Genomic DNA, 44,105 nt, shown 5'->3' with positions numbered 1-44,105 from the left:
CGGCTACGTCTACGGCACGGCGACGATCGACGACAAGGCGCAGGACATCGTGGCCGCGCCTCCCGGGCCGCCCGGTGCTCCGGGTGGCGCCGGTGGCGGGGTGCAGCATGCCGCCACGATGCTGGCCGGTCCGGCCGTGGTCCAGCCGCCCGCGCCTCCGGGTGCTCCGGGTGCGGGCCGGCCTCCCGTGCCCCCCGGCCCGCCGGGGGCTCCCGGTGGTGGGGCGCAGTACGCCGCCACGATGCTGGCCGGTCCGGCCGTGAACCAGCCGCCCGCGCCCCCCGGCCCGCCCGGTGCTCCGGGTGCGGGCCAGCCGCCCGCGCCTCCCGGCCCGCCGGGTGCTCCGGGTGGTGGGGCGCAGTACGCCGCCACGATGCTGGCCGGTCCGGCCGTGAACCAGCCGCCCGCGCCCCCCGGCCCGCCCGGTGCTCCGGGTGCGCCCGGTGGCGCGGCGCAGCATGCCGCGACGATGCTGGCGGGGCCCGCCGTGGGTCAGCCGCCCGCGCCTCCCGGCCCGCCGGGGGCTCCCGGTGGCGGGGCGCAGCATGCCGCGACGATGCTGGCCGGACCCGCGGTCACGGGTCAGCCGCCCGCGCCGCCCGGACCCGCCCCGCAGGCCCCGCAGCAGCCGCAGGCACAGGCACAGGCACACGCACCGCAGCAGCCCGGCGTGCCCACGGTGGGCCCCGGCTACCAGGCCGTGCTGCGCTACCGCGGCCAGGACGGTTCCGAGCAGCAGCTCATCCGCCGCTCGGCGCCCGGTACCCCGCACCCGGAGTGGCAGATCCTGCACGAGCTGCGGGCCATGGGCGTGCCGCCGCAGCAGGTGCTGGAGCTGCACACCGAGCTGGAGTCCTGTGAGCTGCCCGGCGGTTACTGCGCGCGGATGATCCGGGAGACCTGGCCGCAGGTGCGGATCACCAGCGTGGCGCCGTACGGGACGGATCACGCGGGCCGGCAGCAGGGCATGCGGCACCTGCTCACCCATCAGGGCGAGCTGCACCAGGTGGCGGACGGTCCGGCGCGCCCCGCGCCGGTCCGGGCGCCGCTGGCGCAGGTGCCGCTGGAGCCCGCGATCCCGCTGGAGGCGATCGCGGCGGAGCTGACGCAGGCCTTCGGTCCGCAGGGCGTGTTCCGGTTCGAGCAGCGCGCGGTGTCCCGTCAGGGGGTGCCGGAGATCGTCGCGCAGACGCTGGTGTGGTCGGGTCTGCCGGTGGACTTCGGTCCGTTCTTCTGGGCGCAGGCGGTACCGGGCCAGCCGGTGCCGACGCTGGCGGAGATGGCGGCGCAGCGGCAGGTGCAGCCGGCTCCGGACGCGGGTTCGTACCTGGTCGTGGGCAGTGACTTCGGCAAGGCGCTCTGCGTCCAGTACGGGACGGCGCACATCGTCGCGGTGCCGGTCGAGGCGGGTCCGGGCGGTGGTCCGGTGCCGCCGCAGTTCGTGAATTCGAGCCTGCCGCAGTTCGCGCGGTGTCTGGCGATGCTGGGCTACATGTGGCGGCTGCGGATGCACCTGACGCCCGAACAGGCGGGGCGCTGGACGGCCGACTTCCAGATGAAGCTGGCGGCGCTGGACAGCGCGGCCCTGGCGTCGCCGGAGAACTGGTGGTCGGTGCTGCTGGAGCAGATGTGGGACGGACTGCTGTGATCGCCCGTCCGATCCTCGGTTGATCCGAAGATCGGCTGGGCATCTCTTGTGCATGGCCGGGCCGGGACCCCCGAACGGGGTCCCGGCCCGGCCATTGCCGCTTCCGTACGTAAATGACGCATCCTTGACAGGAATCCACGCGCATCGGCCACAAGCCGCACGCCACGCGAGAGAGGCGCTTTCCGGATGAGTGCACCCATGTCACCGCGACCGCGGGGTTTCGAGACCGTGCGCGGTCGCGCCTACCGGACGGACGAGGTGGACCGGTACCTCGCCCGGCTGTCCGGAAGCCGTGACGAGGCCTGGGAACGGGTCGCCCGGCTGACGGTGCTCGAACGGCAGTTGGAGGCGGAGGCGCAGCGCCTGGGGGCGGTGGTGGCCTCGCTCGCGCCGCAGACGTACGACGAGTTGAGCGAGCGGGCGCGGCGGATCCTCGGGCTGGTGCTGGAAGAGGCCGACAGCGTACGGGCGGACGCGCGGGCGGACGTGGCGGCGATCCAGGGCGCCGCCGAGGCGCACGCGGACCGGGCGGCGGAGCTGGCCCGGCAGGACGCGGACGCGGTGCGGGAGCAGACGGAGGTCCGGGCCCGGCAGGGCCTGGAGCGGGCCCAGCGCGAGGCGGACGGCATCCGGGCGCAGGCCCGGGAGGAGGCGACGGCCTGGCGGGAGGACGCCGAGGCGGACCTGGCGGAGACGCGCCGCGGGGCCGAGGCGCTGCTGGCGGACCTCCAGCAGGAGCACGCGGACCGGTGGGAGGCGGCGCAGCGGGAGCTGGCGGCGCGCGAGGCCGCGCTGGAGTCGCGGCTGGCGGAGCTGGAGCGGCGGGCGGAGGGCCTGCTGGCGGAGGCCAAGCGGGACTTCGCGGAGACGGAGGAGGCCGCCCGGCACGGCCAGGAGGACGCGGAGGCGCGGGCGGCGGAGCTGCTGTCCGGGGCGCGGGTGCTGGAGGAGCGCACGGTGCGCGAGACGGAGCGGATCCTGCGGGAGCACGAGTTGGCGCAGGAGGAGATGCGGGCCCACATGAACCACGTCCGCTCCAGCCTGGCGGCCCTGACGGGCCGGGCCCCCGCGGAGGGCTGACCCCCGCCCGGCCCCGGCCCGGCCCGGCCCCGCAAGGCCCCGGCCCGTCCGGCCCCCCCCCGCGGTCAGTTCGGCCGCAGGGTGGTCAGGAAGCCGTCGACCAGGGTGGCGATCTCCGGCAGGTGCGTCTCCAGGGCGAAGTGGCCCGCGCCGTCGAAGAGGTGGATGTCGGCGTCGGGCAGGTCGCGGGCGTACGCCTTGGCGCCCGCCGCGAGGAAGAACGGATCGCCGGTGCCCCACAGGACCAGCGTCGGCGGCCGGTGTTCGCGCAGCCACCGCTGCCAGGCCGGGTACAGCGTCAGGTTGTTCGCGTAGTCGAAGGCGAGGTCGGCCTGTGCGTCGGCGCGGCCGGGCAGGTCCAGGAAGTGCTGGTCCAGGGTCCAGCTGTCGGGGGAGACCAGGGAGGTGTCGGCCACGCCGGTCTCGTACTGGAAGCGGGTGCCGTCGAGCGTGAACAGCCCCCGGACCCGCTCCTCGTCGCCCGGCACCGCGCGCCGCAGCCCCGTGAACTCGCGGGCCATGTCGGAGAGCCCGTCCTCGTAGGCGTTGCCGTTCTGGACGACCAGGCCGGTGACCCGCTCGGGGTGGCGGGTGGCGAGGCGCAGGCCGACGGGGGCCCCGAAGTCGAAGACGTACAGGGCGAAGCGGTCGAGGCCGAGGGCCTCGGTGAAGCCTTCGATGATGTCGGCGAGCCGGTCGAAGGTGTAGGTGAACCCCTCCGGCGCCTCGGTGTGTCCGAAGCCGGGGTAGTCGGGGGCGATCAGCCGGTGGGAGGTGCCGAGCGCGTCCATCAGCCGCCGGAACTGGTGCGAGGCGGTGGGGAAGCCGTGCAGCAGCAGGAGCGCCGGGGCGTCGGCGGGGCCGGTCTCCCGGTAGAAGACGCGGACGCCCGCCACGTCGGCGTACCGGTGGTGGACCTGCGGAACCGAAACGGTGAGCGGAGTGCTCATCACATGCCTCCCCTTGGCTTGATGGCATTAGTCTTGCCCGGAACGGTCTAACGGGTCAAGGGGTGTCTCATCCATTAGTCAGGGAGGTAGGGTGGGGGACGTGACCGTGACCTTCCCGCTCCTCGGTGAGCCGCTCGCGCTGGACCTCGTCAACACCCGCTCCCCGGCCTTCGGCGATCTCATCGCCACCCCGGCGGGCCTCGCGGCCTGGCTGGCCGAACAGGCGGGACGGCTGACCCCGCTCGCCGCGGTGACGGACGCCGAGCTGACCCGCGTCCACGCGGTACGGGAGGCCGTGCGCGCGGCGCTCGAAGCGGTCCGGCGGGGGGAGCGGCCGCCCGCCGGCACGCTGCGGGTGCTGAACGGGGCCCTGGCCGCGGCCCCCGCCCACCGCGCACTCGCCTGGACGGCGGACGGCGGGCTCACCGCGCCCGCGCACCGGCAGGCCGCGGATCCCGCCCGGCGGCTCGCGGCGGAGCTGGCCGAGGCGGCGGCGGACCTGCTGACCGACCCCCGGGTCGGTGACGTGCGCGGCTGCGAGGGGGCGGAGTGCGTCCTGCTCTTCCTGCCCGCGAACCCCCGGCGGCGCTGGTGCGTGGCCGGGGTCTGCGGGAACCGGGCCCGGGTGGCGCGGTACTACGCCCGCCACACCAAGGGCGAGGCCTAGGCCGTCCGCCGTCCGCCGTCCGCCGTCCGCGGCCTACGGCTGCGGGGTCGGCTGGTCGGCCGGGGCGGGGCGCTGCGCCACGACCGGGGCCGGTGGCTCGTAGACGTACGGGTCGCTGCGCAGGCCGCGCGAGGTCACGTACACCGCGAAGGGGGCCTCGGGGCCGTCGGCGGGGGCCGGGCGCACGAGGGTCAGCATCCCGTCGGTGGTCAGGTCGGCCTCCCGCTGCGGTTCCGTGCCGATGGTGACCCGGACCTTGCCGTGCAGGGGGTCGTCGCAGAAGCCGCCGCCCTCGATGCGCAGGAGGTCGCCGACGCGCGTGACGCGGGTGATGACCGGGTTGGGGCGGGTGGCCACCTTGTTGAGCAGGTAGGCCGCGGCCGGGGCGCCGGTGAGCGCCCAGATCTCCGACGGGAGCTTCGGCAGGCCCGCGCCCACGTCGGCCACGAAGAAGGCGGCGACGTAGAGCATCGTGACGATGCTGAAGGCGACGTACTGGAGGTCCATCAGGTCCGTCTGGCCCGAGTCGTTGGAGATGAGCTCGCCCATCGGCAGCGGCGGGGCGGACCCGGCGGGGCCGGTGGGCGCGGTGCCGGGCGCGGGCTGCTTCTCCGGCTTGAAGAGGTGGCCGTTCTGCACGCGCAGCCCGACCACTCCCTTGGCCCCGATGAGGGCCAGGTACGGTCCGCCGAGCAGCGGCAGGTAGACCTCGGTCAGGGACGCGAAGGGGTGCTCCGGACCGCGGAACCAGCCGATGCCCTGCGTCAGCCCGTACCCGAGCAGCACGATCAGCATCCACACGAGCAGCCCGGTCCAGGCGGCGGCCAGGGTCTTGGACGTGGACATCCGGCCGTCCCGGCCGGTCACCAGGCCGGGGTGGGCGCGCAGGGCCCAGTACCCCAGGCACAGTGCGGCCACGAGTGTCAGCAGAGCGGGTAGCCAGGCCATCGTCGATTCCCCCAGTTCGGTTCCCGTCCGTGGTGTACCGCGTAGCCGGGTCCATGACAAGTCCGCCACGCCGTACGGCCGTTCGCGGCCGGGGTCAGGAGGCTCCGCCCTCCCGGTCCTCCCGGTCCTGGGCCTCCGTCAGCACCGGGAACCTGCGCGGGGCCAGCAGGAGCAGGACCAGCACCGCCGCCACCGCGGCCGCGGTCGCCCCGAGGTAGATGTGGTCGACGGCGGTGGCCACCGACCCCCGCAGGTAGTCGGCCGCGGCCGTCGGCAGCGAGCCCGGCTCCGCCAGCGCCTTGGACACGTCGTCCAGGTGGGAGGGCAGCCCGGTCATCGGGGCGTCGGCCAGCCGGCCCGCGATGGTGGCGTTGGCGACGGCCCCCAGGAGCGCTGCGCCGATGCTCTGGCCGACCTGCCGGGAGAAGAGGACGGAGGCGGTGGTGGTGCCGCGCTCGGCCCAGCCCACGGTGGCCTGGATGCCGATCATCAGCGGCAGCTGGAAGAGCCCGAGCGCGCACCCGAGCAGCAGCATGACCAGCGCGGGCTGCCAGGGCCGGGCGTGCGCGGGGAGCAGGGTGAAGGAGAAGAGGACGGCGGCGGCCAGCGACATGCCGATGACGGCGCTGTCGCGGAAGCCGATCCGGCGGTAGACGTGCTGGCTCAACGCGGCGGATATCGGCCAGCTCAGCGTCATGGCGGACATGACGAACCCGGCGCCGATGGGCCCGAGGCCCAGGACGGCCTGGGCGTACGTCGGCATGAAGACCATCGGGGCCACCATCAGCAGGCCCAGCGCGGCCATCGCGAGGTTGACGGCCGCGATGGTGCGGCGGCGCCAGACCCACCCCGGCAGGATCGGCTCCTCGGCCCGCCGCTCCACCCGGACCACCACCGCGGCCAGCGCCGCGCTCCCCGCCAGCAGGCCCAGGGACGGCGCGGACAGCCAGGGCCAGGCGACCCCGCCCTGAACCAGTGCGAAGAGCAGCAGCCCGCCGCAGGCGAACACGGCCAGCGCGCCCGCCCAGTCGATCCGGCCCCGGGCGCCCGGGGCCCGTACCGGCTCGGCCAGGTGCCGGACGATCAGCCAGAGCGCCAGCCCGCCCAGCGGCAGGTTGATCAGGAAGATCCAGCGCCAGTCGGCATAGGCGGCGAGCAGCCCGCCGACCGCGGGCCCCGCGACGGAGGAGGTGGCCCACACGGTCGACATCCGGGACTGGATCCGGGGCCGTTCCCCCAGCGGGTACAGGTCGGCGGCCAGGGTCTGCACCGTGCCCTGGAGGGCGCCGCCGCCCAGCCCCTGGACGATGCGGAAGGCGATCAGCGCGGCCATGTTCCAGGCGGCCGCGCACAGCAGCGAGCCGACCAGGAAGAGGGCGACGCCGAAGAGGAGCACCGGCTTGCGGCCGAAGGTGTCGGACAGCTTCCCGTACACGGGCAGCGAGACGGTGACGGCGAGCAGATAGCCGGAGAAGAGCCAGGAGAAGACGGAGAAGCCGCCGAGGTCCCCGACGATCTGCGGGACGGCGGTGGCCACGATCGTGCTGTCGAGGGCGACCAGGCCCATGGTGAGCATCAGCGCGGCGACCACGGCGGTACGCGGCCGGGCGCGCGCCCCGACGGCCGCGCCCGGGCCCGCCTCCGCGCCCGCTCCCGGTGCCGCCGCGGCGGCGGACTCCGCGCCCGCCCCCGGCCCTGGCCTTGGTCCTTGTCCTGGTCCTGTTCCCTTGCCCCCCGTACCCACCAAGATCCCTTCACTGTGCACGCATCGGCGGAGAACACCATCTCACCGCGGGTCTGCGGGCGGTATCCCCCAGGCCGCCTCACCCCGAGGGGGGACGTCCCCTAGGGGTTGCTCCCCAGTAAGGAGCAGAGGCCTTTCGTCCCGACGGAGGAGGCCGAAAGTCCCCCCGCCTTCTTAACTGGTTCCTACGGGCCGCTGGGGGGCGGCTCCCACGGGGGTGGGGCCGGCTCCGGATGAGATCCGGGAGATCCGCCCGTCACGCGACCAGTCGCGCACGCACGAGTCGCACACGCATCAACCAAGGAGAACGCCGTGACAACCGCAATGACCGATACCCGGCACGGGGGCGCTGGAGGGCATGTGGCCGTCGCGGCGCGAGCGCGGCAGCTCGTCAAGGCCTACGGCACGGGCGAGACCCGTGTGGTGGCCCTCGACGGCGTGGACGTCGACATCCACCGCGGCCGGTTCACCGCGATCATGGGCCCCTCCGGCTCCGGCAAGTCCACGCTGATGCACTGCCTCGCGGGTCTCGACACGGTGAGCAGTGGTCAGATCCACCTCGCCGACACCGAGATCACCGGTCTCAAGGACAAGAAGCTCACGCAGCTGCGCCGGGACCGGATCGGCTTCATCTTCCAGGCGTTCAACCTGCTCCCGACGCTGAACGCGCTGGAGAACATCACGCTCCCGATGGACATCGCGGGCCGCAGGCCCGACGCGGAGTGGCTGAACCAGGTCGTCGAGACCGTCGGTCTCTCCGGCCGCCTCAAGCACCGCCCGACCCAGCTGTCCGGCGGTCAGCAGCAGCGCGTGGCCGTGGCCCGCGCCCTGGCCGCCCGCCCCGAGATCATCTTCGGGGACGAGCCGACCGGAAACCTGGACTCGCGGGCGGGCGCCGAGGTGCTCGGCTTCCTGCGCCGCTCGGTCGACGAGCTGGGCCAGACCATCGTCATGGTCACCCACGACCCGGTGGCCGCGTCCTACGCGGACCGGGTGCTCTACCTCGCGGACGGCCGGATCGTGGACGAGATGTCCGACCCGACCGCCGAGCTGGTCCTGGACCGCATGAAGGACTTCGACGCGCGCGGGCGCACGTCATGACCGTCCTGAAGACCTCGCTGCGCAACTTCGCCGCCCACAAGGGCCGGATGGCGCTCTCGGCGATAGCCGTGCTGCTCTCCGTCGCCTTCGTCTGCGGCACGCTCGTGTTCACCGACACCATGAACACGACCTTCGACAAGCTCTTCGCGGTCACCAGCGCGGACGTCACCGTCAGCCCCAAGCAGGCCGCGGACGACGAGGAGAGCCGCCAGCGCGGCCGCCCCGAGGCGCTGGCCGGCTCGGTGGTCGACCAGGTCAAGAAGGCCGAGGGCGTCAAGTCCGCCGAGGGCGGCGTCGTATCGATGGCCGTGACCGTGGTCAACGCCAAGAACGAGAACATGGGCTCGACGACCGGCGCCCCCACCATCGCGGGCAGCTGGAACGACAACGAGCTCAAGTCCATGAGGATCAGCTCCGGGCACGCGCCGCGCGGACCCACCGAGGTGATGGTCGACGCCGACACGGCGAAGAAGCACCACCTGGCCCTCGGTGACGAGCTGCGCACGATCGCCCTCAGCGGTGACCTCCGCGCGAAGATCAGCGGCATCACCACCTTCACGGTGACCAACCCGGGCGCGGCCGTCGTGTACTTCGACACCGCCACCGCCCAGCAGGGCCTGATCGGCACTCCCGGTGCCTTCACCCACATCAACGTCGTCGCCAAGGACGGCGTGAGCGACGACCAGCTCAAGCAGAACATCGCCACCGCCGTCGGCGCGGGCACCTACAAGCTCCAGACCGCCAAGGAGTCCGCCGACGCGGGCCGCAAGGACGTCGGTTCGTTCCTCGACGTCATGAAGTACGCGATGCTCGCATTCGCCGGGATCGCGTTCCTCGTCGGCATCTTCCTGATCTTCAACACCTTCTCGATGCTGGTCGCCCAGCGCACCCGCGAGATCGGTCTGATGCGCGCCCTCGGCGCCGACCGCAAGCAGGTCAACCGCTCCGTCCTGATCGAGGCGTTCCTGCTCGGTGTGATCGGCTCGGTGCTCGGCGTCGGTGCGGGCGTCGGCCTGGCCGTCGGCCTGATGAAGCTCATGGGCCAGATGGGCATGCACCTGTCCACCGACGACCTGACCGTGCTGTGGACCACCCCGGTCCTCGGCATCCTGCTCGGGGTCGTCGTCACCGTCGTCTCCGCCTACCTCCCGGCCCGCCGCGCGGGCAAGGTCTCCCCGATGGCCGCCCTCCGCGACGCCGGCACCCCCGGTGACCGCAAGGCGGGCGTGGTCCGCGCCGTTATCGGCCTGGTCCTCACCGGCATCGGCGGCGCCGCCCTGTTCGCCACCGCGAGTGCCGACAAGGCGGCCGCCGGATCGCTGTTCCTCGCCCTCGGCGTGGTCCTCACCCTGATCGGCTTCATCGTGATCGGCCCCGTCCTGGCGGGCGCCGTGGTCCGGGTGCTCGCCGGCGCGGTGCTGCGGCCCTTCGGCTCGGTCGGCCGGCTCGCCGAGCGCAACGCGCTGCGCAATCCCCGCCGTACGGGCGCCACGGCCGCCGCGCTGATGATCGGCCTGGCCCTGGTGGCCTGCCTGTCGGTGGTCGGCTCCTCGATGGTGGCCTCCGCCACCGACGAGCTCGACCGCTCGGTCGGCGCGGACTTCATCATCCAGTCGCAGAACGGCCAGCCGGTCCTCCCGCAGGCCGAGCAGACGCTGCGCTCCGTCCCCGGCATCGACCACGTCACCTCGTACAAAATCCTCGACGCCAAGGTGACCACCCCGGACGGCAGGACCGAGGACAAGACGCTGTCCGCCGCGGACCCGACGTACGCCGAGGACCTGCGCAAGAAGACCGTCTCCGGCGAACTCCCGGCGGCGTACGGCAAGAACGCCATGTCGGTCGGCCAGACCTACGCGACCGCGCACGGCCTGAAGGTCGGCGACGAGCTGACGGTCGCCTTCAAGGCCGGTTCGAGCGCCAAGCTGAAGCTCGCGGCCGTCACCTCGGACGAGGGCAGCATCGACAAGGGCGCGATGTACACGAGCATCACGACCGCCGCGCAGTACGTCCCGGCCGACAAGATGCCGCAGAACCTGATCATGTTCGCCAAGGCCAAGGCGGGCAAGCAGGAGGCCGCCTACAGCGCCATGAAGGACGCGATGGCCGCGTACCCCCAGTACGAGGTGCGCAACCAGACCGACTTCAAGAAGTCCCTCAAGGACCAGGTCGGCCAGCTGCTCAACATGGTCTACGGCCTGCTCGCCCTCGCGATCATCGTGGCGGTCCTGGGCGTCGTGAACACCCTCGCCCTCTCCGTGGTCGAGCGGACCCGCGAGATCGGCCTGATGCGCGCCATCGGCCTCTCCCGCCGCCAGCTGCGCCGCATGATCCGGCTGGAGTCGGTGGTCATCGCCCTCTTCGGCGCACTGCTCGGCCTCGGGCTGGGCATGGGCTGGGGCGCCGCCGGCCAGCAGCTGCTGGCCCTGCAGGGCATGAAGGTCCTGGAGATCCCGTGGGGGACGATCCTGGGCGTCTTCGCCGGATCGGCGTTCGTGGGCCTGTTCGCCGCGCTGGTCCCGGCCTTCCGGGCGGGCCGGATGAACATCCTGAACGCGATCGGCAGCGAGTGATCGCGTAAGGGCCGCCGCGGCCCCCGGCCGTACGGTCCCCCGTGGCCCCGGATCCAGCCCTCATCGGCGGGATCCGGGGCCACCGGCGTTCCGGGGCCGGGTGCTCAGCTCTGGCCGGTCCGCCGCATCAGCACGAAGCCGCCGCCCTCGTCCACCCGGACGAATTCCGCGTCGGGGTGCAGCCGCAGGGCGTAGGCGCGCGGGTCGCCGGCCCCGCCCGAGGAGTCGTCGAAGACGATCCAGTCGGGCACCCGGCCGCGGGAATCGCCGATCCAGAACACCCGGCAGCGCGAGGTGAGCCGGGCCACCGGCGCGATGTCCGCCTCCACGACCGCCCCGTCCGGGACGCCCGCGAAGAGCCGCTCGGCCGCCGCCACCCGCTCGGGCATCCGGTACGTCCCCGGCTCGGCCAGCCGGGCCAGCGGCAGCGCCGTCACGCTCAGCGCGAGCGAGGTGGCCAGGACGGCGGAGGGCAGCTGGTGGGCGTACGCGCGCAGCCACGGCAGGGGCGAGCGCCGGGCGCGGTCCACCGCGTCCACCAGCGCCAGGGTGAGGACCGGCATCAGGACCGCGCTGTAGTGCCAGTCGGTGGACCAGTAGTGCGGGTCCCCGGACAGGAACCGCCAGCCCAGGGTGGGCGCGGCCACCAGCAGCAGCGGTGAGCGCAGCGCCAGCAGACCGGTGGTGGGGATCAACAGCCAGCCCAGGGTGGCGAGTTTGATGCCGAAGCCGCCGGTCAGGGCGGCGGCGGGCCCCTCCCCGGTCACCTTGTTCCAGTAGTCGTAGCCGCCGCCGGAGTTGAAGGCGGGGATGACCACGGCGAAGGCCAGGACGCTCGCCACGGCCCCGAACGCGGCGGCCCACACGGCGAGCCGGGCCGCGCGCGGATCGCCCGCGCGGGCCCGCAGGGCGACCACGCAGGCCAGCGCGGCGAGGGTGAGCCCGAGGTCCTCCTTCACCAGGACCAGCGGCAGCGCCCACAGCAGCGCGGCCCGCCAGCGCCGCTCCAGCAGCGCCTCCAGGGCGAAGGCGAGCAGCGGGAGCGCGAAGCAGATCTCGTGGAAGTCGAATTCGACGGCCCGCTGCATCCCCCAGGACAGGCCGTACGCCGTCCCGGTCGCCAGCCCGCGGGCCCGCCCCAGCAGCCGGACCGCGGCCCGCGTGACGGGGACGGCGGAGAGCGCGAACAGCGCGGCCTGCGCGACGAGCAGGGTCACGGGCGTCGGCCAGAGCCGGTAGAAGGGCGCGAGCAGCGCGGTGACCGGGCTGAAGTGGTCGCCCAGGATGTTGGCGCCCGGCCCCTTGAGCTCGACGACGGGCGCCCGCAGGTGCGCGTACGCCCTGACCGCCTGCTCGAATATCCCGAGGTCCCAGGACATGGTCTCCAGGCGCTCGTAGCGCAGCACCGAGAGCAGGGCGTAGGCGGCGAAGAGGACCGCGGCGAGCAGCTGCGGAGCCCGGCGCGCGGCCACCGCCGCCGCACCGGGCGGCCCGGGAGCCGGTACGGGCCCCCGCGCCCGGGCCGCTGCCCGGACCGGTATCGGGGCGGCCGGGGCCTGGAGCGCGGTCACCGCCGGGGGCTTTCGCTGCCCGCGCCGGGCACCCCGAGGGCGCCCGGCGATACGGAGGACCCGGGCGAGGCGGTGTACGCCGGGCGCGAGGGGTTCGGCGTGAGCCCCGGGCCCCCGGAGCCGCTGACCCCCGGGTCCGGCGGCAGCGGGCCCGCGGTGATCCCCGTACCCGCGCCGGGGTCCGCCTCCGGCGAGGCGGACCCGGGCCCCGGGCCGCCGGGCGAGGGCCGCCCCGACGGGAACGAGGACCCCGCCGGAGCGGAGGAGGACAGGCCGCCCGGCCCGGAGCGGTCGACGGGGGCGGAGCCGCTGACCCGGGGCGCGGACGGCGCCGCGGGGGGCGCGTCCCGGTGCGCGGACCCCGAGCCGAGGCCGACGGCCGCGAGCGCGCCGCCCGCCCCGAGGACGCACACCGCGCAGGCGGACACCGCCGCCAGCCTGCGCCGCCTGCGCCGGGTCCCGCGCGCCTCGACGGCGGCGACCGGCGCGGGCGCCACCCGGCGCCCGGCGTCACCGGCGGCGCGCTTGAGCAGGGCGCCGAGCGGATCGTCGTACCCGCCGAGCGGATCGTCGTACCCGCCGAGCTGATCGTCGTACCCGGGGACATCGTCGGAACCAGCGGAACCGGGGGAGTCGCTCCCCGTGCGGTCACTCACCGCGCGCCTCCTCGAAGTGCGGCCGGAGCGCGGCGCGCGCCCGGGACAGGTGGGTCTTGACGGTGCCCGCCGCGATGCCGGTCTCGGCGGCCACCTGTTCCACGGACAGGTCGCAGACGTAGTGCAGGACGGCGACCCGCCGCTGCCGCTCCGGCAGCGTCCGCAGGGCGCCGACCAGCGCCACCGTCGCGGGGTCGGGTGAACCGGCCGCCGCCGGGGCCGCGGCGCCGTGGCGCCGCCAGGCCTCGGCGGCCCGCCCGCGCCGCCGCCAGCGGCTGACGGCGAGCCGCCAGGCGACCGTGCGGATCCACGCCTCGGGCCCGGCGTCCCGGGAAAGCCGGCCCCGCCGGGCCCAGGCCCGTACGAAGGCCTCCTGGACCACGTCCTGCGCCTCGTGCAGGTCGCCGGTCATCAGGTAGACCTGTCCCACCAGGTGTTTCACGGAGTGCGCGTAGAACTCCTCGAACTCCTCGACGGTCATGCGGCTCCCGGTGCTGGACAGATCTCGCTGTGTATACGCCTGTGCCCCCGGTCCCGGTTGACACCGCCCTCCAAGATCTTTTGTGGCGCGCGGGGCGGCATCCCTCGCGCGGGTGTCGGACCCGCGCCGTAAGGTGGGAAACCCCGGCCCGTCTGACGTGTCGGGCCCTTCGCGTTGCCCCCGCTTCGCCCCCGCACCGCCCCCGTTTCGCCCCTTTCACCGCTTCACCGGACGGAAAGCCGCCTTCATGAGCCTGTACGGACTGCTCGACGCCGTCACCCGGGATCCCGCGCTCACCGAGGCGGTCAAGGCGGCCACGGACGGGAACCGGATGCACGTGGACCTCGTCGGCCCGGCCGCCGCCCGGCCCTTCGCCATCGCGGCGCTGGCCCGGCGGACCGAGCGGACCGTCCTCGCGGTGACCGCGACCGGGCGGGAGGCCGAGGACCTGGCCGCCGCGCTGCGCTCGCTGATGCCGCCCGAGCAGGCGAGCACCGTCGTGGACTTCCCGTCCTGGGAGACCCTGCCGCACGAGCGCCTCTCGCCCCGCAGCGACACCGTCGGCCGCCGTCTCGCCGTGCTGCGCCGGCTCGCCCACCCCAGCAAGGACGACCCGGCCGCCGGTCCCGTCTCCATCGTCGTCGCACCCATCCGCTCCGTGCTCCAGCCGCAGGTCAAGGGCCTGGGAGACCTGGTCCCGGTGGCCCTGCGCGGCGGCGAGAGCGCCGATCTGGGCGAGATCACCGAAGCGCTCGCCGCGGCCGCCTACGCCCGGGTGGAGCTGGTGGAGAAGCGCGGCGAGTTCGCCGTGCGCGGCGGCATCCTCGATGTCTTCCCGCCCACCGAGGAACACCCGCTGCGCGTGGAGTTCTGGGGCGACGAGGTCGAGGAGATCCGTTACTTCAAGGTCGCCGACCAGCGGTCCCTGGAGATCGCCGAGCACGGGCTGTGGGCCCCGCCGTGCCGCGAGCTGCTGCTGACCGACGAGGTGCGCGAGCGGGCCGCCGCGCTGGCGGAGGAGCACCCCGAGCTGGGCGAGCTGCTGCACAAGATCGCCGAGGGGATCGCCGTCGAGGGCATGGAATCCCTCGCCCCGGTCCTGGTCGACGACATGGAACTGCTGCTGGACGTGCTGCCCGCCGGGGCGATGGCCGTCGTCTGCGACCCCGAGCGGGTCCGCACCCGGGCCGCCGACCTGGTCGCCACCAGCCAGGAGTTCCTCCAGGCCTCCTGGGCGGCCACCGCGGGCGGCGGGGAAGCCCCGATCGACCTGAACGCGGCCTCCCTGTGGGGGATCGCCGACGTCCGCGACCGGGCCCGCGAGCTGGGCACCATGTGGTGGTCCGTCTCCCCCTTCGCGGCCGACGCCACGCTGACAGATGCCGCTGGCGCGGCGGGCGGCGAGGACACGCTCACCCTCGGCATGCACGCCCCCGAGGCCTACCGCGGCGACACCGCCCGCGCGCTCGCCGACACCAAGGGCTGGATCGCCGACGGCTGGCACACCGTCTACGTCACCGAGGGCCACGGCCCGGCCGCCCGCACCGTCGAGGTGCTCGGCGGCGAGGGCATCCCGGCCCGCCTGGAAGCGGACCTCGCGAAGCTGGAGCCCTCCCTGGTCCATGTCGCCTGCGGCTCCCTGGACAACGGCTTCATCGACCCCGGCCTCAAGATCGCCGTCCTCACCGAGACCGACCTGACCGGGCAGCGCACGGCCACCAAGGACCTCGGCCGGATGCCGACCCGGCGCCGCAAGACCATCGACCCGCTGACCCTCCAGGCCGGCGACTACATCGTGCACGAGCAGCACGGCGTCGGCCGCTACGTCGAGATGGTCCAGCGCACCGTCCAGGGCGCCACCCGCGAGTACCTCCTGGTCGAGTACGCCCCCGCCAAGCGCGGCCAGCCCGGCGACCGCCTCTACATCCCCACCGACCAGTTGGAGCAGGTCACCAAGTACGTCGGCGGCGAGGCCCCGACCCTGCACCGGCTCGGCGGCGCCGACTGGACCAAGACCAAGGCGAAGGCCAAGAAGGCCGTCAAGGAGATCGCCGCCGACCTGATCAAGCTCTACAGCGCGCGCATGGCGGCCCCCGGCCACACCTTCGGCCCGGACACCCCCTGGCAGCGCGAGCTGGAGGACGCCTTCCCGTACGCGGAGACGCCCGACCAGCTGACCACGATCGCCGAGGTCAAGGAGGACATGGAGAAGTCGGTCCCGATGGACCGGCTGATCTGCGGCGACGTCGGCTACGGCAAGACCGAGATCGCCGTGCGCGCCGCCTTCAAGGCCGTCCAGGACGGGAAGCAGGTCGCCGTCCTCGTCCCGACCACGCTCCTCGTGCAGCAGCACTTCGGCACCTTCTCCGAGCGGTACTCCCAGTTCCCCGTCAAGGTGCGGGCGCTGTCCCGGTTCCAGACGGACACCGAGGCGAAGGCCACCCTGGAGGGCCTCAAGGAAGGCTCGGTGGACATCGTCATCGGTACCCACCGCCTCTTCTCGCAGGAGACCAAGTTCAAGGACCTGGGCCTGGTCATCGTCGACGAGGAGCAGCGCTTCGGCGTCGAGCACAAGGAGCAGCTCAAGAAGCTCCGCGCGAACGTCGACGTCCTGACCATGTCCGCGACCCCGATCCCGCGCACCCTGGAGATGGCGGTCACCGGCATCCGCGAGATGTCGACGATCACCACCCCGCCGGAGGAGCGGCACCCGGTGCTGACCTTCGTCGGACCGTACGAGACGAAGCAGATCGGGGCCGCGATCCGCCGCGAACTGCTGCGCGAGGGCCAGGTCTTCTACATCCACAACCGGGTCGAGTCCATCGACCGGGCCGCCGCCAAGCTGCGCGAGATCGTGCCCGAGGCGCGGATCGCGACCGCGCACGGGCAGATGGGCGAGAGCCAGCTGGAGCAGGTCGTCGTCGACTTCTGGGAGAAGAAGTTCGACGTCCTGGTCTCCACGACGATCGTCGAGTCCGGCATCGACATCTCCAACGCCAACACCCTGATCGTGGAGCGCGGCGACAACTTCGGCCTCTCGCAGCTGCACCAGCTGCGCGGCCGCGTGGGCCGCGGCCGCGAGCGCGGCTACGCCTACTTCCTCTACCCGCCGGAGAAGCCGCTGACCGAGACCGCGCACGAGCGGCTCGCGACGATCGCCCAGCACACCGAGATGGGCGCGGGCATGTACGTCGCCATGAAGGACCTGGAGATCCGCGGCGCGGGCAATCTGCTCGGCGGCGAGCAGTCCGGTCACATCGCGGGCGTCGGCTTCGACCTCTACATCCGCATGGTCGGCGAGGCGGTCGCGGACTACCGCTCCGCCGTCGAGGGCGGCGAGCAGGAAGAGGCGCCGCTGGACGTCAAGATCGAGCTTCCGGTCGACGCGCACGTCCCGCACGACTACGCGCCGGGCGAGGGCCTGCGCCTCCAGGCCTACCGCTCGATCGCGGCCGCCTCCTCGGAAGCGGACGTCAAGGCCGTCCGCGAGGAACTGACCGACCGCTACGGCAAGCTGCCCGAGCCCGTGGAGAACCTGCTGCTCGTGGCGGGCCTGCGGATGCTGGCGCGCGCCTGCGGGGTCGGCGACATCACCCTGGCGGGCACCAACATCCGCTTCGGCCCGGTGGAGCTGCGCGAATCGCAGGAGCTGCGGCTCAAGCGGCTCTACCCGGGGACGGTCCTCAAGCCGGCCGCCTCGCAGGTGCTGGTGCCGCGCCCGAAGACCGCCCGGGTCGGCGGCAAGCCGCTGGTCGGGCGGGAACTCCTCGCCTGGACGGGGGAGTTCCTCACCACGATCCTCGGATCCTGACGCCGCGGGGGACGGTCTAGAGGAAGTTCTTCTGGATCAGGAGGTACACGATGTCCGGGTAGAAGTCCGGGAAGTCCATCGGCACGATGCCGAGATGGATCTTCTCGGTCTTCCGGGCGTCCAGGTACTTGAGCACGTCCGGGAGCGTCAGCTGCGCGTTCTGCTGGGGCCAGTTCCCGCCGGAGTAGCTCGTGAAGTTCACGAACACCTGGGAGGACTCCTGGTGCCGCCAGGCATTGTCGAACTGCTTGACGATGGTGGCGGACTTCGTGAAGTTGGTGGTGTTCCAGTCGTCCTGGATGTTGAAGGCCTTGTTGCTGTCCCAGGTGAGGATGCCCCAGTCGTTCGCGAAGTCCGCCGCGATGATGACCTTGCCGCGCACCTCGCCCAGCGCGGGCCAGAACGGTGCGGTCCACACCAGACTCCGGTAGCCCATGTTGTCCAGGTAGTAATTGAAGCGGCGCCGGAACTCTTCGTCCGAGAGGGCCTGCCCGCCCGAGTTCTCGTTCTTCACCCGCATGATGACGGTTTCGCCCGGGTACTTCTTGAAGTGTTTGCGGCAGGCCTCCAGGACGTCCTGGAAGCGGTGCCCCTGGTAGGCGGAGCCGTGGTAGAGGCCGAATTCGTTCGGCGCGCCCTGGAGCCCGTTCAGCCGGATGTCGAGGAAGCGGATCCCGCGCTCCAGCTGCTCGGGAACGCCCCAGTTCTGGGTCTGGGCCCATTTGGTGCCGTTGGCGGGGTCGGTGCACCACGAGTCGTGCGTTCCGGGGATCGTCATGCGGATGAGGGGCGTGTAGGGGGACAGTTTGCCCATCCAGTCGGGTGCGTAGTAGCCGGCGGCCTGGGCCGTGCCCGGCAGGCCCAGCGAGACGGCCGCGGCCGCACCGGCACCGGCTCCCCATTTCAAGACGTCACGACGGGTGGGACTCATGCCTGTTCTCCAGTTCCTCGGGGACTCCGAGGCGCCGACGCTAGGACGACCCGCTGACGTTTCGCTTACGCTCCGCTGACGCCCGGTGCGGGTTCGGGAAACGGAATAATCGATTCCCAGTCCTTCGCGGAATCTCCCGTGAGGAGGAATTCGCTCAGGTACAGATCCGTCTCGTCGTGCACGTCCTCTTCGTCCAGCCAGACGGATTCGCATTCCGGGCACATGAAGAACACCTGGCCGGAATCCTTGCGCTTGTAGCGCCGCACCCAGTCCTGGCCGCAGTGGACGCACGCCACCTTCTCCATCAATTCCAGCTCCTCGGGAAAGCGGTGATCACTTCATTGCCGTGTTCGACCGTGATTGAAATGTAGTTCTCGCCGGGGTTGAATCCGACTTGGTGTTCCATCGGAATGATATAGGTGGTGCGTGCACCCTGTTGGTTCACCGAGACGGCCAGGGCCCGCCGGCTCCACGCCTCGTCGACCGTTTCGAGCACGCCCTTGCTGCCCGTGTCGAACACCCCGTGGTTGGGCTTCGCGGGATTCTCCTGGGTGTGCTGCATCACGTGGGTGATGCGGTGCCCCTCGGCGGAGCCGGGTCCGTAGTCGAGGCCCTCCGGCGAGCGGTACCAGCCACCGCCCATGTCCTGCAGTTCGCAGCCCGCCAGACCCAGGGGATCCGACCACGTGCCGGGATGCCGGACGTAGGCGTTCGGATTGGGGGCGGGCTCCAGACCCAGGGGATCCGCGCTGATGTACCGGGCGGCCTCCGGGTCGTAATAGCGGAAGTGGTTGTAGTGCAGGCCCGTTTCGGTGTCCGCGTACTGGCCGGGGAAGCGGAGCGGGCAGTCCACGGACGCATCGTCCGTGGGCGCGGGGAAGTCGGTGCCCCACAGGGTGGTGCGGCGCTGCCAGAGGAGTTCGCCGTCGGGGGCGACCAGTTCGGTCGGCGTGCCGACCGCGTCCGTGATGACGGCGCACATGCGGGTGCTGAAGTCGCCCGAGGTGTCCTGGGCCAGTGCGTCCAGGAGCGACACGCCCGCCGCGCGGACCAGCGGCTTGTGGTCGGTCTGGGTGAGGGGGCGATGGGTGCCCGGAGCGTAGTCCCAGGTGGTGGCGCGGCCGTGGGACGTCTGCCGTTCGGCCAGACGGGTGTCGTCCCAGGTGAAGTCCGTGCGGTCGGCGCTCGATCCGTCGTCCGTCAGGCGTTGCTTGGACATCCGGCGGCCCAGCGGGTCATAGGCGTACTGCCAGCGCTCGCCGGCCGGTGTCACCGCCTCGGTCAGGCGGTCCTCCGCGTTCCAGGTGTACGTCCATGTCTGCCGCTGACCGTTGAGGAGCTTGCGGGACTTGCGGGTCAGGCGGCCCTGGGCGTCGTGTTCGTAGGTCGTACGGCCGGCCGTGCGGATCAGGGTGCCGCTGAACTCGCGCGCGCCGACGGCCTCGTGGGCGGGAGCGGCGGCGTGGGTGAGGTTGCCCGACGCGTCATAGGCGTACGTCTCCGTCCACCCGTGGGCGCGCACGCCCGTGACGCGGCCCATCGCGTCGAGGTCGAACCGGCGGGTCCCCGAGGTCAGTTCGCGGATCTCGGTGAGGTACCCGTCCTCGCGGTAGGCGTAGTCGCGGTGCTGGACGAGGCGGTCGGTCCCGTCCGCGCGGCCCAGAACGCTCTGCTCGACGAGGCGGTCGGCGGTGTCCCAGCCCTGGGTGAGCGTGACGCCGTCGCCGAGGTGACGCCCGGTCTCGCGTCCGCGGGCGTCGTAGGTGAAGTCCAACGAGCCCGCTTCGGTGCTGAGTCCGACCGGGCGGCCGGTCTCGTCGTAGCTCCAGTCGGAGCTCAGACCGGAGGGCGTGGTGCGCCGCAGGACGCGGCCGAGCACGTCGTAGGTGTAGGCGGTCGTGCGCCCGTTGACCGTTTCCTTGAGCGTGCGTCCGAGGGCGTCCCGCTCGATCGACACCTCCGCGTCCGCGTTGGCCGTGTGGATCAGATGACCCGTCGTGCCGTAGGCGTACGTGGTGGTGAGACCCGTGTCGGTGCGCTGTTCGATGACGCGGCCGAGCGCGTCCCGGGTGAAGCGCAGCGTTTCGCCCGCGCCGTTCGTGCGGGACGTCAGGGCGCCCGACGCGTCGTGCGCGTACGTCTGCGTCCGGCCGTTGAAGTCGGTCTCGGCGGTCAGCCGGCCTGCCTCGTCGTAGGTGTACGACCAGGTCAGACCCTGCGGGTTGGATACTTCGGTCAGGCGGAGTTCGGTGTCGTAGGCGAAGGTGTACTCCGCGCCGTCCGGGTCCGTGCGGCCGGCCGGGACGTCGAAGTGAGTGGCGGTGTTGCGGGTGACGTTCCCCGCCCGGTCGGTGTGGGTGAGGAGGTTCCCCTCGCCGTCCCAGGTCCAGGACTCCTGGCTGCCGTCCGGGTACGCGCGCCGCGCCGGCTTGCCCTCGGTTGTCCAGGCCATCCGGCTGGTCCCGCCCAGCGGGTCGACCACCTCGACGACGCGGCCGAAGGCGTCCCGGCGCGCCACCGTGGTGTGCCCGAGTTCGTCGGTGACGGCGACGGGCAGTCCGGCCGCGTCCGACGTCACCGTGCGGGTGTGGCCCAGGGCGTCGGTGACGGTCGCCAGGTGGCCTCTCGCGTCGTAGGTGCGGCGCGTCACGGCGCCGAGCGGATCGGTCGTGGTGAGGCGGTTGCCGTTCTCGTCGTAGGTGTGCCGCCACGTGGACCCACCGGGTTCGACGACCTCGGTCGGCCGGCCGAGCGCGTTGTACGTGGCCCGGGCGGCGGACCCGTCCGCCAGGGTGACGACGGCGAGGTTGCCGCTCTCGTCATAGGCGTACCGCTTCGTGCGCCCCATCGGGTCCGTGACCGAGAGGCGCTTGTCGCCCCTCGGTTCCCACTGCGTTCGGGTGGTGTGGCCGAGGGCGTCGGTCTCCTCGATGACCATGCCCGCGGAGTCGTACCGGTGCGTGGAGCGGCGGCCGAGGGAGTCCGTGTACGTGGTGGTGCGCGCCGGGCCGTCGTAGGTGAGCGCCCCGGAGAGGAAGCCGTCGCTGCCCTCGGTGCGCTCGACCCGGCCGCGGGCGTCGTAGAAGTAGGCGAACGAGGTGCCGTTGCGGTCGGTCCACGAGGTGACCCGCCCTTCGGCGTCGTACGTGAAACGCAGCGGCTTCCCGGTGGAGTTGACGACCTCGGTGAGGTTGCCCGCCTCGTCGTAGCCGTACCGCATGAGAGCCGTTCCGCCACCGGTGTCATCGGGCTGCGACGGCTCGTACCGCGACGGGGCCCGGTCCAGCAGGCGCAGGGCGGTGATGCGCGGCCCCCGGGTGTCGACGGCGAGGTAGTAGCCGCCGGAGTGGCGGATCGCGGTGGGGATGCCGTCGGACGTGCGCTCGATGTCGACGCGGGCACCGTTGCGGTCGTGCCAGCTGTCCAGGGGGAGGTGGAGGACACCGAAGGTGCCGGAGGGGAGAGGGGTGCTGAAGGTGCGCACGACACCGGAGTCCGGGTCGGTGACGGTCATGACGCCGTCGGGCTCGCCGTCCCATTCGAGCGGCCAGCGGGCGCCCTTCACCGGCAGGACGGGCTCGCCGGGCCGTGGCACGGGGTAGACGAGGCGCATGCCGTCCGAAGCGGCGAACACCACTCCTTCCCCGTCGATCTGGAGGCACTCGTCCAGAGTGGAGACCCAGGTGGGGCCGAAGCACACGCCACCGCGGTACGAGGACAGGTGGGTGCGCTCGAAGACCAGGGGGAGGCCCGCGGGGAGCGTGAGGTCCGTCTGCGTCATCAGCATGGCGCCGGTCGCCACGTCGATGGGTTCCCCCACGCACGGGGTGCCCTTGCACGTCCGGGCGGCCGGCCCGATCTCCACCAGGTTCGGGCGGAGCGAGGGCGGCCGCAGCATGAGGGGGACGTCGTTCCGGGCGAACAGGCTGCCCTCGATCCCGGCCTTCGTCACGCCGCCGGCGGCTCCGAAGACCCCGCCGTAGATCATTCCGTCCCTGGCCGCGGCGTTGATCTCGTCCAGGCTGAAGCCCTTCTGCATGCCCGTGGCGATCTTCATGGGCTGGGCGACCGCGAGGTCGACGGTCACCGACTCCAGGCTGCCGAAGGTCGCCGCGACCAGCGTGCCCGCGGCGATCTCGGCGACGGTGGTGGTGACGGCGATGCCCATCGTGGCGCCGAATTCGATGAGGGCCTCGGTGGCCGCGGCAGCGGCGCCGGCGGCGATGCCCGCCGTGAAGAAGGCCAGTGCGATGCCACCCACGATGACCGCGGCGTCGATGCCGATCTGCGTCCAGAGCTTGTTGATCGCGTCGTCGATGGCCCCGGCGAACTTGTCGAGTGCCGCGGCCATCTCGCGGGAGGATTTGGCGAGGTCGCTGAGCCAGCCCGCGTCGGCGCCCTTCGCGTACCGTCCCCAGAAGGTCCCGAACGCCTCGATCGCCTCACCCTTGTTGTTGGCGATCAGCGAGGAGGCCGCGTTGTTGACGGGCGTACGGACACCGTCGACGGCGTCCGCGAAGGTCCGCCAGGCGTCGGCGGCGTGCCGCAGGGTGCCGGAATTGGCGTCCGGCCACCACAGGCCCAGCGAGAGCAGGAGGTCCTTGGCCTCGTCCTCGATGCTCACTTGGCCTCCCCGTCGTAGCCTTCGCCGACCTTCGGCTGCAGCTTCGTGAACATCCCCGCGATCAACTCGTCGTTGTCGACGTGCCCGTCCGCCATGTCGGTCATCGCCTCGTGAATGCTGATCAGACCGAGGACGAGGGTGCCGGCCGCCTTCTCGATGGACTTCTGCTGGGGGGTGTAGGCGTCGCCGAACGCCTTGCCCTGCTCGTCGTCACCCCACGGCTTGCCGAGTCCGTCGAGGGTGGTGACGAGCGTCGTGAGCGCCTTGCTCAGGTTCTTGCCCTGCGTATGGAAGACCGGAGCCGTTGACTTGATGTCGGCCGTCTTGATGTCCAGGACCTTGCCGCTGTCATTGCCGTCGCCCATGCGAAGCCTCCCCCGTTGCCGACTGCGGAGCCCGACCCTAGTCCAGACGGGGGGTCCGTCCTTCGTGGAGCGGAGGATTCACAGGCGGGCCCACACCGTCTTGCCGGGGGCGCCCGTGCCGCGCGGGCGCACGCCCCACTCCCGCGCCACGGCCTGTACGAGCGCCAGCCCGCGCCCGCTCTCCGCCCAGCAGGGGTCCGCCTCGGGGAGCACCTCGGGCGGGGCCGCGTCGCCGCGGGCGTCGCTCACCTCGACGCGGACCCGCAGGCCGTCGTATCCCAGCCGGACCTCGAAGTCCCGCCCCGGCACCCGCCCGTGCAGGACGGCGTTCGCGGCCAGCTCGCCGACCACCAGCTCCACGTCCTCGGCCAGCGCGCAGCCGTGCGGGATCCCCCAGGCGGCCAGCTGCACCCCGGCGAGGCGCCGGGCGAGCCGGGCGCCGCCCGGAGTGGCGGAGAGGAGCTGTCGGAACTCTGGTGCCATGTCACCCTTTTCGGTCGTCACCTCACCGAGAGTGGCCGGGCCGCCGTACGCTTTTCCAGGGACGACGGCGCTACGGAGAACTCCCGTAGGGGCCGGGTCGGTTGCGTGTACGTGCGGTACGGGCGAGGGCGGTTCATAGGATGAACGACCTGTCGGAGCGCGAGGAAGAGCCGGAGCGGCCCGTGGAGGTCGACGGCACGGCGTACCTCTTCAAGGCGCTCGGCAAAATCATCAAGGTGCTGCGGGAGCAGGCGGGCCTCCAGCAGAAGGAACTCGCGGCCCTCGTGCACGTGGGGGAGGACCTGGTGTCCTCCATCGAGCGGGGCGTACGGACGCCGCAGCCGGACTTCCTGGAGAACGTGGACCGGGCGCTCGGCGCCGGGGGCATCCTGATCGCGGCGATCCCGGACGTCCGGGAGGCGTTGAAGCGGGCGAGGACCCGGCACCCGGACTGGTTCCGGGATTACGCCCAGGCGGAGGCCACCGCCAATGCGCTCCACTACTTCGGTTATCAGGGCGTGCCGGGCATGCTCCAGACCGAGAGTCATGCGCGGGCTGTGTTCGCGAAACGACGTCCCTTGCTGGACGAGGCGACGATCGAGAAGCGAGTGGCTGACCGCTTGGCCCGCCAGCTCATTTTTGACCGGTGGCCTTCTCCCACCTTCAGCTTCGTCCTCGACCACAGTCTGTTGCTGCGTCCGGTGGGTGGGGAAGCAGTCCACAGGGAGCAGTTGCGCCGCTTCGCCACGATCGGACGGCTCCGGACGGTCGAACTCCAGGTGATGCCGTTCGATCGTGGCGAACACGCGGCAATGGGTGGATCGTTCACCCTCCTCAATCCCAAGGGGCGCGCGCAAGTCGCCTACACCGAAAGCTACGGTCAGCCCAACCTCACCACTGACCAGGAACGGGTACGGATCTACGCGGAGCGCTATGGCATCATCCGGGCACAGGCGCTCACGCCGGACGAGTCCCTGACTCTGATCGAGAAGACGCTGGGAGAGGTATGAACACCACGGACCTGGCCTGGTTCAAGAGCAGCTACAGCGACGGCGAGGGTGGCGAGTGCCTCGAAGTCGCCTTCGACTGGCGCAAGTCGAGCTACAGCAGTGGCGAAGGCGGCAACTGCGTCGAGGTCGCCGACTGCGCCGACGCCGTGCACGTCCGGGACTCCAAGGTCCCGGCCGGGCCGCAGCTGGCCGTCGCCCCCCGGGCCTGGGCCGCGTTCCTCGGCGGAGTCGTCCCGGCATAGCGCGGCCGGTGCGGTGCTGCGCGCCGAGGGAAGGACCCGGCGCGCCCGGGAGCCGCCCTCCCCTGCGAGGCGGCTACCGGGCGCGGCGGGCGTGCGGGGCCGGGCGTCATTTGTCCGTGTCGATGACGTCCTTGGTCGGGGAGTCGGCCTGGACCGGCACGTTGAAGCCGGAGAAGGAGACGTCGGACGGCTCCTTGCCGGTTTCGACGGCCTTGAGGAGGTAGGGCTCGCCCTTGGTGGCGATGTAGAGGTCCTCGGTCCCGTCGGTGGTCTTGGTGGTCACCTTCTGGGCGTCCTGGCCGTTCACCTGCACCACGCCGTCCTTGCGCGCCCCCTGGCTCTTGTCGAACTCCTTGAGGAGCTCGTCCAGGTCGCACAACGCCGAGAGTTCCTTGGAGTCGGGCGCCGACGCCTTGGTCTTCACCCAGTGGCCGGGCAGCTGCTTCAGCGCCGCGTCGGCCTCGTCCTTGGGGGAGTCCTTCAACTGGGTCCGGTAGAAGGCGGCGTCGGCCTTCATGAAGACGAACTGGGCGTTGCGGATCAGCTCGAACGAGCCCTCGCCCTCGACGGCCATCGAGCCCTTGCAGTCCCCCGACTTGCTGATCGCCATGTCCATCTTGATCGGCTTGCCGTTGTCGCGGACGGTGCCGGTGATGGTCAGCGAGGAGGCTCCGCGCAGGCTCTCGAGGGAGGCGTTCGCCACCTTCGACCCGGTCTGGCCGGGGAAGGGGCCGCTCTCGACGTCGTCGCCGCCGAAGGGGAAGCAGCCGGTGAGGGTGAACAGGGCGGCGGTGGTGACGACCGCGGCGGCGGTCATGCGGGCAGGGCGCACGGTGGGGCTCTCTTCGCGAGGGGAGGGTGGGGCGTGGCGGGAGCCATCACAACAGACACTGTGAACCGAGTCAACACCGAGTTTCTGGGCTGGTGTCTGTACACGCTGTGAATCGGTCTATCCGCCGTGTACGGCTATGCTCTGCCCATGCCGGATAACCCCACAGAGGTGACCGCAGCCGAGATCGCCCGCCTCGCCGGCGTCGGCCGGGCCGCGGTGAGCAACTGGCGCCGCCGCCATGCCGACTTCCCCCGGCCGGTGGGCGGCACCGAGACCAGCCCGTCCTTCGCCCTCCCCGAGGTCGAGGGCTGGCTGCGCGCCCAGGGCAAGCTCGCCGAGGTCCCCCTGCGCGAGCGCGTCTGGCAGCAGGCGTCCGCCCATCCCGCCGGAGCCGTCGCCGGGCTCGTCGCAGCGGGCTGCGCCCTGCTCGTCGTCCACGACCGGCCCACCGACTGGCTGGAGTTGAGCGCCGTCTCCGACGAGCGGGCGGCCGCGCTGCTGCGCCCCGTCCTCGCCCAGGTGCTGACCGCCCGCCTCGGCCCCGGCCACGCCCTGGCCGCCGCCCCGGAGGCCACCACCGCCGCGTCCATGCCGCTGCTGCGCGCCGCCGCCGAGCTCGCCGCGAGCCTGGGCGCCCGCAACGCCTTCGAGTTCCTGCTGGGCCGCCACCTCGACGCGAACCCCCGCCAGTACACGCTCACCCCGCCCGGCCCCGCCGAGCTGATGGCCGCCCTGGCCGGCCCCGGCGCGCGCAGCGTCCTCGACCCCGCCTGCGGCACCGGCAGCCTGCTGCGCGCCGTCGCCGCGCCCGCCGCCCTGTACGGGCAGGACTCCGCGCCCGAACTCGCCGCCCTGACCGCCCTCCGGCTCGCCCTGCACGACGCCGCCGAGGTCCGCACCGCCGCCGCCGACAGCCTGCGCGCCGATGCCTTCCCGCAGCCCGCCGTCGACGCCGTGCTCTGCCACCCGCCGTTCAACGAGCGGGGCTGGGGCCACGAGGAGCTCGCCTACGACCCGCGCTGGGAGTACGGCTTCCCCGCCCGCACCGAATCCGAACTCGCCTGGATCCAGCACTCCCTGGCCCATCTGCGCGAGGGCGGCACCGCCGTCCTCCTGATGCCCCCCGCCGTCGCCGCCCGCCGCTCCGGCCGCCGCATCCGCGCCGACCTGCTGCGCCGGGGCGCGCTGCGGGCCGTCATCGCGCTCCCGGCCGGAGCCGCGCCGCCGTACGGGATCCCCCTGCACCTGTGGGTGCTGCGCAAGCCCGCCGCGCACGCCCCGGCCCCGCCCGGGCTGCTGCTCGTCGACACCGCGGACCTCGGCGGCGGCGAGGGGCGCGAGCGGGCCGCCTGGCCCGCCGTGCAGGAGGCCGTGCTGGCCGCCTGGACGGCGTACGACGGCGCCACCGGCCCGCGGGAGGGCCAGGACACCCCCGGGCTGAGCCGCCTCGTGCCCGTCATCGAACTCCTCGACGACGACGTGGACCTCACCCCCGCCCGCCACCTGCCCCCCGCCGACGCGGGCGGTGGCCCGGCCGCGCTGATCGCCGTACGCGCCCGCCTCGACGAGACCCTCCAGCGGGCCGCCCGGCTCACCCCGCCGCCCGCCGAGCCCGCCGCCGAGCCCGCCCGGCTGCCCAGCACCACCATCGGCGAACTCGCCCGCGCGGGCGCCCTGGTGCTGCGCACCGGCACCGGCAGCGGCGCCGGGGACGCCCCCGTCCTCACCGAACACGACGTGTACGGGGGCACCGCCCCCTCCGGCACCCTGGCCGACTCCACCGACGAGCCCGTCCTGACCGAGGCGGGCGACGTCGTCGTCCCCGTCGTCGGCGCCGCCGCCGTCGCCCGGGTGGTCGGCCCGGGCGACGCGGGCGCGGCCCTCGGCCGCAACCTCCAGCTGCTGCGTCCCGACCCGGCGGCCCTCGACCCGTGGTTCCTGGCCGGATTCCTGCGCGGCACCGCCAACAACCGGCAGGCCTCCAGCTACGCCTCCACCGCCACCCGCCTCGACGTGCGCCGCCTCCAGCTGCCCCGGCTGCCGCTCGAGGACCAGCGCCGCTACGGCGAACGCTTCCGCGCGCTCGCCGAGTTCGAGGACGCGCTGCGGCTCGCCGGACGGCTCGGCGAACAGCTGGTGCAGGGGCTCTTCGACGGTCTGGCGGACGGCACGGTCCGGGCGGAATGAGCGGGACCGCAACGGTTGGGTACATCCCCTGAACGGTGGGCCCCGCCGGTGTATACGCTCGCACCCGAGCACATCCGAAAATTCGCCCGTCAGGAGCAACGATGCACGGCCCCGGCCCCGGCTTCCCGCCGCCGCGACGGCAGCACGGGAACCAGCGCAGCCAGGTCTACAGGGTGGTCCTGCGCGTGATCTTCGCGGTGCTGCCGCTGCTCACCTTCGGGTTCCTGGCCTGGATCACCATGCTGCGGCTCGCGATCGTCACCCGGGCCGGCCGGGACTGGGCGCTGTTCGCCCTCTCCGCCGGTCTGGGCGTCCTCGGGTTCGTGCTGGTCGGCACCGACCCGGTGCCGAACGCCGGCGGCGCCCGCAGTGACGTCGGCATGTCGATCGCGCTGACGACCGCGGTGGCGACCCTCGCGTACTTCCTCTACGCCGACCTGCGGCGCGAGAACCGGCCCCCGGCCGCCGACTGGTACCCGCCGCCGCACCCGCCGCAGGCGCCGTACGGATACGGCTACCCGCCGCAGGCCGCCACCCCCGCCCCGGCACCGACCCAGCCGCCCCAGGCGTTCCAGCAGCCCCAGCAGCCCCCGTCGCCCCCGCGGATCGGCCAGGTCCGCGCCGAGCTCGACGAGCTGAGCGAGCTGCTGCGACGGCAGGAGCAGGGCCGGGAGCCCGGCCAGGAGCCCGGCCGGTGACCGAGCGCATCATCGGCGAGCGCTATCAGCTCGCCACCGTCCTGGGCCAGGGCGGCATGGGCCAGGTCTGGACGGCGTACGACCGGCGCCTGGACCGCCGGGTGGCCGTCAAGCTGCTGCGCCCCGACAAGGTGGCGGGCCCCGGCACCGTCGCCGAGGAGCTGCGCCGCCGCTTCGTGCGCGAATGCCGGGTCACCGCGCAGGTCGACCACCCCGGGCTGGTCACCGTCCACGACGCGGGCAACGACGGCGACGAGCTGTACCTCGTCATGCAGTACGTCGAGGGCGCCGACCTCGCCGACCACCTGGCCGAGCACGACCCCTACCCCTGGCCGTGGGCGGTCTCGGTGGTCGCGCAGCTGTGCTCGGTGCTGTCCGCCGTCCACGCGGTGCCGATCGTGCACCGCGACCTCAAGCCGCGCAACGTGATGGTGCGCCCCGACGGCACGGTCACCGTCCTCGACCTCGGCGTCGCCTCCGTCATGGACACCGACACCACCCGCCTCACGCACACCGGATCGCCGATCGGCAGCCCCGCCTACATGGCCCCCGAACAGGCCATGGGCGGCGCCGTCGGCCCCGCCACCGACCTCTACGCCCTCGGCGTGCTGCTCTACGAACTCCTCAGCGGCAACGTCCCCTTCGCCGGGTCCACCGCCCTCGGCGTGCTGCACCGGCACCTGTACGAGCCCCCGCTCCCGGTGCGCCAGCTGCGCCCCGAGATCCCGCCCCACCTCGAAACGGTGCTGATGCACCTGCTGGCCAAGGACCCGCAGGACCGGCCCGGCTCCGCGCAGGAGGTGTACGAGGCGCTGGTCCCGCTGCTGCCCACCCACGGCAGCCCCACCGGTCCCCTGGACCCCACCCGCCCCTTCCTGCGCCCGCAGGCGCCCTGGCCGGACCGGGTCACGGCCCCGCCGCGCCCGCAGACCCCGCCCGCCGCCCCCGCGCGCAGCGACATCCCGGCCGCCGTCGACGAGGCCCGGGGGCTGCTGGACGAGGGCCGCCTCACCCAGGCCGTGGACATCCTCGGCGGCATCCTCCCGGCGGCCGTCGCGCAGCACGGGGAGCACTCGCCGGTCGTCCGGTCGCTGCGCAAGCAGTACGCGGCCACGCTGATGGACGACGGCCAGTACCGCCGGGCCCTGCCCGAACTGCGCCGCCTGGCAGAGGAGTTCCCGGCGGGCGACCCGCAGTCCCTGCGCTTCCGCTACGACGCCGCCCAGTGCCTGGAGCAGCTCGGCGAACCGGCCGCCGCCCTGGCCGAGTACCGCTCACTGCTCCCGCTGTTCGAGAACCGGTACGCCAATCCGGACCCGGGCCTGCCGCTGGAGGTCCGGCGCCGGATGGCGCAGCTGCTGCTGTCCCTCGGGGACCGCGCGGCGGCCCACGACAGCCTCGTCCGCCTGCTGTTCGACGCGGAACACCTGCACGGCTCGGCCCACCCCTTCACCACGGAGGTCCGCCGCACCCTCCAGTGGCTGGGCCAGGTCCGCTGAGTCGGGTCGGCTGAGCCGGGCCCACTGAGTCAGGGCCTTCCCCGGCGGCGGAGCACCGCCGACCGGGCGAGGACCGCCAGCAGCAGGAGCGCCGCCGGGGCGGCGGCCGCCAGGCCCGGGACCAGGCCGGGAGGGCGGAAGGCGCAGGACACGGTGGTGCGGTCCGGGGTCACCGGGACCGCGACCAGGCCCAGGTAGGCGCCCGCCGGGGCCCCGTCGCAGGTCCAGCCCGCGACCGCCGGGACCGACAGCACGGCCGTCCCCGCCGACCCCGGGGCCAGGGTCGCCCGTACGGCGTGGGCGCCCACCGTCACCGAGACCGCCCCCGTGTCCCGCAGCCCCCGGGCCGCCGCGTCCAGCAGCGGGCGGTCCAGGCAAGCCAGGGTCCAGGCGGCGGGCGCCCCCTGGTCGAAGGACACGGCCGAGGACGGGCCCCGGGAGGTCCCGAGCGGCTGGACGGCGGCCCGGTTGCGCGGGGCGTTCCCGTTCAGCCGGAAGGGGGCGCCGTCGGCGAGGCGGGCCGTGCCGTTGTACGCGGGCGCCCACAGGAAGGCGTCGGTGCCCGCCCGGCACACCCCGGGCGCCACCGGATCCTCGTACACCCGGGCCCCCAGCAGGAGTTCCTGGTTGCGGAAGGGCGAGGGACCGAAGGCGGGCGGCGGCCCGGCCGGGCGCAGCGTCACCAGCGGGGGCACGGCCGCGCGCCCCACCGTGCCGTCCGGCCGCAGCCGCGCGCCCACCGCGAACACCGCGTCCGTCACCGGGCTGTCCAGGCTCTGCACGCTGCGCCCCCGCGAGGTCCAGCCCGCGCCGAGGGCCGCCATCGTGCGGGTGAGGACGTCCGGGGTGTGGCTGCTGTAGTAGGAGCCGCCCTCCCCGCCGAGCAGCAGCGGGTCGTTGCCGGTGAGCGCGGGCCGCCCCGGGTCCGTGCGGTGGGCGGGCCAGCCGTCGGCGGCGGCGAGCGCCGCGGCGCGCGCGGTGTGCGGCGCGCCCCAGGAGGGGTAGTCGTCGAGGCCGCCGAGCGTGCCCTTGTGCCCCCAGGCGGTGGTGGCCGCCGCCTGGGTGACGAGGGTGAGGGCGAGCAGGGCGGCCGCGGGCAGCGCGTACCGGCGGCGCGGGGAGGCGGCGAACCACCACCCCGCCGCGGCGGCCGCGATCCCGGCGGCGCCGAGCCCGTACGCCACCGGACCGGCCAGCGCGCTCCCCGACGCGGCGAGCAGCGCCGCGAGCAGCAGTCCCGCGCCCGCGGTCAGCGCGCGCGGCCCCGGCCGGCCCGCGGCGAGCGCCGTCCAGGCGGCCATCACCAGGATCCCGGCCAGCACGAAGGTCTGCCGGTACGGGCTGCCGTTGGGGGTGGCGAAGACGTGCCAGGCCAGATGGGTCGGCTTCCACTGGAAGGAGAGCAGCACCGCGGCCACCAGGCCGCTCCACCACCAGCGCTCCCGCCGGGGCACCGCCCGGTGCAGCGGCAGCGCGGCGGCCAGCAGCAGGGTCCCGGTGCCCACGAAGAGGGCGGGCGAGGAGAAGCTGTAGGTCGCGGGCAGCAGCCGGGCGAACACGTCCGTCCAGGGCGCGGGCGCGAACTGGCGGGTCCAGCCCGGGTAGGCCTGCCGGGAGCTGAGGAACAGCGGCAGCAGGACCGGCAGGGCCAGCGCGAGCCCCGAGGCGGTGGCCCCGGCCGCGCGCAGGGCGACGCGCAGGCGGGCCCGTACGCCCTCGCGGGTCAGCGCGAGGCGCAGCAGCAGCACCAGGGCCGCGCCGAGCGTGCCCATGTAGGCGGTGTAGAAGTTCGCCGTCCAGCAGAGCGCGACGACCAGCGCGGCGGCGACCGGGCGGCGCTCGCGCAGCGCCCATTCACCCGTCAGACACAGGAGCGGAAAGGCGATCAGCCCGTCGAGCCACATGGGGTTGTAGGAGGCCTCGATGACCGACCACCCGCACAGCGCGTACGAGGCCCCCAGCAGGGCGGCCCCCCACCACGGCCCGCGCCGCTGCGTGCGCAGCAGCCAGGCCATGGCGGCCGCGGCGGCCGCCGTCTTCAGCACCGTCACGACATAGACGGCGAGGTCGATGTCGGCGCGCGGGAAGAGGGCGACGAGCGGTGCGAAGGGGCTGCTCAGGTAGGTCCCGAAGTCGGGCAGGAACGCGGTTCCGTAGCCCGAGCTCCAGTTGAACAGCAGGTCCCCGGCCGCCCGCCCGTGCAGCAGGTCCCACAGGTGGGCGTGGAAGGGGACGAACTGATTGCCGAGGTCGTTCACGCTGCGGTGGCGCGGGCCGTACGGGAAGACGCGCGCGACGGCGTCCCCGGCGCAGACGGCCAGCGCGGCGATCAGCCCCGCCGACGCGGCACCGGCCGGGCCGCGGGAGCGGTGGAGGTGACGGGGGAGGGCGCGGGAGCGGCCGGGTGAGTGCGGTGTCGCCATGGTGGGCCGACCCTCGCAGCGACGGAAGACCGCCGGATGGCCGAGGAGTGAACGCGCACCCCAACACCCTTGGAATCGTTGGTCGAAGCGGTAGCTGGGACGACCCGGACTGCATACTATCGATCACCGCAAGGCCCTTGTGCACCAAAGCACAATCCAGCCCGGCCCGGGAGGCTCCTTTGCACCGTCGCACAGCGCTCTCCGTATCCGCCGCCCTGCTCGTGGCGGCCCCCCTCCTTTCCGCCTGCTCCTCCGCCGAGGTCCGCCCCGGCACGGCGGCCGTGGTCGGCGGCGAACGGATCACCACCGCAGCGCTCCAGGCGCAGGTCAAGGACGTCCGCACGGCCCAGAGCCGGGCCGATCAGCCGGAGCGGCTGATCGCGGCCAGCGCGGGCCTGGAGCGGGTCAAACTCGGCAAGATGATCCAGCTGCGCGTCCTGGAGAAGGCCGCCGAGGACGCCGGGGTGTCGGTCAGCACCAAGGACATCGAGGCCGCCCGCAAGGCACAGACCGAGCAGGCCAAGGGCGCCGCCCAGCTGGAGACGGCGGCGCTGATGGACCGGGTCCCGCTCGCGCCCGACCAGATCGACGGCGAATTCCGCTTCCGGCTGCTCTTCGGCAAGCTCAGCGACCGCTACGGCGAGGACAAGGTCCTCGACGCGCTGGGCAAGGCGGCCAAGGAGCTGCACATCCAGGTGAACCCGCGCTACGGCGCCTGGGACGACAAGCAGATCGGCCTCGGCAACGCGGAAACCCCGTGGGTGAACCAGCGGACCCGGGCCGAACAAGCCCCCGCGGGAGCCTGAGCCGCCACCGGGGGTAGGTTCGAAGCGTGAACGACGACCACGCTTCCGCGCCCGCCGCCGCGCCCGATGCCGCCGAGCCCGGTGCCGCCGAGCCCACCGGCCGCATCGTCCTGCTGACCGCCAGTCACCGGGTCGCCCCCGGCCTGCTGTCCTGGTCGGCGTGGCAGACCCTGCACGCGGCGGACCGGGTGCTGTGCGCCGACGCCGCGAACCCGCAGCTCCCGTACCTGCGGGAGGCGGGCGTCGAGGTCGAGGTGGCGGCCCTGGACGCCCACGCGCTGGTCGAGGCGTGCGCGGGGGGCCGCACCGTGGTCATCCTGCCGAGCGGCGAGGGCGACCAGCGGCTCACCGACGGCCTGGCCCGGCTGGCCGGCTCCGGCCGGATCTCCATGCCCGACCTGGAGCTGCTGCCCGGCTCCTACGACCTGCCCGGCGCCCGGCTGCTCGACCTCGTCCAGGTCATGGACCGGGTCCGGCGCGCCTGCCCCTGGACCTCGCAACAGACCCACGAGGGCCTGGCGAAGTACGGCATCGAGGAAGCGTACGAACTCGTCGAGGCCATCGAGGACGGCGACCGCGACGCGCTGCGGGAGGAGCTGGGCGACGTACTCCTCCAGGTCGTCTTCCACGCGCGCATCGCGGAAGAAGGGGGAGAAGGGGAAGAGGACGAGCCCTTCTCCATCGACGACGTGGCCGGGAGCCTGGTCGACAAGCTCGTCCACCGCCACCCGCACGTCTTCGGCGACGAGGTCGCGCACACCCCGCAGGACGTCGCGGAGATCTGGCAGCGCACCAAGGCCGTCGAGAAGCGGCGGGAATCGGTGACCGACGGGGTCCCGGTGGGCCAGCCCGGGCTGGCGCTCGCGGCGAAGCTCGCGGGCCGCGCCCGCGCGGGCGGCCTGGACGTGCCGCTGCCGGCCGGAGAGGGCATCGGGTACGAGCTGCTGGCGCTGGCGGCGCGCGCCGAGGAGGCGGGCACCGACCCGGAGACCGCGCTGCGCGCGGCGGCCCGGGTCTACCGGGACGCGATCAGGGCGGCCGAGGGCGTCGACCCGCGGTGACGCGGTGACGCGGAGAGCCGTGACGCGGAGAGCCGTGACGCGGAGAGCTGTGACGCGGTGACGTTGTGCCGGGGCCGGACGGAGGCCGTGGGCGGCGTGTGCGAGGGTGAGCCACCACAGATCTGAGGGGGGCGGACCGGTGCGCGCACGGCATGTCGCGATGGCGGTGGTCATCATGGCGGTTCTCGGTACGGCGGCGTGCTCGCCCGGCCCGTCGACGCGGGCGTCGACGGGCGCTCCGGCGCCCGCCTCGGCGCCGGGCTCCTCGCCCGGCGCCTCGGCCCCGGCGTCGGCCCCGGGCTCGTCGCAGGGACGGTTGCGCGACGGTCTGCTGACCGCGGCCCGGCTCCCGCAGGGCTTCCTGCTGATGACCGAGCAGATCAACGCGACGACGACCGGCGCGCCCCACGCCCCCGCCTCCACCGTGCCGATCGCCTCGATGCCCTGCACCGAACTGGGCGTCGAGTCCTTCGTGCCGCGCCATGCCCGCCCCCTGGAGGACGTGGCGGTCGGGCTGGAGCGCCAGCTCGCCACCGACACCATCGAGGACGGGGGCGTCGACGACAGCTGGTTCGGCCAGGAGGTGCTCGACCGGTACGCGCCCGGCCAGGCGGCGGCCGTCATGAGCGCCGTCCGCGACGCGGCGGGGCGCTGTCCCTCTTATACGACCACGTACGCCGACGGTGACCACGGCGTGGAGACCGTGACGGTCGCGCCGGCGGACGTTCCGGCGGACGACGGCCTGGTGCTCCGGATCTCGACCGTCATGCCCGGCTCCGCCGACCCCTTCATCAGCGAGTCGGCGTTCGTCCGCGAGGGCGACGTGATCCTCACGGTGCAGAAGATCGGCTCGCAGAGGCCGCGCGCCGGGGTGGAGGCCGTCCTCGCGCCCGCCGTGGCGGCGTACCGCGCGACGACGAGGGGCTGACCCGCGCGCCGCGCGCTCAGCGCCGCGGGTCCCGGCCGCCGGGGTCGTGCCAGTGCGGGTCGGGCCGGTTCAGGAACCATTCGCCGAAACCCACCGGGCGGACGTGGCCCGCGCCGGAGGCGGCGGGCACCGCGTCGCGGAAGATCCGGCCCGGGAGGGCGCCCAGGTCCCGCAGCAGGGCGGCGGTCTCGTCGATGAACTGCGGCGGCCCGGACAGATAGACGTCCTGGTCCGGCCAGAGCCCGCGGTTGCCGAGCGCGGTCGCGAGCCGCCCGGTCGCCTCGTTGCGGTGCCGGCCGGGCGCGGGCGTGATGTAGGTGACGGCGAGCCAGGGGTGCCGGTCCGCGTAGCTGTCGATCAGGGGCCGGTCGTAGAGGTGCGCCCCGTCGCGCGCGACGACGAAGAGGCGTACGTCGTGCCCCGGCGGCCGCGCCATCAGCTCCTCCAGCATGGCGCGCACCGGCGCCCAGCCCGTCCCGGCCGCGATGAACGTGGCGGGACGGCCCTCGTGGCGCAGGGTGACCCGGCCGCCCGCCGCGCCGAGCCGCAGCACCTCGCCGGGCGCGACGTCCTGGACCAGGGCGGTGCTGAGGCGGCCGCCCTCGATCCGGCTGACGTGGAGGTCGACGGTGTGGTCGGCGCGGGGCGCGTTGCCGAGGGAGTACGTGCGCCAGGTGGTCGGCACCCGGGCGCAGCTCACGCTGACGTACTGGCCGGGGAGATAGGGGAGCGGCAGGTGCGGCCGCAGCGTCAGGACGCCGATGTCCGTGCCGTACCGGAGGTGGCGCACCACCTCGGCGTCCCACCACGGCGGGTCCTGGCTCGCGGCGGCGCCCGCGGTCATCAGGTCGGCGATCGCCCGGTAGGCCGCGCTCCACGCCTCCTCGACGACCGGGGTCCAGGCGGGCCCGCTGGCCTCGGCGAGCGCGGCGAGCAGGCTGGCGCCGACGGCGTCGTAGTGCTCGGGGCGCGCGAGGAACTTGCGGTGGTCGCGGCCGAGGTCGCGGAGATAGGGGATGAGGGTCTCGTCGTCGATGTGCGCGATCACATGGGTGAGGGCGGCGAAGAGCCGGTCCCGCTGGCGTTCCATGTCCGGGGCGGCGGCCGGGAAGAGCTCACGAATGCCGGGATTGTTCCAGAACAGATGGGTGTAGAAGTACTTGACCGCGTGCTCGGCCCGTCGCTCCACCACGGCGAAACTGCTCTTCAAGATCCTCACATCCACAAGAGCGACAGTAGGAGCGGCCGCGATCCCGGGGTCAAGGGAAGGGTGATCTACGGCCAGCCGCGGAAAACCAGTCATATGGGATGACCGGCGAGGGGCGGGGTACGGTCGGCGGGTGCACCAGGAAACCCCCGCCGAGCCCCCTGCCGAGTCCTCCGCCGAGGCTGCCGCCGAGCCCGCCGCCGAGCCCGCCGCCGGCCGCGAAGGCGGCTGCCCCGCCGCCGGACCCGAACTCTTCACGTGGGAGTTCGCGACCGACCCGTATCCCGCCTACGCCTGGCTGCGCGAGCACGCACCCGTGCACCGCACCAAGCTGCCCAGCGGGGTCGAGGCCTGGCTGGTCACCCGGTACGCCGACGCCCGGCAGGCCCTCGCCGACCAGCGGCTGAGCAAGAACCCGGTGCACCACGCCGAGCCGGGCAAGACGGGCATTCCCGGCGAGCGCAGCGCGGGCCTGATGACGCACCTGCTCAACATCGACCCGCCGGACCACACGCGGCTGCGGCGCCTGGTGTCGAAGGCGTTCACCCCGCGCAGGGTCGCCGAGTTCGCCCCGCGGGTCCAGGAGTTGACCGACCGGCTCATCGACGCCTTCGCGGAGAAGGGGGAGGCCGACCTGATCCACGAGTTCGCCTTTCCGCTCCCCATCTACGCCATCTGCGACCTGCTCGGCGTACCGCGCGAGGACCAGGACGACTTCCGCGACTGGGCCGGGATGATGATCCGCCACGGCGGCGGGCCGCGCGGCGGCGTCGCCCGCTCCGTGAAGAAGATCCGCGCCTATCTCGGAGAGCTGATCCACCGCAAGCGCGACGACCTGGGCGACGACCTCATCTCGGACCTGATCCGGGCGAGCGACCACGGCGACCATCTGACGGAGGCCGAGGCCACCGCCATGTGCTTCGTGCTCCTCTTCGCCGGGTTCGAGACCACCATCAACCTGATCGGCAACGGCACCTACGCCCTGATGCGCAACCCGCGTCAGCGCGCGCTCCTCCAGGAGTCCCTCTCCGCCGGCGAGTCCGCTCTGCTGGCGACCGGGATCGAGGAGCTGCTCCGCTACGACGGACCCGTGGAGCTGGCGACGTGGCGCTATGCGACCGAGCCGCTGACCCTGGGCGGCCAGGACGTCCCGGCGGGCGATCCGGTGCTCGTGGTCCTCGCGGCGGCCGACCGCGACCCCGCGCGGTTCGAGGATCCGGACACCCTGGACCTCTCGCGGACCGACAATCAGCACCTCGGATACGGACACGGCATCCACTACTGTCTGGGCGCTCCGCTGGCCCGGCTGGAGGGCCAGACGGCGCTCGCGAGTTTGCTGACGCGTCTACCCGATCTGGAACTCGCCATTCCCCCCGAGGAGCTGCGCTGGCGCGGCGGACTGATCATGCGTGGCCTGCGCACGCTTCCCGTCCGCTTCACACCCCCAAACGTTTCAGATGCGGAATAAACCCTTCCATGGGCCTCAACTGACGCAGAGTCAACTCTGTGACCTCGACGTGATCTGCGCATCATCGACTTGTGACAAGCGTTCGAACCCGGCTAGGTTCGCGTCGCCCCCCACCGCCACGCGAAAGGTCCACCCTCATGCGTTCCGGGAACGGCCGCCACAGACGCCCCCGTCAGGTCCCCGCCCTTGTCGTCACCGCCGGAGTCGCCGGCTCCGCACTCGCTCTACCGCTGTTCGCCGCCTCCGGCGCGAACGCGGCGGAGACCACCACCTGGGACAGGGTGGCGGAGTGCGAGAGCGGCGGGACCTGGAGCGCCGACTTCGGCAGCGGGTCGTACGGCGGCCTCCAGTTCACCCTGGAGCAGTGGAAGAGCGCGGGCGGGCTGGAGTTCGCGGCGCGGCCCGACCTCGCCAGTCGCTCGCAGCAGATCGCGATCGCCGAGCGCGTGCTCGCCTCGCAGGGGCCGCAGGCCTGGCCGCTGTGCGGGGAGTCCTCGGGACTCACCCGCACCGGCCCCGCGCCCACCGTCGATCCGGGCACGCCCGGCCATTCCGCTTCGGTCGCGCCGACCCCGGTGCGCCCCGAGGGCACCCCGGCTCCGGTCGGCGGCCCGGCCCCCGCGTCGACGCCGACCTCGACCGGTCACATCCCCGGGGCCACCACCTCGCCCAGCGCCCCGCCGGCGATGCCCGACTCCCCGCTGACCTCCGTACTGCCCGTCATGCCGGCCCCGGACCCGCTGTCCGGCGGCCCCGGCGCGCCGACGGGGCACACGGGCACGCCCGCTCCGGCCACGCCCGGCACCCCGGCGCTCCCGACCGGCCCGTCGACCTCGCCGTCCGGCATTCCGGCTCCCGCGACCTCGACCCCGGCGAACCCGGCGGCCCCGTCGACGCCTTCCGGCTCCGTGGCCCTCCCGCAGGGCGAAACGGGCGAGGGTGGCGGAAAGCACCGCGGAACGCCCGCCGCCGAGGCTCCGAACGCCCCTGACGCCCTGTCGGACCCGACGTACACCGTCAAGAGCGGCGACAACCTGACGGCCATCGCGAAGGCCAAGGGAGTCGAGGGTGGCTGGAATGCCCTTTACGAGGCCAATCAGCAGGTCATCGGGCATGATGCCGACCTGATCACCCCGGGGCAGAATCTCGATCTAAGCCATAAATAGGGGCACTTAGGGCGGGAAGATCGCCGTGTATGTCCCTTTCGTGCAAGTGAGACATGCATCTCTTCCGTTCAACTGGCGTGTCCTGGTCGGCGACTGCCGGAAACCCCGCTCTCACCTGCGCAAACACCCGCCCCGGGAGCGCAAGTAGGGCCCGTTTCTCCCCGATGTCCCTCGTTGAACATCGGGGAGAGACCTGTCTACCTTCTGAATCGCTCGCCACCGCGGGCTCCTTCGACCGCATCGCCGAATCCTGCCGGCGGACGGAGGAAACAGTCGTCGCGCAAGCGCCGAAGGCAGGAGCGGGGGAACCAAGGTAAGTGCCGGAACCGGCCATTGAGAGATGGTCACGGAACCGGCTTGGGGTTAAGCCGCGCACCTCCTCGGTGCGCGACCGGGCAACTCATCCGCCCGAACCCGACAGCTCACTTCGCAGGCGTCGGTGAGGAGAAAACCATGCTGCTTTCCGGCAAGGGCAAGCACCGTCGCGCCTCCAAGGCCACCCGTGTCGTCACCCTCGTCGGTGTCGCCGGTGTCGCCGTGGCGGCTCCGCTGATGACCGCCGGCGCCGCGAGCGCCGCGACCGCCTCCCAGTGGGACGCCGTCGCCGCGTGCGAGTCCGGCGGCAACTGGTCCATCAACACGGGCAACGGCTACTACGGCGGCGTTCAGTTCTCGTCCTCCACCTGGGCCGCCTACGGCGGCAAGGCCTACGCCCCGCAGGCCAACCAGGCCACCAAGTCGCAGCAGATAGCCATCGCCGAGAAGGTCCTCAAGGGCCAGGGCAAGGGCGCGTGGCCGTCCTGTGGCGTGGGCCTGTCGAGCTCCTCCTACAACGGTGGTTCGGCCGAGACCCCCAGCAAGCCGAAGCCGCAGAGCAAGCCGGAGAAGAAGGCCGAGCCGAAGCAGGAGACCAAGCGCCCCGAGGCCCCGGTCACCCGTTCCGAGCGCGCCGAGACCCCGGCCCCCACCAAGTCCGCCCCGGCGGCCGAGGCTCCCAAGACGGGCAACGGCTCCTACGAGGTCAAGTCGGGCGACACCCTCGGCACCATCGCCCAGGCGAACGGCGTCAAGGGCGGCTGGCAGCAGGTGTTCGAGCTGAACAAGGACATCGTCAAGGACGCCGACCTGATCTTCCCGGGGCAGAAGCTGAAGCTCAGCTGAATCCCGCGGTAACACTCGCGTTCCCCACCGCCCGGCGCGTATCCCCTCACGCGCCGGGCGGTGGTGCGTCCGGGGCCGGCATCCCGCCCAGGCGTTGCCGTATGTCACGTAAGAGGGGTATTCAGACCCTTTTTCATCCCACGGAGCGGCTGGTCGGCCGACCGAGTGCCCGGAGCCGGTTAGGCTCTAAGCGGCAAGGCCGTCCCACGGCCTGACACGCCACCGCACACCCAGCGTCACATCCCAGAAGGAGATGCTCGTGCCGTCCATCGACGTCGTCGTAGCCCGGGAAATCCTGGACTCCCGAGGCAATCCCACGGTCGAGGTCGAGGTTGGCCTCGACGACGGCAGCACCGGCCGTGCTGCAGTTCCGTCCGGCGCCTCCACCGGTGCATTCGAGGCCATCGAGCTTCGTGACGGTGACCCCAACCGCTACATGGGCAAGGGCGTCGAGAAGGCCGTCCTCGCCGTCATCGAGCAGATCGGCCCGGAGCTCGTCGGCTACGACGCCACCGAGCAGCGTCTGATCGACCAGGCCATGTTCGACCTGGACGGCACCGACAACAAGGGCTCCCTGGGCGCCAACGCGATCCTCGGCGTCTCCCTGGCCGTGGCCCACGCCGCGTCCGAGGCCTCGGACCTCCCGCTCTTCCGCTACCTCGGCGGCCCGAACGCGCACCTGCTGCCCGTTCCGATGATGAACATCCTCAACGGTGGGTCGCACGCCGACTCCAACGTCGACATCCAGGAGTTCATGATCGCCCCGATCGGCGCGGAGTCCTTCTCCGAAGCCCTTCGCTGGGGTGCCGAGGTCTACCACACCCTCAAGAAGGTCCTGCACACCAAGGGCCTCTCGACCGGTCTGGGCGACGAGGGCGGCTTCGCGCCGAACCTGGAGTCCAACCGCGCCGCGCTCGACCTCATCGTCGAGGCCATCAAGCAGGCCGGTTACGTCCCGGGCAAGGACATCGCGCTCGCGCTCGACGTCGCCGCGTCCGAGTTCTACAAGGACGGCAAGTACGAGTTCGAGGGCCAGTCCCGCTCGGCCGCCGAGATGACCGAGTACTACGAGGAGCTCGTCTCCGCGTACCCGATGGTCTCCATCGAGGACCCGCTGTACGAGGACGACTGGGCCGGCTGGAAGACCCTCACCGACAAGCTGGGCACCAAGGTCCAGATCGTCGGCGACGACCTCTTCGTCACCAACCCGGAGCGCCTCGCCCGCGGCATCGAGGAGGGCTCGGCCAACGCCCTGCTCGTCAAGGTGAACCAGATCGGTTCGCTGACCGAGACCCTGGACGCCGTCGAGATGGCCCAGCGCAACGGCTTCAAGTGCATGATGTCGCACCGCTCCGGCGAGACCGAGGACGTCACCATCGCCGACCTCGCCGTCGCCGTGAACTGCGGCCAGATCAAGACCGGCGCCCCGGCCCGCTCGGACCGCGTCGCCAAGTACAACCAGCTGCTGCGCATCGAGGAGATCCTCGACGACGCCGCGGTGTACGCGGGCCGCTCCGCCTTCCCGCGCTTCAAGGGCTGATCTCCTTCGGGACCGGCTTCCGCGGGGTTAATCCCCGCGGGGCCTGACAGCCTCCGTACGTCCCCGCGCTCGGTCCCGTACCGTGTGCGGGGACGTATTGCTGTGTGCGCGCACCAGGGGAGGCGGGGTCAATGGCCGGGAACCGGGATCGGTTCTCCACCTTCTCGACCGCTACCAGGCTCAAGCAGCTCGGTGAGCGGACCGCGGCCCACGTCTACCGCTCGCAGTCGCGGCGTCAGGTCCGGCGCAGCCGGCTGACCGGCCGGGCCGCGCTGCTGGTGCTGGTCCTCTGTACCCTGGTCGTCGCCCTCGCGTATCCCATGCGCCAGTACGTCTCCCAGCGCTCGGAGATCGCGGACCAGCAGCGGACCGCCGACCGGGCGCGCAAGCGGCTGGACGAACTCCGCGACGAGAAGGCCCGCTGGCAGGACCGGGCGTACGCGGAGCAGCAGGCGCGCCGCCACCTGCACTACGTACGGCCCGGGGAGACCGGCTTCACGATGGTCGACTCCGAGGCCGCGGAGCACCGCGGCACCGGCACGGCGACGGCCGACCGGCCCTGGTACTCGAACGTCTGGGACGGCATCGACAAGGCCGACCGCCCCGCCGAATGACGTTCACCGACCGACCTCTTACCGAAAGACGCACCCCAGGCATGCAGACGCCCCCGCCCCAGACCGCACGGACCGAGCCGACGGACGCGGACATCGCCGCGTTCGAGCAGCAGCTCGGCCGCCCGCCGCGCGGACTGCGCGCCATCGCGCACCGCTGTCCCTGCGGGCAGCCCGACGTGGTCGAGACCGCCCCGCGACTGCCCGACGGCACGCCGTTCCCCACGCTGTACTACTTGACCTGCCCGCGGGCCGCCGGTGCCATCGGCACGCTGGAGGCCAACGGCGTGATGAAGGAGATGCAGGCGCGCCTCGCCACGGACCCGGAGCTGGCCGCCGCCTACCGGGCCGCGCACGAGGACTACATCACCCGGCGCGACGCGATCGAGGTGCTGGAGGGCTTCCCGAGCGCGGGCGGCATGCCCGACCGCGTCAAGTGCCTGCACGTGCTGGTGGGTCACTCGCTGGCCGCGGGTCCCGGCGTGAACCCGTTCGGCGACGAGGCCCTCGCGATGCTGCCCGAGTGGTGGGCCAAGGGCGCCTGCGTCACGCCGTGCGCGGAGAAGAAGGCGGAGCAGCCGGAGACGGCGGAGCAGCCGGAGACCGGCGCGTGACGCGCGTCGCGGGCATCGACTGCGGTACGAACTCCATCCGCCTGCTGGTCGCCGACTGCACCCCGGAGACGGGCGAGCTGATCGAGCTGGACCGGCGGATGACCATCGTCCGGCTCGGCCAGGGCGTGGACAAGACCGGCCGGCTGGCTCCGGAGGCCCTGGAGCGCACCTTCGCGGCCTGCCGCGAGTACGCCGCGGTGATCAAGGAGCTGGGCGCCGAGCGGGTCCGCTTCGTGGCCACCTCGGCCTCGCGCGACGCGGAGAACCGGGACGATTTCGTCCGGGGCGTGCTGGACATCCTGGGCGTGGAGCCCGAGGTGATCAGCGGTGAGCAGGAGGCGGAGTTCTCCTTCACCGGCGCCACCAAGGCGCTGACGGGCCGCGACGACCTGGCGAAGCCGTACCTCGTCGTGGACATCGGCGGCGGCTCCACCGAGTTCGTGGTCGGCGACGACCACGTGCGCGCCGCGCGCTCGGTCGACGTGGGCTGCGTCCGGATGACCGAACGCCACCTGGTCGTCGACGGGGTCGTCACCGACCCGCCGACCGGGGCTCAGGTCGCGGCCATACGGGCCGACATCGAGGCCGCGCTGGACCTGGCGGCCGAGTCGGTGCCGCTGGGCGACGCGCGGACGCTGGTGGGCCTGGCGGGCTCGGTGACCACGGTCGCGGGCATCGCGCTGGGGCTGGCGGAGTACGACTCGCGGGCGATCCACCACAGCCGGATCCCGTACGAGGCGGTCCGCGAGATCAGCGAGCGGATGCTGACGCAGACGCACGCGGAGCGCGCGACGATCGGCGTGATGCACCCGGGCCGGGTCGACGTGATCGGCGCGGGCGCCCTCATCCTCCTGGCCATCATGGAGCGCACCGGCGCCACCGAGGTCGTCGTCTCCGAACACGACATCCTGGACGGCATCGCCTGGAACGCCGCGGAAGAGGCCGAGCCGGCCGAGCCGCGGCCCTGACGGGCCGAGATCAGCGGGTGGCGGTGCTCCGGTCGGCCGACCGGAGCACCG

Annotated in this window: 35 protein-coding genes and 1 riboswitch; of the genes, 21 read left to right on the top strand and 14 right to left on the bottom strand. The window is 73.0% G+C overall.

Translation table 11 applies throughout. The features are described 5' to 3' along the window. Together ABT084_RS29790 and ABT084_RS29785 are read left to right on the top strand one after the other, a co-directional pair. Positions 1-1,648: SUKH-4 family immunity protein (locus ABT084_RS29790; protein ID WP_351050357.1), on the top strand; the 1,648-nt coding region annotated here is incomplete at its 5' end. A gap of 198 nt (positions 1,649-1,846) precedes the next feature. Continuing rightward, positions 1,847-2,728: a coiled-coil domain-containing protein gene (locus ABT084_RS29785; RefSeq protein ID WP_351050354.1), complete on the top strand. Its 882-nt coding sequence runs from the start codon at positions 1,847-1,849 to the stop codon at positions 2,726-2,728. Positions 2,729-2,793: 65 nt separating this feature from the next. Here ABT084_RS29785 and ABT084_RS29780 read toward each other — a convergent pair whose 3' ends face one another. Beyond that, a complete protein-coding gene (locus tag ABT084_RS29780; protein WP_351050351.1) occupies positions 2,794-3,678 on the bottom strand; it encodes an alpha/beta fold hydrolase in 885 nt (294 codons plus the stop codon). A 100-nt stretch (positions 3,679-3,778) separates the two neighbouring features. Here ABT084_RS29780 and ABT084_RS29775 point away from each other — a divergent pair, with 100 nt between their 5' ends. Then, positions 3,779-4,345 (top strand): CGNR zinc finger domain-containing protein, encoded by a 567-nt coding sequence (locus tag ABT084_RS29775; RefSeq protein ID WP_351050348.1) that lies wholly within the window; start codon positions 3,779-3,781, stop codon positions 4,343-4,345. Between the two features lie 33 nt (positions 4,346-4,378). On the opposite strand, the gene ABT084_RS29770 is transcribed toward ABT084_RS29775, so the two are convergent. Both ABT084_RS29770 and ABT084_RS29765 read right to left on the bottom strand, forming a co-directional pair. Beyond that, complete coding sequence (locus ABT084_RS29770) at positions 4,379-5,293, bottom strand: hypothetical protein (RefSeq protein ID WP_351050345.1); 915 nt, start codon at positions 5,291-5,293, stop codon at positions 4,379-4,381. 94 nt (positions 5,294-5,387) lie between these two features. Then, positions 5,388-7,037 carry an MDR family MFS transporter gene (locus tag ABT084_RS29765; protein ID WP_351050343.1) on the bottom strand — a complete coding sequence of 550 codons (1,650 nt, stop codon included), beginning with the start codon at positions 7,035-7,037 and terminating at the stop codon, positions 5,388-5,390. A gap of 324 nt (positions 7,038-7,361) precedes the next feature. Here ABT084_RS29765 and ABT084_RS29760 point away from each other — a divergent pair, with 324 nt between their 5' ends. Together ABT084_RS29760 and ABT084_RS29755 are read left to right on the top strand one after the other, a co-directional pair. After that, positions 7,362-8,138, top strand: coding sequence for an ABC transporter ATP-binding protein (locus ABT084_RS29760; protein ID WP_502969228.1), 777 nt, complete (start codon positions 7,362-7,364; stop codon positions 8,136-8,138). Further along, the gene (locus ABT084_RS29755) at positions 8,135-10,711 is read left to right on the top strand and encodes an ABC transporter permease (RefSeq protein ID WP_351050337.1); all 2,577 of its coding nucleotides are present in this window, start codon (positions 8,135-8,137) and stop codon (positions 10,709-10,711) included. Before ABT084_RS29760 ends, ABT084_RS29755 begins: the two co-directional genes overlap by 4 nt. A gap of 104 nt (positions 10,712-10,815) precedes the next feature. On the opposite strand, the gene ABT084_RS29750 is transcribed toward ABT084_RS29755, so the two are convergent. From ABT084_RS29750 to ABT084_RS29740, 3 genes are read right to left on the bottom strand one after another with little or no spacing between them, the layout of a single operon-like run. Next, entirely contained in the window at positions 10,816-12,282 is a 1,467-nt protein-coding gene (locus tag ABT084_RS29750) for a DUF2079 domain-containing protein (protein WP_502969227.1), read from the bottom strand. Then, positions 12,279-12,938, bottom strand: coding sequence for a hypothetical protein (locus ABT084_RS29745; protein ID WP_351050335.1), 660 nt, complete (start codon positions 12,936-12,938; stop codon positions 12,279-12,281). The genes ABT084_RS29750 and ABT084_RS29745 overlap by 4 nt, the downstream gene beginning before the upstream one ends. Continuing rightward, positions 12,931-13,419: a SigE family RNA polymerase sigma factor gene (locus tag ABT084_RS29740; RefSeq protein WP_351050332.1), complete on the bottom strand. Its 489-nt coding sequence runs from the start codon at positions 13,417-13,419 to the stop codon at positions 12,931-12,933. Before ABT084_RS29740 ends, ABT084_RS29745 begins: the two co-directional genes overlap by 8 nt. Positions 13,420-13,666: 247 nt before the next feature. Between ABT084_RS29740 and mfd the strand changes: the two genes are divergently transcribed. Further along, positions 13,667-17,230: a transcription-repair coupling factor gene (gene mfd / locus ABT084_RS29735; RefSeq protein ID WP_351050329.1), complete on the top strand. Its 3,564-nt coding sequence runs from the start codon at positions 13,667-13,669 to the stop codon at positions 17,228-17,230. Between the two features lie 16 nt (positions 17,231-17,246). On the opposite strand, the gene ABT084_RS29730 is transcribed toward mfd, so the two are convergent. The 5 genes from ABT084_RS29730 to ABT084_RS29710 form a co-directional block, all read right to left on the bottom strand. Then, a complete protein-coding gene (locus ABT084_RS29730; RefSeq protein ID WP_351050326.1) occupies positions 17,247-18,161 on the bottom strand; it encodes a phosphatidylinositol-specific phospholipase C in 915 nt (304 codons plus the stop codon). Between the two features lie 65 nt (positions 18,162-18,226). Next, entirely contained in the window at positions 18,227-18,466 is a 240-nt protein-coding gene (locus tag ABT084_RS29725) for a hypothetical protein (RefSeq protein WP_351050323.1), read from the bottom strand. Continuing rightward, complete coding sequence (locus tag ABT084_RS29720) at positions 18,466-22,785, bottom strand: DUF6531 domain-containing protein (RefSeq protein WP_351050320.1); 4,320 nt, start codon at positions 22,783-22,785, stop codon at positions 18,466-18,468. Before ABT084_RS29720 ends, ABT084_RS29725 begins: the two co-directional genes overlap by 1 nt. Beyond that, positions 22,782-23,150 (bottom strand): hypothetical protein, encoded by a 369-nt coding sequence (locus tag ABT084_RS29715; protein ID WP_351050317.1) that lies wholly within the window; start codon positions 23,148-23,150, stop codon positions 22,782-22,784. The genes ABT084_RS29720 and ABT084_RS29715 overlap by 4 nt, the downstream gene beginning before the upstream one ends. A gap of 78 nt (positions 23,151-23,228) precedes the next feature. Beyond that, positions 23,229-23,654 (bottom strand): ATP-binding protein, encoded by a 426-nt coding sequence (locus ABT084_RS29710; RefSeq protein WP_351050315.1) that lies wholly within the window; start codon positions 23,652-23,654, stop codon positions 23,229-23,231. Between the two features lie 119 nt (positions 23,655-23,773). Here ABT084_RS29710 and ABT084_RS29705 point away from each other — a divergent pair, with 119 nt between their 5' ends. Both ABT084_RS29705 and ABT084_RS29700 read left to right on the top strand, forming a co-directional pair. After that, complete coding sequence (locus tag ABT084_RS29705) at positions 23,774-24,643, top strand: helix-turn-helix domain-containing protein (protein WP_351050313.1); 870 nt, start codon at positions 23,774-23,776, stop codon at positions 24,641-24,643. Continuing rightward, a complete protein-coding gene (locus tag ABT084_RS29700; protein ID WP_351050311.1) occupies positions 24,640-24,885 on the top strand; it encodes a DUF397 domain-containing protein in 246 nt (81 codons plus the stop codon). The genes ABT084_RS29705 and ABT084_RS29700 overlap by 4 nt, the downstream gene beginning before the upstream one ends. Positions 24,886-24,991: 106 nt before the next feature. On the opposite strand, the gene ABT084_RS29695 is transcribed toward ABT084_RS29700, so the two are convergent. Continuing rightward, complete coding sequence (locus tag ABT084_RS29695; protein WP_351050309.1) at positions 24,992-25,702, bottom strand: hypothetical protein; 711 nt, start codon at positions 25,700-25,702, stop codon at positions 24,992-24,994. A gap of 162 nt (positions 25,703-25,864) precedes the next feature. Between ABT084_RS29695 and ABT084_RS29690 the strand changes: the two genes are divergently transcribed. The 3 genes from ABT084_RS29690 (at position 25,865) to ABT084_RS29680 (ending at position 30,101) form a co-directional block, all read left to right on the top strand. Further along, positions 25,865-27,904, top strand: coding sequence for an N-6 DNA methylase (locus ABT084_RS29690; RefSeq protein WP_351050307.1), 2,040 nt, complete (start codon positions 25,865-25,867; stop codon positions 27,902-27,904). A 101-nt stretch (positions 27,905-28,005) separates the two neighbouring features. Then, the gene (locus ABT084_RS29685) at positions 28,006-28,602 is read left to right on the top strand and encodes a hypothetical protein (RefSeq protein ID WP_351050304.1); all 597 of its coding nucleotides are present in this window, start codon (positions 28,006-28,008) and stop codon (positions 28,600-28,602) included. Then, positions 28,599-30,101: a protein kinase domain-containing protein gene (locus ABT084_RS29680; protein ID WP_351050302.1), complete on the top strand. Its 1,503-nt coding sequence runs from the start codon at positions 28,599-28,601 to the stop codon at positions 30,099-30,101. Before ABT084_RS29685 ends, ABT084_RS29680 begins: the two co-directional genes overlap by 4 nt. A gap of 29 nt (positions 30,102-30,130) precedes the next feature. Here the strand turns inward: ABT084_RS29680 and ABT084_RS29675 are convergent, their stop codons facing one another. Continuing rightward, positions 30,131-32,524 carry a YfhO family protein gene (locus ABT084_RS29675; RefSeq protein WP_351050299.1) on the bottom strand — a complete coding sequence of 798 codons (2,394 nt, stop codon included), beginning with the start codon at positions 32,522-32,524 and terminating at the stop codon, positions 30,131-30,133. 179 nt (positions 32,525-32,703) lie between these two features. Between ABT084_RS29675 and ABT084_RS29670 the strand changes: the two genes are divergently transcribed. The 3 genes from ABT084_RS29670 to ABT084_RS29660 all read left to right on the top strand — a co-directional run bounded on the left by ABT084_RS29670 (position 32,704) and on the right by ABT084_RS29660 (position 35,319). Beyond that, entirely contained in the window at positions 32,704-33,330 is a 627-nt protein-coding gene (locus ABT084_RS29670) for a SurA N-terminal domain-containing protein (protein WP_351050296.1), read from the top strand. 26 nt (positions 33,331-33,356) lie between these two features. Continuing rightward, on the top strand, positions 33,357-34,391 hold the full coding sequence (locus tag ABT084_RS29665; RefSeq protein WP_351050293.1) for a nucleoside triphosphate pyrophosphohydrolase: 1,035 nt from the start codon (positions 33,357-33,359) through the stop codon (positions 34,389-34,391). Between the two features lie 139 nt (positions 34,392-34,530). After that, complete coding sequence (locus tag ABT084_RS29660) at positions 34,531-35,319, top strand: hypothetical protein (protein ID WP_351050290.1); 789 nt, start codon at positions 34,531-34,533, stop codon at positions 35,317-35,319. 16 nt (positions 35,320-35,335) lie between these two features. On the opposite strand, the gene ABT084_RS29655 is transcribed toward ABT084_RS29660, so the two are convergent. Then, a complete protein-coding gene (locus ABT084_RS29655; protein WP_351050288.1) occupies positions 35,336-36,538 on the bottom strand; it encodes a globin domain-containing protein in 1,203 nt (400 codons plus the stop codon). A gap of 121 nt (positions 36,539-36,659) precedes the next feature. On the opposite strand from ABT084_RS29655, the gene ABT084_RS29650 reads away from it, so the two are divergent. From ABT084_RS29650 to ABT084_RS29620, 7 genes are all read left to right on the top strand, one after another. Further along, a complete protein-coding gene (locus ABT084_RS29650) occupies positions 36,660-37,994 on the top strand; it encodes a cytochrome P450 family protein (RefSeq protein ID WP_351050285.1) in 1,335 nt (444 codons plus the stop codon). A gap of 137 nt (positions 37,995-38,131) precedes the next feature. Continuing rightward, entirely contained in the window at positions 38,132-39,160 is a 1,029-nt protein-coding gene (locus ABT084_RS29645) for a transglycosylase family protein (protein ID WP_351050282.1), read from the top strand. Between the two features lie 275 nt (positions 39,161-39,435). Continuing rightward, a riboswitch (cyclic di-AMP (ydaO/yuaA leader) is annotated at positions 39,436-39,611 on the top strand. Between the two features lie 2 nt (positions 39,612-39,613). Continuing rightward, on the top strand, positions 39,614-40,321 hold the full coding sequence (locus ABT084_RS29640) for a transglycosylase family protein (protein WP_351050279.1): 708 nt from the start codon (positions 39,614-39,616) through the stop codon (positions 40,319-40,321). A gap of 253 nt (positions 40,322-40,574) precedes the next feature. Then, complete coding sequence (gene eno, locus ABT084_RS29635; protein WP_351050277.1) at positions 40,575-41,861, top strand: phosphopyruvate hydratase; 1,287 nt, start codon at positions 40,575-40,577, stop codon at positions 41,859-41,861. Between the two features lie 131 nt (positions 41,862-41,992). Then, entirely contained in the window at positions 41,993-42,475 is a 483-nt protein-coding gene (locus ABT084_RS29630) for an FtsB family cell division protein (protein ID WP_351050274.1), read from the top strand. Positions 42,476-42,516: 41 nt separating this feature from the next. Then, a complete protein-coding gene (locus ABT084_RS29625) occupies positions 42,517-43,086 on the top strand; it encodes a DUF501 domain-containing protein (protein WP_351050271.1) in 570 nt (189 codons plus the stop codon). After that, a complete protein-coding gene (locus ABT084_RS29620; protein WP_351050269.1) occupies positions 43,083-44,054 on the top strand; it encodes a Ppx/GppA phosphatase family protein in 972 nt (323 codons plus the stop codon). Before ABT084_RS29625 ends, ABT084_RS29620 begins: the two co-directional genes overlap by 4 nt. Positions 44,055-44,105: the final 51 nt, after the last annotated feature.

Origin of the sequence: Streptomyces sp. NPDC002138, from assembly GCF_040296485.1 — a bacterium.
Taxonomy (GTDB): Bacteria; Actinomycetota; Actinomycetes; order Streptomycetales; family Streptomycetaceae; genus Streptomyces.
The sequence above is the reverse complement of the archived record's forward strand: the minus strand, read 5'-3'. Positions and strand labels throughout refer to the sequence as shown.

Excerpts from the sequence above, each read along its gene's own strand:
- ABT084_RS29645 (WP_351050282.1), top strand. The coding sequence starts at position 38,132 with ATGCGTTCCGGGAACGGCCGCCACAGACGCCCCCGTCAGGTCCCCGCC.
- ABT084_RS29725 (WP_351050323.1), bottom strand. The coding sequence starts at position 18,466 with ATGGAGAAGGTGGCGTGCGTCCACTGCGGCCAGGACTGGGTGCGGCGC.
- ABT084_RS29675 (WP_351050299.1), bottom strand. The coding sequence starts at position 32,524 with ATGGCGACACCGCACTCACCCGGCCGCTCCCGCGCCCTCCCCCGTCAC.
- ABT084_RS29755 (WP_351050337.1), top strand. The coding sequence starts at position 8,135 with ATGACCGTCCTGAAGACCTCGCTGCGCAACTTCGCCGCCCACAAGGGC.
- ABT084_RS29690 (WP_351050307.1), top strand. The coding sequence starts at position 25,865 with ATGCCGGATAACCCCACAGAGGTGACCGCAGCCGAGATCGCCCGCCTC.
- ABT084_RS29760 (WP_502969228.1), top strand. The coding sequence starts at position 7,362 with ATGACCGATACCCGGCACGGGGGCGCTGGAGGGCATGTGGCCGTCGCG.
- ABT084_RS29630 (WP_351050274.1), top strand. The coding sequence starts at position 41,993 with ATGGCCGGGAACCGGGATCGGTTCTCCACCTTCTCGACCGCTACCAGG.
- mfd (WP_351050329.1), top strand. The coding sequence starts at position 13,667 with ATGAGCCTGTACGGACTGCTCGACGCCGTCACCCGGGATCCCGCGCTC.
- ABT084_RS29780 (WP_351050351.1), bottom strand. The coding sequence starts at position 3,678 with ATGAGCACTCCGCTCACCGTTTCGGTTCCGCAGGTCCACCACCGGTAC.
- ABT084_RS29785 (WP_351050354.1), top strand. The coding sequence starts at position 1,847 with ATGTCACCGCGACCGCGGGGTTTCGAGACCGTGCGCGGTCGCGCCTAC.
- ABT084_RS29705 (WP_351050313.1), top strand. The coding sequence starts at position 23,774 with ATGAACGACCTGTCGGAGCGCGAGGAAGAGCCGGAGCGGCCCGTGGAG.
- ABT084_RS29730 (WP_351050326.1), bottom strand. The coding sequence starts at position 18,161 with ATGAGTCCCACCCGTCGTGACGTCTTGAAATGGGGAGCCGGTGCCGGT.
- eno (WP_351050277.1), top strand. The coding sequence starts at position 40,575 with ATGCTCGTGCCGTCCATCGACGTCGTCGTAGCCCGGGAAATCCTGGAC.
- ABT084_RS29770 (WP_351050345.1), bottom strand. The coding sequence starts at position 5,293 with ATGGCCTGGCTACCCGCTCTGCTGACACTCGTGGCCGCACTGTGCCTG.
- ABT084_RS29700 (WP_351050311.1), top strand. The coding sequence starts at position 24,640 with ATGAACACCACGGACCTGGCCTGGTTCAAGAGCAGCTACAGCGACGGC.
- ABT084_RS29695 (WP_351050309.1), bottom strand. The coding sequence starts at position 25,702 with ATGACCGCCGCCGCGGTCGTCACCACCGCCGCCCTGTTCACCCTCACC.
- ABT084_RS29740 (WP_351050332.1), bottom strand. The coding sequence starts at position 13,419 with ATGACCGTCGAGGAGTTCGAGGAGTTCTACGCGCACTCCGTGAAACAC.
- ABT084_RS29685 (WP_351050304.1), top strand. The coding sequence starts at position 28,006 with ATGCACGGCCCCGGCCCCGGCTTCCCGCCGCCGCGACGGCAGCACGGG.
- ABT084_RS29625 (WP_351050271.1), top strand. The coding sequence starts at position 42,517 with ATGCAGACGCCCCCGCCCCAGACCGCACGGACCGAGCCGACGGACGCG.
- ABT084_RS29640 (WP_351050279.1), top strand. The coding sequence starts at position 39,614 with ATGCTGCTTTCCGGCAAGGGCAAGCACCGTCGCGCCTCCAAGGCCACC.
- ABT084_RS29715 (WP_351050317.1), bottom strand. The coding sequence starts at position 23,150 with ATGGGCGACGGCAATGACAGCGGCAAGGTCCTGGACATCAAGACGGCC.